The 43,340-nt window shown below is 45.7% G+C and carries 33 protein-coding genes, 1 tRNA gene and 1 pseudogene (1 of these 35 only partly in view); 17 read left to right on the top strand and 18 right to left on the bottom strand.

Annotated features, from left to right (window positions below):
• Together Xmir_RS15185 and Xmir_RS15180 are read right to left on the bottom strand one after the other, a co-directional pair.
• The coding region (locus Xmir_RS15185; RefSeq protein ID WP_099115050.1) for a non-ribosomal peptide synthetase at positions 1–11,091 on the bottom strand (11,091 nt) is incomplete at its 3' end.
• A gap of 1,623 nt (positions 11,092–12,714) precedes the next feature.
• Positions 12,715–13,173 carry a prepilin peptidase gene (locus Xmir_RS15180; RefSeq protein WP_099115049.1) on the bottom strand — a complete coding sequence of 153 codons (459 nt, stop codon included), beginning with the start codon at positions 13,171–13,173 and terminating at the stop codon, positions 12,715–12,717.
• Between the two features lie 400 nt (positions 13,174–13,573).
• Between Xmir_RS15180 and rsmE the strand changes: the two genes are divergently transcribed.
• Positions 13,574–14,305 (top strand): 16S rRNA (uracil(1498)-N(3))-methyltransferase, encoded by a 732-nt coding sequence (rsmE, locus tag Xmir_RS15175; RefSeq protein WP_099115048.1) that lies wholly within the window; start codon positions 13,574–13,576, stop codon positions 14,303–14,305.
• 9 nt (positions 14,306–14,314) lie between these two features.
• Positions 14,315–15,274, top strand: coding sequence for a glutathione synthase (gshB, locus tag Xmir_RS15170; RefSeq protein ID WP_099115047.1), 960 nt, complete (start codon positions 14,315–14,317; stop codon positions 15,272–15,274).
• A 145-nt stretch (positions 15,275–15,419) separates the two neighbouring features.
• On the opposite strand, the gene Xmir_RS15165 is transcribed toward gshB, so the two are convergent.
• Positions 15,420–16,430 (bottom strand): linear amide C-N hydrolase, encoded by a 1,011-nt coding sequence (locus tag Xmir_RS15165; protein ID WP_099115046.1) that lies wholly within the window; start codon positions 16,428–16,430, stop codon positions 15,420–15,422.
• A gap of 448 nt (positions 16,431–16,878) precedes the next feature.
• Positions 16,879–17,305: pseudogene (locus Xmir_RS29340) on the bottom strand (IS1 family transposase); the annotation flags it as partial.
• A gap of 217 nt (positions 17,306–17,522) precedes the next feature.
• Here Xmir_RS29340 and Xmir_RS15140 point away from each other — a divergent pair.
• Together Xmir_RS15140 and ruvX are read left to right on the top strand one after the other, a co-directional pair.
• The gene (locus tag Xmir_RS15140) at positions 17,523–18,086 is read left to right on the top strand and encodes a YqgE/AlgH family protein (protein ID WP_099115043.1); all 564 of its coding nucleotides are present in this window, start codon (positions 17,523–17,525) and stop codon (positions 18,084–18,086) included.
• Positions 18,086–18,508 carry a Holliday junction resolvase RuvX gene (gene ruvX / locus Xmir_RS15135; RefSeq protein WP_099115042.1) on the top strand — a complete coding sequence of 141 codons (423 nt, stop codon included), beginning with the start codon at positions 18,086–18,088 and terminating at the stop codon, positions 18,506–18,508. The genes Xmir_RS15140 and ruvX overlap by 1 nt, the downstream gene beginning before the upstream one ends.
• A 43-nt stretch (positions 18,509–18,551) precedes the next feature.
• On the opposite strand, the gene Xmir_RS15130 is transcribed toward ruvX, so the two are convergent.
• Entirely contained in the window at positions 18,552–19,565 is a 1,014-nt protein-coding gene (locus Xmir_RS15130) for a type IV pilus twitching motility protein PilT (RefSeq protein ID WP_099115041.1), read from the bottom strand.
• Between the two features lie 22 nt (positions 19,566–19,587).
• On the opposite strand from Xmir_RS15130, the gene Xmir_RS15125 reads away from it, so the two are divergent.
• From Xmir_RS15125 to hemW, 5 genes are all read left to right on the top strand, one after another.
• The gene (locus tag Xmir_RS15125) at positions 19,588–20,283 is read left to right on the top strand and encodes a YggS family pyridoxal phosphate-dependent enzyme (RefSeq protein ID WP_099115040.1); all 696 of its coding nucleotides are present in this window, start codon (positions 19,588–19,590) and stop codon (positions 20,281–20,283) included.
• Positions 20,284–20,383: 100 nt separating this feature from the next.
• Complete coding sequence (gene proC, locus Xmir_RS15120) at positions 20,384–21,205, top strand: pyrroline-5-carboxylate reductase (protein WP_099115053.1); 822 nt, start codon at positions 20,384–20,386, stop codon at positions 21,203–21,205.
• Between the two features lie 32 nt (positions 21,206–21,237).
• Positions 21,238–21,801 carry a YggT family protein gene (locus Xmir_RS15115; RefSeq protein ID WP_099115039.1) on the top strand — a complete coding sequence of 188 codons (564 nt, stop codon included), beginning with the start codon at positions 21,238–21,240 and terminating at the stop codon, positions 21,799–21,801.
• A gap of 82 nt (positions 21,802–21,883) precedes the next feature.
• The gene (locus Xmir_RS15110; RefSeq protein WP_099115052.1) at positions 21,884–22,477 is read left to right on the top strand and encodes an XTP/dITP diphosphatase; all 594 of its coding nucleotides are present in this window, start codon (positions 21,884–21,886) and stop codon (positions 22,475–22,477) included.
• On the top strand, positions 22,470–23,600 hold the full coding sequence (gene hemW / locus Xmir_RS15105; protein ID WP_099115038.1) for a radical SAM family heme chaperone HemW: 1,131 nt from the start codon (positions 22,470–22,472) through the stop codon (positions 23,598–23,600). The genes Xmir_RS15110 and hemW overlap by 8 nt, the downstream gene beginning before the upstream one ends.
• Before the next feature lie 59 nt (positions 23,601–23,659).
• Here hemW and Xmir_RS15100 read toward each other — a convergent pair whose 3' ends face one another.
• Positions 23,660–24,211, bottom strand: a complete 552-nt coding sequence (locus Xmir_RS15100) for a LeuD/DmdB family oxidoreductase small subunit (protein ID WP_099115037.1) — start codon at positions 24,209–24,211, stop codon at positions 23,660–23,662.
• Positions 24,208–25,506, bottom strand: coding sequence for a 3-isopropylmalate dehydratase large subunit (locus Xmir_RS15095; protein WP_099115036.1), 1,299 nt, complete (start codon positions 25,504–25,506; stop codon positions 24,208–24,210). The genes Xmir_RS15100 and Xmir_RS15095 overlap by 4 nt, the downstream gene beginning before the upstream one ends.
• 275 nt (positions 25,507–25,781) lie before the next feature.
• Here Xmir_RS15095 and Xmir_RS15090 point away from each other — a divergent pair, with 275 nt between their 5' ends.
• Complete coding sequence (locus Xmir_RS15090) at positions 25,782–26,699, top strand: LysR family transcriptional regulator (protein ID WP_099115035.1); 918 nt, start codon at positions 25,782–25,784, stop codon at positions 26,697–26,699.
• A gap of 69 nt (positions 26,700–26,768) precedes the next feature.
• On the opposite strand, the gene Xmir_RS15085 is transcribed toward Xmir_RS15090, so the two are convergent.
• The 6 genes from Xmir_RS15085 to trmB form a co-directional block, all read right to left on the bottom strand.
• Positions 26,769–27,548: an L-threonylcarbamoyladenylate synthase gene (locus Xmir_RS15085; protein WP_099115034.1), complete on the bottom strand. Its 780-nt coding sequence runs from the start codon at positions 27,546–27,548 to the stop codon at positions 26,769–26,771.
• A 336-nt stretch (positions 27,549–27,884) separates the two neighbouring features.
• Positions 27,885–28,826, bottom strand: coding sequence for a siderophore ABC transporter substrate-binding protein (locus Xmir_RS15080; protein ID WP_099115033.1), 942 nt, complete (start codon positions 28,824–28,826; stop codon positions 27,885–27,887).
• Between the two features lie 245 nt (positions 28,827–29,071).
• Positions 29,072–29,794: a DUF2884 family protein gene (locus Xmir_RS15075; RefSeq protein ID WP_099115032.1), complete on the bottom strand. Its 723-nt coding sequence runs from the start codon at positions 29,792–29,794 to the stop codon at positions 29,072–29,074.
• Between the two features lie 51 nt (positions 29,795–29,845).
• Positions 29,846–30,817, bottom strand: coding sequence for a glutaminase B (gene glsB / locus Xmir_RS15070; protein ID WP_099115031.1), 972 nt, complete (start codon positions 30,815–30,817; stop codon positions 29,846–29,848).
• A gap of 46 nt (positions 30,818–30,863) precedes the next feature.
• Complete coding sequence (locus Xmir_RS15065; protein WP_099115030.1) at positions 30,864–31,190, bottom strand: YggL family protein; 327 nt, start codon at positions 31,188–31,190, stop codon at positions 30,864–30,866.
• Positions 31,190–31,909 carry a tRNA (guanosine(46)-N7)-methyltransferase TrmB gene (trmB, locus tag Xmir_RS15060; RefSeq protein WP_099115029.1) on the bottom strand — a complete coding sequence of 240 codons (720 nt, stop codon included), beginning with the start codon at positions 31,907–31,909 and terminating at the stop codon, positions 31,190–31,192. The genes Xmir_RS15065 and trmB overlap by 1 nt, the downstream gene beginning before the upstream one ends.
• Before the next feature lie 243 nt (positions 31,910–32,152).
• Here trmB and mutY point away from each other — a divergent pair, with 243 nt between their 5' ends.
• From mutY to Xmir_RS15025, 7 genes are all read left to right on the top strand, one after another.
• Positions 32,153–33,193, top strand: a complete 1,041-nt coding sequence (gene mutY / locus Xmir_RS15055) for an A/G-specific adenine glycosylase (RefSeq protein WP_099115028.1) — start codon at positions 32,153–32,155, stop codon at positions 33,191–33,193.
• Positions 33,194–33,219: 26 nt separating this feature from the next.
• Positions 33,220–33,492 (top strand): oxidative damage protection protein, encoded by a 273-nt coding sequence (locus Xmir_RS15050; RefSeq protein WP_099115027.1) that lies wholly within the window; start codon positions 33,220–33,222, stop codon positions 33,490–33,492.
• Between the two features lie 73 nt (positions 33,493–33,565).
• Positions 33,566–34,639, top strand: a complete 1,074-nt coding sequence (mltC, locus tag Xmir_RS15045) for a membrane-bound lytic murein transglycosylase MltC (RefSeq protein WP_099115026.1) — start codon at positions 33,566–33,568, stop codon at positions 34,637–34,639.
• A gap of 180 nt (positions 34,640–34,819) precedes the next feature.
• Positions 34,820–34,895: transfer RNA gene (locus Xmir_RS15040), tRNA-Phe, on the top strand.
• 165 nt (positions 34,896–35,060) lie between these two features.
• Entirely contained in the window at positions 35,061–36,335 is a 1,275-nt protein-coding gene (locus Xmir_RS15035) for a tyrosine-type recombinase/integrase (protein WP_099115025.1), read from the top strand.
• A 140-nt stretch (positions 36,336–36,475) separates the two neighbouring features.
• Positions 36,476–36,682: a helix-turn-helix transcriptional regulator gene (locus tag Xmir_RS15030; protein ID WP_099115024.1), complete on the top strand. Its 207-nt coding sequence runs from the start codon at positions 36,476–36,478 to the stop codon at positions 36,680–36,682.
• Positions 36,683–36,788: 106 nt separating this feature from the next.
• Positions 36,789–38,894: an AAA family ATPase gene (locus Xmir_RS15025; protein ID WP_099115023.1), complete on the top strand. Its 2,106-nt coding sequence runs from the start codon at positions 36,789–36,791 to the stop codon at positions 38,892–38,894.
• 305 nt (positions 38,895–39,199) lie between these two features.
• On the opposite strand, the gene Xmir_RS15020 is transcribed toward Xmir_RS15025, so the two are convergent.
• The 5 genes from Xmir_RS15020 to Xmir_RS15000 all read right to left on the bottom strand — a co-directional run.
• On the bottom strand, positions 39,200–39,463 hold the full coding sequence (locus Xmir_RS15020; RefSeq protein ID WP_099115022.1) for a PAAR domain-containing protein: 264 nt from the start codon (positions 39,461–39,463) through the stop codon (positions 39,200–39,202).
• A gap of 119 nt (positions 39,464–39,582) precedes the next feature.
• Positions 39,583–40,380 carry a hypothetical protein gene (locus tag Xmir_RS15015; protein WP_244170944.1) on the bottom strand — a complete coding sequence of 266 codons (798 nt, stop codon included), beginning with the start codon at positions 40,378–40,380 and terminating at the stop codon, positions 39,583–39,585.
• Positions 40,381–40,404: 24 nt separating this feature from the next.
• Positions 40,405–42,300, bottom strand: a complete 1,896-nt coding sequence (locus Xmir_RS15010; RefSeq protein ID WP_099115021.1) for a lipase family protein — start codon at positions 42,298–42,300, stop codon at positions 40,405–40,407.
• A complete protein-coding gene (locus tag Xmir_RS15005) occupies positions 42,300–43,103 on the bottom strand; it encodes a DUF4123 domain-containing protein (protein WP_099115020.1) in 804 nt (267 codons plus the stop codon). Before Xmir_RS15005 ends, Xmir_RS15010 begins: the two co-directional genes overlap by 1 nt.
• 2 nt (positions 43,104–43,105) lie before the next feature.
• Positions 43,106–43,340, bottom strand: the end of a protein-coding gene (locus Xmir_RS15000; RefSeq protein ID WP_099115019.1) for a type VI secretion system Vgr family protein. The gene runs 1,766 nt beyond the window's last position; only the last 235 of its 2,001 coding nucleotides appear in the window; its start codon lies beyond the right edge, outside the window; the stop codon is at positions 43,106–43,108.

Genomic DNA, 43,340 nt, shown 5'->3' with positions numbered 1-43,340 from the left:
ATTCACCCCCAGCGTACGCTGATAAATCGCCTGATGTTCCACCATCACCCCTTTTGGCTGGCCGGTAGAGCCCGAGGTGTAAATCACATAGGCCAGATGCTGTGGCGTTAACGCTGAAACCTGTGGGTTGCTGTCCGGTTGATCCGGCTGAATTGTCGGGTCAAGAACGGTCAACTCAGCCAGTACCTCGTCGCCCAATATGGACTGCCCGGTGCCATCCGCGAGTATTACGGATGGGGCGCTGTCACTTAGAATATAGGCCAGACGCTCTGTCGGATAAGTGATATCCAGCGGCACATAGGCACCACCGGCTTTCAGTACCGCCAGAAGTGACACTACCATGGCCGGTGAGCGTGTCACACAAATAGCGACCCGTTGCTCCGGCTCTACCCCCGACTCAATCAACTGATGGGCCAGCCGATTAGCGCGGGTATTTAGTTCGGCATAACTCAGGCGTTGTCCCTGATATTCCAGTGCCGTGGTCTCTGGAGTTTTCTGTGCCTGCTGTTCAAACAACTGATGAATACACAAGGATTCAGGGTAGGCGGTCTTCGTCCCGTTCCAGATATTTAACAATAAGGTACGTTCGGCTTCCGGCAGGATTTCCAATGCCCGCACCGGCATCTCCGGGGTGTGCTCCAGCGCGTCTGCCAGACTTTCCAGCGCTTGCTGCATATAGCCGCATATCCGTTCCGGGTCAAACGGCTGCACCACATTCGCCGTCAATCCTAATGTCTCACCACCATCCTCCACCGACAATCCAAAGGGATAGTTGGTTCGTTCCTGTACTTCTAAAAATTCAAAACCGTCCAGCGTATTATCTAGCGGATCTGAAGGACTATTGTGCCGGTAATTCAACAGGGCGCTAAAGAGAGGGGTGCCACGTTCAACGCCGCTACACTGCTGGGCCAGCGCCAGTGAAGCATGTTCATGGGCTAATAATCCTGCCAGCCGGCGATGGGCGGCCTGTACGCTGTCCCGTACCGGGGTGTCATCCATATCCAGCCGTAACGGCAGGGTATTGATAAACAATCCCATGCCACCCTCTGTCCCTTCGCCTCCCGTCATGCGCCCAAACAGCACGGTGCCGAACACCACTTTTTCCTGTCCGCTGGTGCGCGACAACACCTGAGCCCAGGCTAGATGACACAAGGCCGCCAGACTCACTCCCTGCTGTCGGGCCTGATTGCGCAAACGGTCATTCAGCTCAGGCGGCAGCAATCGGTAAGATTCCGTTTCCTGAGCTCCATCATGATAGACCTCCGCCAGCCCGAACGGCAGCGTGGGCTCCTCCACTTCCGCCAGCATCTCGGTAAAGAAACGGGTATAGGCTTCCTGACTCACCCCCAACCGAACCTGTGCCACCAGATTGCGGAATGGTACAGGCACAGGCAGGCTCTCTTCCTGTCCCGTCAGGCAGGCCAGCACTTCACGGTGCATCACTTCCAGCGTTTCATGGTCACCAATCAGGTGATGCTGTAATTGCAGAACAATCCAACGGCCATCCGCTTCCTGCGCCACCACAAAGCGCAATAACGGCGCGTCACTCAGATCAAGACGATATTGATTGATATTAAAACGTTCGTCCAGTTGTCTGCTGACTGGCCCATCTGCCGGATCCAGCGTCAGTTCTGTGACTGACAAGGGGGCATGACGCCAGACGACTTGCACCGGAACAGATACCCCTTGCCAGATAAATGCAGTGCGTAAAATATCGTGGCGGTCAACCACCCGTTGTATTGCCACCAGATAACGATCCAACAAGGACCGGTCAGCAAACGCCATCTGATCGGCCAACAGATACGGATCGCCTTCCCGTGCCAGTAAGTGGTGGAACAAAATCCCGTCCTGCAACGGGGATAAGGCGTAGATATCCTGAATATTCGCCACCCCGCCCGGTACTTGTCTGACAATGAGATCAATATCCGCCTGTGTTAAATCCACCAGCGGTAACATTTCCGGAGTCAGGTGCTGCGTTTCGGGGGTAATCGCATTCGGCGGGACTTCGACGGCCTGATGCCGTCCCAAGGTTTGTGCCAGATCGGACAACACCGGAGACCGGAACAGATCCCGCGCCGTCAATGCCACCCCCTGCTGACGCAGGCGCTCAATCATACGTACCGCGAGCAATGAATGACCACCCAGCGCAAAGAAGCTGTCATGGCGGCTGATCTGCTCAATGCCCAGTAATTCACTCCAAATCGCCGCCAGCGCCATTTCGGTTTCCCCTTGCGGGGCCGCATAGGTTTGGCGGGCAAATGCCTTACTGTCCGGTGACGGCAGCGCCCGACGATCTAATTTACCGTTCGGCGTTAATGGAAACGCATCCAGACGTACAAAAGCGGCCGGCACCATATAATCCGGCAAAAGGACACTCAGGTGGGCACGCAGGCTGTTCGCCAGCCCTTCATCCGTGTCCGCCGCCTTCGTTTCTGTTACCTTCGTTTCTGTTACCAAATAGGCCACCAGCCGCTTATCCTGCCCTTCTCCCTGCGCCAGCACCACCGATTCACGCACCACCGGGTGTTCTGCCAGCCGGGCTTCAATTTCCCCCGGTTCAATACGGAAGCCACGGATTTTCACCTGCTGATCATTGCGGCCCAGAAATTCCAGATTGCCGTCCGGCCGGTAACGGGCTAAATCCCCGGTACGGTACAGGCGTGCATCCGGGGTATCACTGAACGGATCGATAAGGAAACGTTCGGCGGTTAATTCAGGACGGTTCAGGTAACCCCGCGTCACACCCACCCCACCAATATACAGCTCACCCACTGCCCCCAGCGGCACCGGCTGACAATGAGCATCCAGCAAGTACACTTGGGTATTTGCCGTTGGACGCCCGATAGGCACCGCGGTATCTGTATAGTCTGATGGGCAATACCAGGTTGTGGCACAAACCGTTATCTCTGTCGGGCCATAGGCATTGAACAAGGTGACCCGGCCACACAATGCCCGGAGTAACGCCGTATTGAGCGCTTCGCCCCCCAATATCAGGGTGGGTTTTACCGTTAACGCCGGTATATCCGCCCCGTCATGAAGCAAAGCAGGGGTCAGGCAAGCATGCGTTATCGCCTGTGCTTCCAGATAATGCCATAAATAGATCGGGTTCTGACGAACACTGTCTGCGGGAATATCCAGTGTGGCGCCACTGCACAGTGACATCATAATTTCCCAGACACTGGCATCAAAGCCCAATGACGCAAACTGCAACACCCGGCTATCCGCGCAAATAGCGAATTGCGTGATTTTCTCCTGAATAAGATTAACCAATCCACGATGTTCTACCATCACCCCTTTCGGCGTTCCGGTCGAACCGGAGGTGTAAATCACGCAGGCCAAATGCCGTGAAGTCAATACCGGTATCTGCGGGTTATTATCCGGTCGGTCAAACCGGGTATTCGGGTCGAGCACTTTCCGTTCTGCCAATGCTTGCTCACCCAATGCTGTTCGTCCGATATTATCTGCCAGCACAATAGCCGGTGCAGCATCCCTCAGATTGTATGCCAGACGCTCTCCCGGATAAGCCGGATCCAGTGGCACATAGGCGCCACCCGTTTTTAAGACAGCCAGTAACCCGATCACCATTGCCGGTGACCGTGACACGCAAATGGCGACTCGTTGCTCCGGCTCTATGCCCAGTGCAATTAACTGATGAGCCAGCCGGTTAGCACGGGCATTTAATTCAGCATAACTGAGTGTCTGCTTTTCATAGACCAGCGCGGTGGCCTGCGGCGTTTTCTCCACCTGCTGTTCAAACAACTGATGAATACACAACGCCTCAGGGTAGGCTGCTTCCGTTGCATTCCAGGTTTTCAGCAACAACGTGCATTCTGCTTCCGGCAGGATCACCAACTGCCGTACCGGTGTTTCCGGGGCCTGTTCCAGCGCGTCCGCCAGACTTTCCAGTGCCTGCTGCATATAGCCGCATACTCGCGCTGGCTCAAACGGCTGAACGACCTGAGCCGTCAATCCCAGCGCCTCACCAAAATCTTCCACTGACAGCACAAAGGGGTAGTTGGTCCGCTCCTGCCCATCCAATAACTCAATCCCCTCCAGTGTTTTATCCAACTGATTCAATTGATCATTATGACGATAGTTCAACAGGGCGCTAAAGAGAGGCGTGCCGCGTTCAACGCCGCTACACTGCTGGGCCAGCGCCAGTGAAGCGTGTTCATGGGTTAATAATCCCGCCAGCCGGCGATGGGCGGCCTGTACGCTGTCCTGTACCGGGGTGTCATCCATATCCAGCCGCAACGGCAGGGTATTGATAAACAACCCCATCCCACTGTCTGCCCCTCCTCCCGCGGCCATACGCCCGAACAGCACGGTGCCGAACACCACTTTTTCCTGTCCACTGGTGCGCGACAACACCTGTGCCCAGGCCAGATGACATAAGGCGGCCAAACTGACACCAAAACGCCGCGCCTGACTACGCAGGCGGTCATTCAATTCAGGTGCCAGCATCTGGTGAGATTCTGTCATCTGTGAGCCATCGCGATGCACCTCCGTCAAACCAAACGGCAGTGTCGGCTCTTCCACTTCCGCTAACATCTCGGTAAAGAAACGGGTGTGGGCTTCCTGACTCACGCCCAACCGGGCCTGTGCCACCAGATTGCGGTACGGCACAGGTACAGCCAAGTTTTCCTCCTGTCCCGTCAGGCAGGCCTGCACTTCACGGTGCATCACTTCCACCGTTTCGTGGTCGCCAATCAGGTGATGCAGTAATTGCAGGACAATCCAACGGCCATCCGCTTCCTGCGCCACCACAAAGCGCAATAACGGCGCATCGCTCAGATCAAGACGATAATGACTGACGTTAAAACGTTCTGCCAACTGGCTGCTAACGGGTCCATCTGCCGGGTCCAGTGTCAGTTCTGTCACTGACAAAGAGGCTTGACGCCCGACGACTTGTACCGGCACGGACACGCCTTGCCAGATAAACGCAGTGCGTAAGATATCGTGCCGCTCAACTATCCGTTGCATCGCCGCCAGATAACGATCCAGCAAGGACCGGTCAGCAAACGCCATCTGTTCGGTCAACAGATACGGATCCCCTTCGTGTGCCAGTAAATGGTGAAATAAAATACCGTCCTGCAATGGCGATAAGGCATAAATATCCTGAATATTCGCCACCCCACCCGGTACTTGTTTGACAATGTGGTCAATATCCGCCTGCGTTAAATCCACCAGCGGCAACATTTCCGGGGTCAGGTGCTGCGTTTCGGGGGTAATCACATTCGGCGGGACTTCGATGGCCTGATGCCGTCCCAATGTTTGTGCCAGATCGGACAACACCGGCGACCGGAACAGATCCCGCGCCGTCAGTGCCAACCCCTGCTGACGCAGGCGCTCAATCATGCGCACCGCGAGCAATGAATGACCACCCAGTGCAAAGAAGCTGTCATGGCGGCTGACCTGCTCAATGCCCAGTAATTCACTCCAAATCGCCGCCAGTGCCATTTCGGTTTCCCCCTGCGGGGCCGCATAGATCTGGCGGGCAAATGCCTCACTATCTGGTGCCGGCAGCGCCCGACGATCTAACTTGCCATTCGGCGTCAGTGGAAACTCATCCAGACGCACAAAGGCCACTGGCACCATATAATCCGGCAAAACCGCACTCAGATGGGTACGCAATCTGTTGACCAATTCTTCATCTATATCTGCCACAACATAGGCCACCAGCCGTTTATCCCCCCCATCACCGAGTACCAGCACCGTCGCCTCACGCACCGCCGGGTGCTCTGCCAGCCGGATTTCAATTTCCCCCGGTTCAATACGGAAGCCACGAATTTTCACCTGCTGGTCATTACGACCCAGAAATTCCAGATTACCGTCCGGCCGGTAACGGGCCAAATCCCCGGTGCGGTACAAGCGTGCATCCGGGGTATCACTAAACGGATCAATAAGGAAACGTTCGGCCGTTAACTCAGGACGGTTCAGATAACCACAGGCCACCCCGTCTCCCCCAACATAAATTTCACCAGTCGCTCCCAACGGCACGGGCTGACCATGACTATCCAGCAGGTAAACTCGTGTATTGGCGATTGGCCGGCCAATGGGGAGCCGGATCATGCCCTGTGCCAGCGCCTCAATAGGATATATCGTCGTAAAGGTGGTGCCTTCTGTCGGACCATAAGCCTGCAAAAGTTGTTGCGGCGGACGATGTTTCAGAACCTGAGCAATAACCGATAAGTCGGGAATATCTCCGCCAAAAATCAGCGTTTTTATCTGCCGCAGCGCCGGGGACAACTCTACAGCCAGTCGGTTAAACAGCCCGATTGTCAGCCACAGAACCGTGATACGGTGGGTCTGTAAAGCCCGGACTAATTCCACCGGCGTCAATAACATAGCGTGCTCAATCACCACCAGCGCTCCCCCGTTAAGCAACGGTGCCCAGACTTCAAAGGTGCTGGCATCAAAAGCCGGGTTAGCAGTAAAGGCCACCCGATCGTCCGGTTCGATGGCTGCATAACCATTATTGATGACCAGCCGGACTACGGCGCGGTGCGGCACCAAAACGCCTTTCGGTGTTCCGGTAGAGCCGGAGGTGTACATGATATAGGCTAATTCCGTGCCGGCACGTGGTAAATCAAGGTTAATACTATTTTGTGTGTTGTTTTGTGTGTTGTTTTGTGCGTTGTTTTGCTCGCTAGCTTGCTCGCCAGTCGTCTTGTTCTCATCGGAAAGACGAAGCAGGGGGACAACCAGGTCAGCCGGAATATCCGTCTGTGTATCAGTGAGTAACAATTTGGCGGAGCAGTCATTGACCAGCCAGTTTTTCCGCTCATCCGGCACACCGGGATCAAGGGGTACGTAAACTGCACCGGCTTTAAGCACAGCCAGTTGAGCCACCACCAGCACCATGGAGCGCTCGAACAGCAGCACAATATGATCGCCGGGGCAAACGCCTTGTCCGATTAACTGGCGAGCCAACTGGTTAGCCCGTGTATTCAGCTCCCTGTAGCTCAGGGTCTTATCTCCCGCTATCAAAGCTGTCGCCTGCGGAGTTTTCTCCACCTGCTGTTCAAACAACTGGTGAATACATAACGACTCAGGATAAGGCGTTTCCGTTGTGTTCCAGGTGGTTAACAATAAGGTACGCTCTGCTTCCGGCAGAATATCCAATGCCCGAACCGGCATATCCGGTGTGTGTTCCAGCGCATCCGCCAGACTTTCCAGTGCCTGCTGCATATAACCGTAGACCCGCTCCGGTTCAACTGGCTGAGCAACCTGAACCGTCAATCCCAGCACCTCACCAAAATCATCTACTGACAGTACAAAGGGGTAATTAGTCCGCTCCTGTTCGCTGACAAACTCAATCCCGTTTATCCGTTCTTCTGACATGGCCGATACGGCATTATGCCGATAGTTCAACAAAGCACTAAAGAGAGGCGTGCCACGGTCAATACCACTACATTGCTGGGCCAGCGCCAGTGAAGCGTGTTCATGGGCCAGTAATCCCGCCAGCCGGCGATGGGTGGCCTGCACGCTGTCCTGTACCGGAGTGTCATCCATATCCAGCCGCAACGGCAAGGTATTGATAAACAGCCCTACCCCGCTGTCTGCTCCTTCTCCCGCGGCCATACGCCCGAACAGCACAGTGCCGAACACCACTTTTTCCTGTCCGCTGGTGCGCGACAACACCTGTGCCCAGGCCAGATGACATAAGGCGGCCAGACTGACACCAAAACGCCGTGCCTGACTGCGCAGGCGGCCATTCAACTCAGGTGCCAGCATCTGATGGAATTCCGTCACCTGTGAGCCATCATGATGTACCTCCGTCAAACCAAACGGCAGGGTCGGCTCTTCCACCTCCGCCAGCATTTCGGTAAAGAAACGGGTATGGGATTCCTGACTCACGCCCAACCGGGCCTGCGCCACCAGATTGCGGAATGGCACAGGCACAGGCAGGTGTTCTTCTTGCCCTGCCAGATATGACTGCACTTCACGGTGCATTACGTCCAGCGTGGTGTGGTCACCAATCAGATGATGCAATAGTTGCAGCAGGTGCCAACGGCCATCCGTTTCCTGAGCAATCACGAAATGCAATAGCGGTGGCTGGCTCAGATCGAGACGATAATGGCGCGGATCAAAACGCTGGCTTAACTGATCAATAACCGGGCCATCAGCGGGATTCAGCGCCAGCTCTGTCACCGACAAGGGAGCCTGACGACAGACGACCTGTACCGGCACGGACACACCTTGCCAGATAAACGCGGTGCGTAAAATATCGTGCCGTTCGACTATCCGTTGCATCGCCGCCAGATAACGATCCAATATAGACCTATCAGCAAACGCCATCTGGCTGGTCAACAGATACGGATCGCCTTCCCGTGCCAGTAAGTGGTGGAATAAAATACCGTCCTGCAATGGTGATAAGGCGTAGATATCCTGAATATTCACCACCCCACCCGATACCTGTTCAACAATGTGGTCAATATCCGCCTGCGTTAAATCCGCCAACGGCAACATCGCCGGGGTCAGTTGCTGTATCGCGGGAGTAATGACATTTGGTGGGACTTCAATAGCCCGATGCTGCCCCAACGTTTTCACCAGATCGGATAACACGGGCGACCGGAACAGATCACTCGCCGCCAGCATCAATCCCTGATGACGCAGGCGCTCAATCATGCGCATTGCGAGCAGGGAGTGACCACCCAATGCAAAGAAACTGTCATGGCGGCTAATTTGTTTAATGCCCAACAATTCACCCCAGACTACCGCCAGTATTGTTTCTTCTCTCCCTTGCGGAGCTTCATAAGTCCGCCGGACAAACGCTTCTTCGTTCGGTGCTGGCAGTGCCCGACGATCCAGTTTGCCATTTGGTGTCTGCGGGAAGCTGTCCAGACGCACAAAAGCCGCCGGCATCATATAATCCGGCAAAAGAGCACTCAGATGGGTACGCAGGCTGTTTACCCATTCTTGATTCTCTTCTGCCACCACAGTTTCTGCCACGATATAGGCCACCAGTCGCTTACTTTGCCCGTTATCCAGTGCCAACACGGCGGCCTGATTCACTGCCGGATGCTCCAGCAAGCGGGTTTCAATTTCCCCCAATTCGACACGAAAGCCGCGAATTTTTACCTGTTGATCATTACGCCCCAGAAACTCTAGGTTACCGTCCGGCAGGTAACGGGCCACATCCCCGGTACGATACATCCGGGCGTCAGATAGCGGGCTAAAGGGGTCGGGGATAAAACGTTCTTCACTTAAAATTAACTGGTTCAGATAACCCCGCGCGACTCCCACACCACCAATATAAATTTCTCCTGCGCAGCCTAGCGGTACGGGTTGCCCGTTTCTGTCCAGTAAGTAAATGCGGGTATTTCTGAGTGGCCGGCCGATGGAACGATCATAGTCTGAAGAGAAAACTTCCTGACAGGTGGCTGTGACGGTATTTTCTGTCGGACCATAGGCATTTAATAACCGGGGGCGGTGACTTTCCTGTGCAAACCAATCCTGAAGGGCTTTTTTCTGGACGGCCTCGCTACCAATAATAATCAGCCTGAGCGCGTCAGGCAGTGATAATCCCGGATCTCTGCCCGCCAGTTCAGACCAGAATAACGTGGGCAGAAACATCACCGTGATGCGGTTTTCCCGGGCTAAGGCTATGAATTCCGTCATTGACTCCAGCCAGCTATCATCGCGAATGACCAGCGTGGCGCCATGACATAATGATGAGAAACACTCCTCGACGGAGACGTCAAAGGCAAAAGCTGCAAACTGCAATACCCGATCCTGCGCTGTCACACCATAAAGTTCATTCACCCCCAGAGTACGCTGATAAATCGCCTGATGCTCCACCATTACCCCTTTCGGCTGTCCGGTAGAGCCAGAGGTGTAAATCACATAGGACAGATGTTGTGGCGTTAATGTCGAAACCTGTGGATTACTGCCTGGCTGATCCGGCTGTATTGTCGGGTCAAGCACAGTCAACTCAGACAGTACCTCGTTACCCAATATGGACTGTCCGGTGTTATCCGCCAATATTACGGATGGGGCACTGTCGTTGAGGATATACGTCAGACGCTCTGCCGGATAAGTGATATCCAGCGGCACATAAGCACCACCCGCTTTCAGTACCGCCAGCAATGACACCACCATAGCCGGTGAGCGTGCCACGCAAATGGCGACCCGTTGCTCCGGTTCAAGTCCTTGCTCAATTAATTGATGAGCCAGCCGGTTAGCGCGGGCATTTAATTCGGTGTAACTCAGTGTTTGCCCCTGATATTCCAGTGCTGTCGCCTGTGGGGTCTTTTGTACCTGCTGCTCAAACAACTGGTGAATACACAAGGCTTCAGGATAAAGGGTTTCAGCCGGGTTCCAGGTTTCCAGCAGCAATACCCGTTCCGCCTCTGGCAACAAATTAAGCTGCCCGATGGGGATGCCATCACCTCTCTCTTTTGATAACAGCAACACCTGTAAATGTTCATCCATTCGCGCAATCACTTCCGCACTCAGACGATTTTCATCATAGATCCAACGGAAACCGCCCTGTTCATTTATCTGAAGTGTCAGTAATTCACCAGACGCTTTCTGATCACACTGTCTGCCATCCTGTATCACTGAAACAGCTACAGGCCACGGATGACGGGTGCTTAATTCAGGGATGGCATGCAGTGAAAGAGAATGGGAAAGGAGGTCATAACTAAATGTCTGGTGTTGCGCCAGCCGGACAAGTTCATCATCAACCGCGCCAGCCACCCCATGCCACGGCTCATCCAATGCCACTTCAATGTCCATGGGCACCACTGATGCCAGATTTGTCCGGTTATCGTTTAATGCCACACACCAGCCGATTTGGAATGCAGACTGCTGAGTCAGACGCGCAAGATAGATAACAAATGCCTGTAACAATATTCGCCATGGCTCCTCTTGACCATTTTGGGGAAGCGGGGACTGCCAACGGCTTATTGCCCAACGGGGTTCTGCAATCTTATGGGAAATATCGAAAGGTAACTGGAGGGGTTGCAAAGCAACAAGACGCTGATACCAAAATAGCTCACTGGGTGTAAGTGACTGAAGAGTATTTATCCCAGAAAGCGCTTCACCATTAAGAATATTTCCCGCTGTAGCAATGTTATCTTTCATTTATTACCTCACCTCAACGAATCTGTTAGTTATTTGAAAATGATCATTCTTTAGAATCATCAAAAATATTTTTCTTACTTTTTGTTCATTTGATTGGAGAGAAATACAACTAATACATAAGGCATTAATCAAGATATTTAAGCAGTATTTTTTCATCAGACTTTAAATACAATAGCCCGATAAATAGTGATAAAGTTAACGTTATGAAGTAATAATGTTGTTAACAATGAGTTAAATAATTAGCAAGATAAATTGGAATAGAAATTCCATTTTTGTTAACTCCATTTACTATCCTCATATTTACTTTCCCTACTTCAAGATACAGGTTTAAAATGATATTAATTATAATAAATCAAATTATTTAATTAGTTTACACTCCAGGGTATTAAAATATATAAAACCAATAATATATAGGTGGAGAAAAAGTAGTATTGATAAAGACAGCATATCTAAATGACTTCTCAAAATGGTCGGCGAATCAAAGAAACCGATAGTGGAATGAAATCCAAAGCAACTGTAATTATTGGACATTATATTCCCCAACATAGTAACCCTTCCTGAATATCAGCTCAATCGCAAAGATACTGAAAAAACGTTTATTTCAAACACCGCCAGAAAAATAAATAATAAAACAGCTTAAATAAATATTAACACCTGTGTTAACATCCACCTTTCACTTTATATTACCCTACATACAAAAACCCAATAAAATAACATTTTAAAGAAAGAAAAAACTTTTAGAATAAACATAATCTCACCTTAATTGATGTGACAATTAATGCCTTTTGATGATTTGAAATAATTAACAGACTTAAATTGTGATCAATAATCCATAACGCAATAATTCGGCTTGAATAAAAATCCCACTTTTCTTATTGTTGGAGTCGGCGGAGAGACAGGCTAGCAACCTCAGCTAACTAGATGCTTCAAACATCTAGAATATGCAGGGTAAACAGCCTAAAGCCAACTAGATGCTTCCAACGTCTAGCGCATGTAGGATAAGCGGCCTAAACCAACTAGATGCTTCCAACGTCTAGCCGTATACAGGATGAGCTGCCTAACCATCTGGATGCTTTTAACATCCAGCATGGGCAAAATAAGCAGCCTAAACCATCTGGATGCTTTTAACGTCCAACATGGGCAGAATGTGTACTATAGGTGCAAGTCCTTTCTCTCCGCCACTTTTTATTTCCCTCGGTTTACAATCAACACCAATACAACCGATGATGGAATGCAATTCAAAGAAATTATAACTGTTGATAATTACACATCTCCCAATATTAAAAATTACCTATCCTGAATATCTACTTAATTGTACAACAGCCTAACAATCACTATTTTGTTATTAAATAGTTTCAATCAAGCACAATAGATTACCCAGTAGAAAGATTTTTCGCATTCGATATGTCATAATCTTCCCCACACACCACTACAATAACACGCATAAACATATTGTATATTTTCTTTATTGATGTACTTTCTAATCATCAATAATTTAAGCGGTAAAGCATAGCGTAAATGCAGGCCACCAATAACTGCATATATTTTTTCAATTCCAGTGATTGCCTTAGAGTATTTAATAATATCAATCACACCACGTTGATTTGGAAGATTAAAAGTATATTAGGCATAAGTAATATCACTCAGTGACAACCCCATCAACACTATTCCCATCAACACGATTGCGGATAAACATAAATAAGGCCCAAATGCGATAAATTCAGGGTAAGACTTCCTTTTCAATCCCACCAGCACAAACCCCAACAAACCAGATAATGAAGCCATCAGCATCAATATTGGTATCATTTCCACCCCTAACCATGCACCAATGGCTGCGGTTAATTTGAGATCCCCATAGCCTATCCCCTCTTTCTTGAAGGTATATCGACACAACCAATACAAAAACCATAAAAATAGATACCCTGATATGGCGCCGTATATTGCACTCTCTATTGGAACCAGATTAGCATCAATATTAAATAAAAGCCCAATCCATAATAAAGGCAGTGTAATAACATCCGGCAAACTATACGTTTTAATATCAATAACTGATAATAATAGCAAAGTGCTACAGAAGAACATTATTATTATACAATCTAAGTTAGTTAAAATAACAAATTACCTTTTACGCTTGTAAATACTCTGACTTTATAAAAGGCTTCTTTATTAAAAGCCACCTTATAAAACACTCCTTTGTAAATAACATCCTTGTTACTGTATTCTTTCCATATTTCCCAATATCAATCAGGACAGGAGGAATACTAATTTTTTATTCCCATCATTGGCAACAGATATTTATTTAAAACAGCAATTACTAAATAAATATGCGAGCCAGCTCGCAAGGAGATATCTTGTATTCCCTAAGATAAGAGATAGCTTGATCACGCAAACAGCGCTCATTTATCATGGCGATGAATCAATTTTGTCATATGGCTGTTTGCGCCATGCCGGAGACATCCGGAAAAAGAAGGAAAGAAGAAATATGCGAATTCCCCGCATCTATCACCCTGAACCGCTCTCAGCAGGAGCTAAAATCTATCTGAGCGATGATGCAGCCAATCACGTTGGTCGCGTACTCAGAATGAGTAACGGGCAGGCATTACAACTCTTTGATGGCAGCAATCAGGTTTTTGATGCAGAAATCACTGAAGCCAGTAAAAAAACAGTTCAGGTGCGTATCCTTAATAGCCAATTATCAGATCATGAATCCCCCCTGAACCTGCATTTGGGGCAAGTCATGTCCCGCGGTGAGAAAATGGAATTTACAATCCAAAAATCCGTGGAACTCGGTGTCAGCACTATCACGCCATTACTTTCTGAACGTTGTGGTGTAAAACTGGATGCGGAAAGGCTGGAGAAAAAATTACAACAATGGAAAAAAATTGTCATTTCTGCTTGTGAACAGTGCGGACGTAATCGTATTCCTGAGATCCGTCCGGTCATGTTACTTGAAGCATGGTGCAAGGAAAACGATGACAGCCTAAAATTAAATCTGCACCCCCGTGCTAACCAAAGTATCAATACCCTCCCGCTACCCGTGGAAAAAGTACGCCTATTAATTGGGCCTGAAGGGGGATTGTCCGCTGAAGAAATTGAAATGACAGCAAAATATCAATTTACTGATATCCTGTTAGGGCCTCGCGTCCTGAGGACAGAAACTACGGCACTCACCGCAATTACCGCACTGCAAGTACGTTTTGGTGATCTGGGTTAAGGAGAAGAAATGATCAAGCTCGGTATAGTGATGGATCCAATTTCATCCATCAAAATCAAGAAAGACACTAGTTTTGCCATGCTGTTGGAAGCACAAAAACGTGGCTGGGAAATCCATTATATGGAAATGAACGATCTCTACCTGTACCAAGGAGAAGCCCGTGCCCGCACCCGTTTGCTCACAGTAGAAGAAAATCCACAGCAGTGGTACCAGTTTGGTAGTGAACAAGATATAGCCCTTGATACTTTGCAAGTCATTCTGATGCGCAAGGATCCGCCTTTTGATACTGAGTACATTTATGCTACCTATATTCTTGAAAGAGCTGAAGCTAAAGGCAGCCTGATTGTTAATAAGCCTCAAAGCCTGCGCGACTGCAATGAAAAGCTATTTACCGCCTGGTTCCCAGAGTTGACACCCGATACACTGGTAACTCGCAATGCAAAAAATTTACGCGAATTCCACCAAAAACATGGCGATGTAATTTTTAAACCGTTAGATGGTATGGGAGGCGCTTCGATTTTTCGTCTGAAGCAAGATGATGCCAACGTCGGGGTAATTATTGAAACCCTGACTGAACATGGCAGCCGATATTGTATGGCTCAAAACTTTCTACCAGCCATCAAAGATGGTGATAAACGCGTATTGGTTGTTGATGGCGAACCTGTACCTTATTGTCTGGCGCGTATTCCAGCTCAGGGAGAGACTCGTGGCAACCTTGCAGCCGGTGGACGTGGAGAAGCCCGCCCATTGTCAGAAAGTGACTGGGCGATCGCCCGTGCAGTTGCGCCAGTCTTAAAAGAGAAAGGGTTAATCTTTGTTGGGCTAGATATCATTGGCGATCGTTTAACTGAGATTAACGTCACCAGCCCGACTTGCGTTCGTGAAATAGAGGCTGCATTCCCTGACATTTCGATTACTGGCATGCTAATGAATGCTATCGAAAAACGATTGGAAAAACAGATAGCATAATAGCCCGGACAACTTTCGTTTCCTGGCAACATTTGCCATTTATAATCAGTGCCCACATACTTGTGGTTTTTTTTAGCAAAAGCCCTTCTATTTTCGAAGGGCTTTCTCGTTTATTATATGCAATTACCTACAGGTACCCATAAATTTAATGATCGAGTTGCTTATCAGATAACCCTTTAAACTCAAAAGGTTTGCTATCAACATAATCTTTAGTGGCATCACCTGAGAAAATATTGCTTTGCCCTTCACCTAATTCCAGTTTCTTCACTTTACCGGTTTCGGCTGAGAAATCGATTTTCTTTAGATCTGTCCAGAAAATATTCGGTGTTAATACAGACTCAAAGAAATAGAGTTGGCGTTTATGATCAACCAATGTCCGCCAACGTGTTGATGAAATTTCTGGGGAATTTTCTAGCGCTTCCCCTAACCCGTAAGGAACCGAAACGTTACGAATAACACTGAACACACCAGCAACAGCTTTATTGGGTGTCGTTTCTTGTGAGATAGCATTAATATAGAATTGAGCGCGAGCAAATCTGTCCGGAGAACGATTGGTGCCTGGAAGCTCCACTGTGCCATCAATTCCGTCCCAATATTTCTGCATTTCCAATTGTTCTTCATACGTTGGTGAATTCGTCATCACCTGATATTCACGGCTATGATGGATCACTTGTTTACCGTCAATATATTCGATAATTGCACTATCACCACTCGCATCTGATAATGATAAATGCAACGTCGCTAAACGGTCTTCGCCTTCCATTTGATCCGTCATCACTACAAAAGGCGTCTTTTCCAGTGATTCAACGGCTTCAGCTACTGTCGCGTAATTATCTAGCATATATTGCGCCCACAATGAAATTGATAATGCAGGCCGCTTATCATTTGGTTGTGGATATTTAGATTCAGCTAACCATAATAAGTTAGCCATAAGACCTTTTTCGTTAATACCATCTGTGGTTGAAATATCGAAGCCAGATGCAATCACACTACCATATTTAGATTTCCATTTAATAGAATTAGGGCCTGCAATACCATCCCTGTTCATGCCTCGTGGAAATATCCATAAATTTGTCCCGATTTCGTGTTTCCAATCCATCGTTCTTGCTGTCATGGTTTGCTCATTTTCACCTAAATAAACTATACGAGTACACATATCATCTCCTAAGATAAAAATTGAAAACAGATAGATTTCTTCACGTTATAGAAATTATTTTTCTTCACTTTATGCCTAAATTCAATGAGAGATATATAGATAATTCTCTCACGAGCTTAAGAATGACATAAAATGACTAAATGGAAATTAATAAAATCTCTTCCTCCTATAAATAATTTAGATGCCATGCCGCATGAAAGGATTTTTCTAAACTACAAATTAATTTCATTGAATAACATAACAGCTGAGGCATCAGCTTATGGTATATGGTAAAATAGAACTTATTCAGTAAGTTAAAAATAGTTTTTTTGATATACTTAGTTACACAATGATATATTTTTACATACTTACACGTTCTTATACCTACCAAAATAAGTTCCGTTATTACCCCAGGAAGCAATAATCATACCGGCTTCATCTGCATATTTTTTGGTCATGAACCCAATGGTTAGATTGCTTGTGAAATATAGTAGTTACGCTCAATGAACGTTCCTATCACCTTGTCGTGTATCTCTTCTGATTTGGAATAGCCTATCGTTTTTCGATTCAGCCTCTTTATCCGGCTACGGAGGGTGAGATGAGTTCTCTCGATACGTTGAATAAATTTCTTTCCAGTGAGGTGTTTTTCCTCAGGAAGGCAATCGTAATATTGGGTCTCCAGGCATACCAGAGCCTACGTTGACTTTTCTTGTGACCCACAAACGACCATTGCTCATCTATTTCACCGATAATCTGAACGTCACTCCCCGCAAGCGGCAGCGTGGTTACGTTGCTTGGCGTGAACTTTTTAAGGTGCGAATGACTGTATTAATACCGACCTTCAGGACCCGGGCCGTATCCCTGACACCAGAGTTATTCAGCGCCATATCAACTATAACTCATGATCTGCGTGGGTGAAACCAGACTGATGATATTGGAGGAAGTATCCACATTCCATCTACTAAAGCGGATGGAACTGAAAAATTATAGCCCCCCAATGGATTTTTAATTCATTGAAAATCAAGCGTAGTCCTTGTATAAAGGGCTACGTCTAACCCACATACTGGTGGGCCAAATCACTCTTACATTGCCAAAATAATTATCAGAAAACACATGAATCTACAGCACCATTTTCTTATTGCCATGCCTTCGCTCTCTGATCCTTATTTCAACCGCTCTGTAGTTTATATCTGCGAACATGATCAAAACGGGGCAATGGGATTAATTATCAATAAACCAATAGCCCAGGTTTCTATCCAGAATATCTTACAGAAGTTGGATATCGCCCCCGAAGACAGAGATATTACTATCGATCTCAATAGACCAGTAATGGCTGGCGGGCCTTTATCCGAAGAGCACGGCTTTATTCTGCATACACCACAATCAGGATTTGGCTCCAGTATCCAGATCTCCGATGAAACCATGATCACAACTTCCAAAGATATGCTGGAAGCACTGGGAACTCCCCGTCAACCAAAAAATGTGTTGATGACTCTCGGGTATTCAAGTTGGGAAACAGGCCAATTAGAAAAAGAAATTATGGAAAATAGCTGGCTGACTGTCAGTGCAGAACTTTCTATCATTTTTAATACCCCTATTGTTGATCGCTGGCGTGAAGCCGCGTCTCTGTTAGGGATCAATATTTATAATCTCGCATCACAAGCAGGACATGCCTGATGAAAAACCGCACTATCATCGCTTTCGATTTTGGTACTCGCAGTATTGGTGCTGCCATCGGGCAAGAAGTCACGGGTACAGCCAGAGCACTATCTGCTTTCAAAGCCAACGAAGGCTCACCAAATTGGGAGCTTATCGGGAAATTGCTTAAAGAGTGGCAGCCAGACTTGGTTATTGTTGGCTTGCCACTCAATATGGATGGCACAGAGCAACCTGTCACCGCACAAGCCCGTAAGTTTGCCAATCGCCTGCACGGGCGTTTTGGCGTTCAGGTTGAGCTGCATGATGAACGATTGACCACTGTGGAAGCCCGTTCTCATCTATTTGATCACGGAGGCTACAAGGCGCTGAATAAAGGTAAGGTCGATGCAGCTTCTGCTGTTATCATTTTGGAAAGCTGGTTTGAACAACAATATTCATAATAGCCATACTTATCTATAAGAAATGGCTATAACTGCCTCCCTATTACCAGCCACCCTCATCTGCCAGCAATCCTAACGATTTGCGCTGTTGTCGGCTTTGCTCGTAAGTTTGCATACCACAAGCAGCGCCTGTCTGCATTAGTGTCGCTATTTGGTGATTCTTACCTTCCCTAACTAAATGGCTGACGGCTTGATTGACGACCAGAACTTCATGAATAGCTACTCTCCCACCTTCTCTGGCAGGAATCAGTTGTTGGGATATAACCGCTTTTAAACTGCCGGATAATTGGCTACACACCCAATTTTTCTCTTCTGTGGGAAAAACATCAACCAGACGATCTATTGCTTGAATTGCACCACGGGTATGTAACGTTGATAAAACCAAGTGCCCTGTTTCAGCCGCTGTCAGAGCCAGCCGAATCGTCTCTTTATCACGTAATTCGCCCAACAAAATCACATCTGGATCTTGCCGTAATGCACCTTTCAATGCTGTATGATAATCCGGTACATCTTTACCAACCTGCCTTTGCTGTATAAGGCAATTCCGGCTTTGGTGAACGAATTCTATCGGGTCTTCCAGCGTGATGATATGTTTATTGCCGTGGCCATTTAACGCATTAATCATCGCTGACAACGTCGTAGATTTACCGCTTCCCGTCGCCCCTGTCACTAATATCAAGCCACTTGTCTCCTGCAAGGTAAGGCGTTGGATAATATCGGGGGCATACAGTTGTTCCAAGGTCGGGCATTGATCCGTAATTAGCCGCAATACCAATGACAGGTGAGATTGTTGATAAAAAAAATTTCCTCTGAGCCGCTGTTTATTTGGCATTTCCACGACAAAATCAACATGACCGTGCTTTTGTAACTGCTGCTTCTGAATTTCCGACAAGATTTCTTCGCTCCATGCCACAAGGGCATTGGGTTTAATTTTTTCCAATTGCAGCTGTGGGTATAACACACCATTAACGCGCAAAATAGGCACTTGCCCGATACAAAGATGCAGATCAGAAGCATTATGCTTTACACTAAGGGCCACCAATTTTTCCATATTCATTTTTTAATCTCCTGAGTCAATTATGAACAATATCGAACAAAATCTTCACGATGTCAGGAACCGCATTACACTTGCTGCTCAAAAATGCGGGCGCTCTCCAGAAGAAATTACTTTACTTGCAGTCAGTAAAACCAAACCTGCGGATGCCATCGCAGAAGCTATCACTAAGGGTCAAAGGGAATTCGGCGAAAATTACGTTCAGGAAGGCGTCGAGAAGATCCAACACTTTTCTAACCATAATGATTTAGTGTGGCACTTTATTGGCCCATTGCAGTCCAATAAGAGTCGTCTGGTTGCAGAAAATTTTGACTGGTGTCATACCATTGATAGATTGAAAATTGCCCAGCGATTAAGTGAACAACGTCCTGAAAATCTGGCTCCGCTCAATATACTGATTCAAGTTAATATCAGTGGTGAAGACAGTAAATCAGGTATTTTGCTAAAAGAATTAATGGAATTGGCCGCAATCATCAATGCCTTGCCTAATCTGGTATTACGCGGACTCATGGCAATACCGGCACCAGAAAGCAATTTTGAACGCCAAATTGCCGTTTTTCGCCAAATGGAACAAGCTTTTATTGAAATGAAAACGCAATATCCACAAGTCGATACACTATCAATGGGCATGACAGATGATATGGAAGCCGCCATTACCTGCGGTTCTACACTTGTTCGGATTGGAACCGCAATATTCGGGGCTCGCCAGTACAAGCCTTAGCTTAAGTCTTACTGAGAAAAATACCTAACTTGATACCTCAAAGTAACTGATCAATATGCGAGGTTGTTTAATGGAGAATTGTTTCATGGAAAATTATTTAATGGAAAGTCGTAAAATCACCTTTATTGGCGCAGGAAATATGGCTCATGCCATTATCGCCGGATTGGTCAAAAAAGGTTATCCAGCCGAACTTATCACGGCCTGTTCTCCAAACACAACCCGCCGTGATGTGTTGGCAAAAGAGTATGGTATTAATAGCCGAAGTGATAATATCCGTTGCGCACAGGAAGCCGATGTCATTGTGTTAGCGGTGAAACCCCAGATGATGGCGGAAGTTTGTCATTCGCTACGGTCACAAGTCGATTTCAGCCGAAAATTGATCCTTTCTATTGCTGCGGGTATTCCAACTGATCGTTTTTACACACTGTTGCAGGATAATCTAAATATTATCCGTATAATGCCAAATACCCCTTCTCTTATCGGGCAAGGAGTCAGTGGGCTATTTGCACCTGATAACGTTTCTCAGAGCGATCGCGAATTTGCGGCATCGCTGATGAGCAGCGTCGGTACAGTCTGCTGGGTAGATAATGAAAACAGAATTAACGATATTATCGCCGTTGCAGGCAGTGCCCCTGCCTACTTCTTCCTGTTCATGGAATCCATGCAACAAGAAGCAGAACGTCTGGGATTCGATAGCGAAACTGCCAGAAAACTTGTCCTGCAAGTCGCCATGGGTTCAGCTAAACTTGCTGAAACGCAAAAAGATCTCCCTTTTGCTATCCTGCGCGAGCAGGTAACATCTAAAGGCGGTACGACGGCGGAAGCATTACGCATTTTTTATGAAGGCAATCTGCCTGAAATTGTGTCTCGGGCTATGCAGGGAGCAATCCACCGAGCACAGGAAATGGAAAAATTATTTTAATTCAATTGGTTTAATTTAATCAGGGCTGCTACATGCAATTCTTAAACTTCATTTTTTTCACAGTTCTGGATTTATATATTGCCGTTTTACTGCTACGAGTCTGGATGCAGTGGGTACGTTGTGATTTTTATAATCCATTCTCACAATTTATCGTTAAAATAACCCAACCTGTAATACGTCCATTACGCAGAATAATCCCCGCCGTTGGCCCCATCGACACAGCGTCAGTTCTGTTCGCTTATCTGCTTGTTCTGGTCAAAATAGAATTACCGGTTTGGTTATCTACAGGTCAATTTTTAATTCCTGTTAGCCTGTTACTTCCTGTTGGGATCATTGAATTGCTGACCGCTGCCGGAAAACTCGTATTCTGGTTGGTGATCGCCCGTGCATTATTGAGCTGGATCAGCCAAGGCCGCAATCCTGTTGACTATGTTCTGATTCAATTGACCGAACCATTAATGGCACCTATCCGTCGTATCATTCCTTCTATGGGGGGACTCGATTTCTCAGCCATGATTGTGATCCTCATCCTCTACGCACTGAACGCTCTGCGTTATGACGTAATGGGCTGGCTGGCTACCATGCTCGCAAGTTAATGAGATACATCAGTTAATTGAATACATAGGTTAATTGAATACATAGGTTGATTGAATACATAGGTTAATTAAATAAATGGCAATGCAAAAAGTTGTTCTCGCTACGGGAAATGCCGGCAAAGTACGTGAAATGGCTGATTTATTGGCCGACTTTGGTTTAGATATCGTGGCTCAAACCGAATTAGGTGTTGACGCTGCCGAAGAAACGGGCCTTACTTTCATTGAAAACGCAATCATCAAAGCCCGTCATGCAGCAGCAGTCACCGGCTTACCTGCCATTGCGGATGATTCGGGGCTGTCCGTTGATACATTAGGTGGTGCGCCTGGTATTTACTCCGCCCGCTATGCAGGCAGTGATGCCTCCGATCAGGAGAATCTGGAAAAGCTGTTGGAGGCCATGCGGGATGTTCCTGACGAGCAACGTCAGGCCCAGTTCAACTGTGTTCTGGTCTATTTACGCCATGCCGAAGATCCTACCCCTCTGGTGTTTCACGGCCGCTGGTCAGGCATTATTACCCATGAACCTGCCGGAGAAGGCGGTTTTGGGTATGACCCTGTGTTTTATGCACCAGAGTTTGGCTGTACCGCTGCCCAATTAAGCCGTGAGCAAAAGCATGCCGTTTCCCACCGTGGGAAAGCGTTAGATATGTTGCTGGAAGCCATGCGTAATGCTTAAGTTGCCACCTCTGAGTCTTTATATTCATATTCCCTGGTGTGTGCAAAAGTGTCCTTATTGTGATTTCAATTCGCATGCTTTAAAGGGAGATGTACCGCATCAGGAATATGTTGATCACCTATTGGCAGATCTACGCGCTGACCTTCCAATGATTGGTGATCGCGAGGTATCAACGATTTTCATTGGTGGAGGAACGCCGAGCCTGCTAAGTGCAGAAGGTATGCAGCGATTGCTTGATGGAGTGAGATCTTCACTCTCGCTCTCCCCACACGCAGAAATTACGATGGAAGCGAATCCCGGAACAATCGAAGCAGATCGTTTCAGTGCCTATCAGCAAGCGGGCATTAACCGGATTTCGATCGGGGTACAAAGCTTCGGTTCGGATAAGCTGATCCGTTTAGGCCGCATTCACGGTCCGGAGGAGGCAAAGCGGGCAGCAAAATTGGCTGACGGGCTTGGCTTACGCAGCTTCAATCTGGATTTGATGCACGGGTTACCCAACCAGACTCTCAACGAAGCAGTGAATGATTTGCGTCAGGCTATTGAGCTATCTCCGCCGCATTTGTCTTGGTATCAATTAACCATTGAACCCAATACCAGCTTCGGCTCTCGCCCCCCTGTTTTACCGGATGATGACGCATTATGGGATATTTTTTCCCAAGGCCATCAATTACTGACGGAAGCGGGTTACCAGCAATATGAGACTTCGGCGTATGCCAAACCGGGCTATCAATGCCAACATAACCTCAATTACTGGCGTTTTGGTGATTATTTAGGCATTGGCTGTGGTGCGCACGGTAAAATCTCGTTTGAAGATGGTCGCATTCTCCGCACAGTGAAAACCAAACATCCACGCGGATATATGCAGGGGCGTTATTTGGATCAGCAAAATCAGGTGGATAATGAAGATCGTCCATTTGAATTTTTTATGAACCGTTTTCGCTTACTGGAACCCATGCCACGTCAGGATTTCAGTGATTTTACCGGATTACCTGAAAGTGCAATTCGCCCACAAATTGATGAAGCACTGGCTAAGGGTTATATCACTGAAAGCGACACTCACTGGCAAATTACGAAACACGGGAAGTTATTCCTGAATTCCTTATTGGAGCTCTTTCTCTAACAATAAACCGCTTCTCTAAAATTAAACTGCACCTGAACATTAGGTGCAGTTTTTCTATATCATTTAATTCTTCTGGTTGCACGAGCGTAAGAAAATAGCCCCCCAGCAGAGACAATATTGGCAAGTTCACCAATAGGATCAGTTTTATATTTCTCACCCTTTTTCAGTAAAGTCACAGTCTGGTTTTCAACATCAATCTCAATACTGTCTCCCGTGACTAATTTGTCACACAAACGTTCCTGCGCAGCAATAGGCAATAACTGTCCGGTTGATACGCAATTTCGGAAGAATATTCGGGCATAAGATTGGGCAAGGACGACTTGCACACCAGAAGCCCCCAGTGCAGCAACAGCATGTTCACGCGAAGATCCACAACCAAAGTTCTGCCCTGCCACAATAATCGGATATTTCGCTTTACCCTTCTCTTCATCAATAAAAGGCAAAAATCCTTCCGGTAATCCACACATCGCCAGTGAAGCCAGTTGTGCATATCCTTCAGGTGTAGAAGGGTTTACCTTGAGATATTCGGCCGAGAGAATCTGGTCAGTATCAATATTATCGGCCAATACATAAACCTCACCCCGAATGATATTTTCCTTTAATTCACTCATAAAAACTCCTCAGGATTTGTAATCTGACCTGTAATCGCTGCCGCAGCAACAGAATAAGGGGAAGCAAGATAAATATTGGCGCGTTTATGCCCCATCCTACCGACGAAATTGCGATTGGTTGTCGATATCACGGATATGGGATCATTGACTCGCCCGAAGGTATCTGGCGGGCCACCACAGCAAGCTGCACATCCTGATTCTGAAGAAAGTTTCACTCCCGCGTCGCTTAAAATCTGATAAACAGACACGCCATCAATTTGCGTAGTAATCGTTTTATGGAAAACTTCTTTTGTTGCAGGCACGGCGTAAGTCGGAATTGTGACTTTATGCCCTTTGATAATGCGGGCTGCCGCAACAAAATCCTCTAACTTTCCGCCAGTGCAAGAACCAATATAAGCTTGAGAAATTGCAACATTAGCAACTTGCTCGATGGAAACCACATTGTCTGGAGAATGAGGTTTAGCTATTTTTGGCTGCATTGCGGAAACATCAATATTTAATACACGGCTATATTGAGCATCTTCGTCAGGATAAACAATCTCAAAAGGGACATTATTCCGTTCCGCCAGATAATCCAAAGTCGCCTGATTAGGAACCATAATGCCATTTTTCGCTCCACACTCAACGACCATGTTACAAATCGTCATGCGCTCTTCTACTGATAATTCATCAATGACATTACCGCCAAATTCTATGGCCTGATAAGTCGCACCATCAACGGTTAATTCTGACAGTACAGATAAAATCATGTCCTTCGCCAAGACATGGGCGGGTTTGTTTCCGATAAAATTGACTCGAATCGTCGTGGGAACTTTGAGAGGAATTTCACCCGTACCTAACGCATAAGCTGCATCAGTAATTCCTAACCCAATAGCGAATGCACCAAAAGCACCGGCGGTTACAGTATGAGAATCCGTGCCCAATAACACTTCTCCGGGGCGAGTGTGCCCACCTTCTGCCAGCCCTATATGGCAAACACCTTTATAATTGGGAGTTCCTACGTCATAAAAATATTTTATGTTCTGTTCAGCGGCAAATTCACGCATGACACGAATATTCTGATTGGCTTGTGAATCTGCCGAATAGACAAAATGGTCTGGGATGAGAATAAAACGTTCGGGATCCCATATTCGCGCATCCTGCCCGAACTCTTTTTTAAATACGCTGGCCACGCCCGGTGTACATGGGTCGTGAGACATTAGAATATCCACTTTCGCCCAAACCACTTCGCCTGGAGTGACGTGTTCACGCCCACTTGCCCGTGCAAGAATTTTTTGTGTGATAGTTTGGCTCATCTCACATTACCCCCGAAAGATTAAAACAGACTAGATAGATTGTAATCCTAACAAGATTACTACGCCTTATCGTAGGGAAATACCATTGTATCGCTCACTGTTTCCATGATGAGACAGTCGTTCGCAAAATGGGAAATTTCTGCCCCTTAAATCTGACACTGATTCTCCTACCTGTTTTCTTATGGAACAGTGATAAATAAGGAATATTGGCATGTCTCTGCACGATATGTGGTATGTTATAGGGCAATTCCCGGAGTAAATCATTAGGTTATTTCATGAATAATATTGATAATCTTACCTCAATGGTGGTTTTTGCCCGCGTAGTAGAAACGCTGAGTTTTACCGAAGCTGCAAAATCACTGAGGTTATCCAAGTCTTCCGTCAGCCGAGAGATTGCACAATTGGAGGTGAGGTTAGGTACGCAGTTACTCAACCGCACCACACGTAAAATTCAGGTGACAGAAGTCGGGATGAGTTATTACCAATATTGCCACCGGATCCTTACCGAAGCGCAAAATGCGGAGCATTTTATCCGCAATTTTCATGAAGAACCGATGGGAAGTTTACGCCTGATTGCTCCGGTATCTTTTGGCAGTCAATGTATTGTCCCTGCCCTGAATAGTTTTATTGCCGGAAATATTCATATCAGCGTTGATCTGGAATTGACCGACAGAACAATTAATATGGAAGAAGATCAATGCGATATTGCGATTGTTATCGGGCGGGAAATGCCACATCATTCACTTACCACACCGCTGACTGATATCACTTGGGGACTTTACGCTGCCCCAGACTACATAGGCCAATTTTCCCCAATAGAGAAACCTGACGATCTTCCTCGTTACGATTACCTCCTTTTCCGCGGCCCTGCACATACGATTTCTCTCCCATTTCGCAAAGAGAGGCACAAGCTGGATATTGAAGTACGCAGCCGATTTCGCATCAATAATAGCGTGGCATTGATGAGTTCTGCGCTGGCGGGAGCTGGCATTGCCTATCTGCCGGACTATGTAGCCCACGAAGCAGTGGCAGAAGGAAAATTAATACGGCTTCTTCCTGAATGGAATATGGATATTTATCAAGCCTGGATATTATTTAAATCAGAGAGCACGCTATCTTCACGTGTACAACAGTTTGCTCACTCTTTGCAGAATAAGCTGAAGCAAAATTTAGCAAATAGAAAAAATTCGTAAGCAGAAAAAGCCATGGCGGGTACAAAAGTACCCGCAAAAGATATCTAAATATTAATAGTAACTATCGTATTAATAATAATTACCGTGGCGGTAATCCCATGTGGTGAAGATATCAGACATTATCACCATGATCTTATTCACATTCAGACCCTTGCGAATCAATACCGGACACGGAGTAATATCACGCTGACCATTTTGCGATGGTATTAATTTACCCTCGTCATCTACCATCGAAACCATCACACCTTGCTCATAACGGGTTTGCTCAGTTTCATTTGGCTGGATAGATTTAACATAGTCATTAGCTGAGATAATCAGGTCAGCCCGTTCCTCGATCCTCTCACCGATACATTCAACCAATCCACGATTGCCTTTACCAGATGGGTTTGCTGAGCTGGCAAAAGAAAACTTGCCATATTTTTCCCACAGCTCTTTCGCCAAAATTTCACCCGGTTTACCAAATTTAATCACGAAACAGCTCGTACCACGCTGATCCATCATCAATTCTTTGGAACCATCATCAGGAATACGGGCGATTGCTTCTTCTTTCCATGGCAGTATGCAGCCCAGCAATACATCTTCATCCCAATGTCTTTGATAAAGCTCTTCAATTTCCGCGTTAAGCTGAGCCAATTCTTTTAACTGCTCCAGAGATCCACACAAAACAACACCGGGTTTGTTGCGATTACGCTGCTTCGCTTCAAATTTGCGCTCCAAACCTCGTGCATCAGAGGTCATGATAATGTAACCCACTTTGGTTGGGCAGACGATCATTCCGCCATCATTCGAGAGGATCTCTACCGCTTCCTGCTGTAACCCATTATTCCATTGAATTTTTTTGCTGCTCATATTGATACCCTTTACTGGAAACGGAAGAATTATTAATCAATCAGTTAACGCTGGTAATAACCGGTATTCGTCGCTGACGCCAAGATATTGGCCTGAATCATAAAATGCGTAATCGCATTTGTTACGTCAGCCGAACTGATAATCACGCTTGTGTTCTCATTGGATGCCTTTTGAAACATCCTAACGCAGTTTTTCCATGCTACAAGGCCAGAAGATGATTTTGGTTGATTGTTTCAATTTGGGAACAATAAGAGTCTAGTGGGATAAATTTACCCCGGAATCTGACGATTCAGATTCCGGGGTAATTTCAGGAAAGATAAATATTAAACTGCGCAATTACAACGCATCAGCAACCGCATTAACTTGTTTCGTCATGCTGTCCAAACCGCCGCCAGACAAGTACCAGAGATCAGATTGTAAGTACACTATCTTATCGTTTTTATAAGCATTGGTTGATTTGACTTGCTCGTTTTCAAATTGGGCTTTTTCCAGCTTACCTGCTCCAATCGCTTCGCTACGGTCGATGATAAAAATCACATCAGGGTTTGCTTGCGCAATCATGTCCGCCGTCACAGCCCGGCTTTTGCTGTCTGATTTAGCCGGCAATACTGAACGAGGAGCCTTAATCACGTTGTAAACAATGGCTTGATTATTGGGGTATAATTCACCCGCATTATGCAGTAACACCAATACCTTTTTATCCGCTGTTTTCGCTTTTTCCTGGGCGGCTGCAATGGTTTTTTCCAAACCAGCCGTTTGTGCTTTAACGTTATCCTGCTTATTGAATACCTCTCCCAATAACTTAAGGTTGTTATCAACAGATAGCAGGTAATTTTTATTGTCCGTACTTAAATCAATGGTTGGCGCTATTTGTGACAAACGATCGTAAAAAGCACCTTGACGGCCTGTAATGACAATTAAATCAGGTTTTATTTCCGCTAACTTTTCCAAATTCGGCGCTTTCATTCCCCCAGCATTGTGCATACTGGCAGGAACACTACTACGTACATATTCAGGTAAATTATCGATGGGGAGTGCAATCACTCGCTCAGAAAGCCCCAACTTCATCATTGAATCATAAGTTCCGAAATCGAACAGAACGACTCGTTTTGGATTTTTTTTAACCTGAGTTTCACCAGAAAGATGTTTTACTGTGACATAGTCACCAGACTGAGCAATGACTGAGTTTGGTGTAATTGATTCTGATGACTGACTAAATGCAGAGTAGCTGGTGGCAGAAAGCAGTGATGCAATAACAATTGGCAGGATTTTTTTCATTGTTACACCCGGATTTAAGCATATTAATAAGAAGTGACTCGCATTCTAAGTGGCGATACCAATATGTCAATCAAATAAGAATGAATTTGATATTGATTATTATTTGCCTTAAAAAATCCGATTTCGGATGAAATTAGCAACAGGAATTAATGCTACGCTCAATATCTTAAAAAATAATTCCCCAAAAAAATAATCCAGAAGGAATCAATTTATTATTGATTCTTCCTGGATAAATAACTTGTCATTTACTTGATAGAATTCATAAGACTGACGCGCTGCTGTTCCAAATTACTGGCTTTACCACAAACTTCCTCTTTTAAGCGTTTCAGCTCTTGCTCTTGTTTTTTCCATTCGGTATCAAAACCATTTTGCTTCCCGCCCAATCCTCCGAGGAGAGACATCAATAGCTGATTGCCGCCATCATTTTGCTCACTCTTCTTGCGGCTCATTTCGTTAATGCTATCCTGCAAAATACCGCCAAGGCTCTGTTCAACAAGTTTTTGGCCTTCAGATTCTACCTGCTTGACTGCCTGATAATTGAATGCAAAACCATTAGCGCGGGTTTCTATCACTTTATCAATTTGCTTATTGAGACCAGATTCCAACTGAGACAGACGGTTACGGACATTACTGTCTTGCCCCATCATATCAGCAACCACTTTATCCAATGATTGACGCGCACTTGCCAAACGGTTCTGAGCTTTTTTCTTAACCCATGGCAAATCCTGACGAATTGTCTGTTGATATTGCCGGGCTTGCTTTCGTTGTTCTGTATTCAATGACAGCGCCTTGCCATCACGCGTTATGGAGCCATCAGGTGATATTTTCAGGTTGCCATTAGCTCCAATAATTTGGACAGAGTTTGGTGTGACAATAATGTCATCCTTAAGTGTCATTTGACATTCAGAACCTGCCTGTGCCTGAAATACAAATAATAATGAAGCAGCAATCATAATTCTGCGTAACATACATTCTCCTGCTCTCTTTTGCCTGATGGCCCCGCATCAGCACGGGCGAGGTTAAAAAATAGAGCGCCCAATACGCCCTGCCAATCTTTCCAATGCCGCACAACCCGCTAATGAGTTACCTGATTTATCCAGTTCAGGCGACCACACCGCTACGGTGAATTCGCCCGGAACAACGCAGACAATTCCGCCACCAACCCCCGATTTCCCCGGCATGCCTATTCTGAAAGCAAACTCCCCAGAACCGTCATACATCCCACATGTCAACATTAGTGCATTAATCTGCCGGGTTTGCCGAAGACTCAAAATTTGCTGACCAGAATCCAGCATGCGTCCTTTGTTAGCTAAATAAATAAAACACTGAGCCAATTCAATGCAATTCATTTTCAAAGCACAATATTGGAAGTAAGTTTGCAGAACCGTAATAACATCGTTCTCAAAATTACCAAATGACTTCATCAAGTAAGCTATCGCGGCGTTTCGGCTGGAATGCTCCATCTCTGAACGAGCAACGACATCATCATAGCAAATATCTTTTTGCCCAGTGAGGCTGCGGACAAATTCCAGCATTCTATGCTTAGGAGCACTCAAGCGCGATTGCAGCATATCGCAAATAATCAATGCTCCCGCATTAATAAAGGGATTGCGGGGAATTCCCTTTTCCAACTCCAATTGTACTAATGAGTTAAACGGCTGCCCCGAAGGCTCTGTACCCACTCGCCGCCAGATATCCTCTTCCTTATAACGTGTCATTGCTAATGTCAGGCTCAACACTTTAGACATGGATTGGATGGAGAAACGCTTTTCTGCATCTCCCGCTTTAAAAACCTGCCCATCAACCGTGCAAATGGCCATCGCCAAATTATTTACCGGAACTTCCGCCAAAGCAGGAATATAATCTGCTACTTTTCCTTGGCCAATCAAAGGGCGTACTTCATCTAAGATATCTGCCAATAACGAATTAGAGAACCTTACCTTCACCACTTTTTCTCCAGACAAACAAGGGCCCCCAAGGAGCCCCTGCATACAGCGCTATTTTTGCGTAACACGCTATTTTTTATGCAACAGCGAATCAATCCCACCAGACATCAAAAAGTTCTGATGTGATAACTTCTTCCATACCGCGATCTTTCAACCACTTCTCAACCAATTGACGGTGTTCCTCAGTACATTTGCCAATTTTTTGCATGCAGACAATACCTTCCCACTGCAAATAACCGCTGGCATCCAGAGCAAGGCCATTTGGCTCGATCAGCTCTTCAATCAAAGCATCAACCGTCCTGTCAACAACCTCAACAGAGGTATTAGCCGGGAAATTCCACTTTACTGAAAAACCTAACTCCTGAAACTCATCAATACGCATTTTTTTACGCAGACGACGACTACGGTTTTTAGCCATTATTTTACCCTCTCAAACATTAGATCCCATACGCCATGCCCTAACCGCTGACCACGCATCTCAAACTTTGTGACCGGGCGCGAATCAGGGCGTGGCACATAATCACCGTTTTCCGATAAGTTACGATACCCTTCTGCTTCGCTCATTACCTCAAGCATATGTTCAGCATAAGGCTGCCAGTCGGTTGCCATATGGAAGACACCGCCGATTTTCAGTTTACTTTTAATCAGTTGAGCAAATTCAGGCTGCACAATCCGACGCTTATTATGACGTGCCTTATGCCATGGATCAGGGAAGAAAAGCTGCACCATCGCCAGACTCTGATCCGGGATCATATTATTCAGCACTTCAATGGCATCATGGCACATGACCCGCATATTATTGAGGTCTTCATCTTCTGCTGAAGCCAGACATGCTCCCACTCCCGGCGCATGAACTTCAATCCCGAAAAAGTTTTTCTCTGGATTTTGGCTTGCCATCGTAACCAGTGATGTCCCCATACCGAAACCAATTTCCAATACAACGGGAGCATCACGGCCAAAAAGTTCTGCCATATTGGACATTTCTGCCTGATAATCCACTCCCATTTTCGGCCACACATTATCAAGTGCTTGCTGCTGACGACTCGTTAACCGTCCCTGCCGACGTACAAAACTGCGGACACGGCGCAAAGCCCTGCCATTTTCATTATATTCCGGTGAAATTACGTTATTTATCATGGTACTTTCTGTCAGTTTTAAAGACATTTGCTCAGGCGTCCGGGGCTTTATGTACCGCAGGATTGCCCAAAGAGAGCGCAATTATGCAAAGATGGCTGAGTTTATCAAGTTCAGTATCCATAAGCACAACTTTAATGCTAATTTGCGGGGTGCTTCGAAACAAAGTTCGGGTTTACACCGAGGTTACACTATGTTGCAATCCTGTTCACAAAACAATTATCCGATATAAAGACAATTATTCTAATGATGGAAGCTGAGCAATTTTCACAAGTGGTGCTTGAATGGTATCACCGTTATGGTCGCAAGACTCTGCCATGGCAGTTGGAGAAAACATCCTATCACGTCTGGCTTTCAGAGGTGATGCTACAACAAACTCAGGTCGCGACAGTTATTCCCTATTTCCAAAAATTTATTTCCCGCTTTCCTGACGTTGCTTCTTTAGCTGCTGCGCCGCTGGATGAAGTGCTCCATTTGTGGACAGGCTTAGGGTATTACGCACGCGCCCGTAATTTGCATAAGGCAGCGCAACAAATCGTAGCGTTACACAACGGTAAATTCCCGACAACTTTCGATGATGTTGTCGCTTTGCCCGGCGTAGGGCGTTCAACGGCGGGTGCTATTCTCTCCCTGTCCCAAGGCAAACACTTTCCTATCCTTGATGGTAATGTGAAGCGTGTTTTAGCTCGTTGCTACGCCGTTGATGGCTGGCCGGGGAAAAAAGAGGTTGAAAACCAATTGTGGGATATCAGTACGCGTGTCACCCCTGAACAAGGTGTTGAATATTTCAACCAAGCTATGATGGATTTAGGGGCAATGGTCTGCACCCGCAGTAAGCCAAAATGTGAAATTTGCCCGCTCAATACAGGCTGTATCGCTTATGCCAATCATAATTGGGCAGATTATCCGGGGAAAAAACCGAAACAGCGCATCCCTGAAAAAACGGCTTACTTTTTATTAATGCAGCATGGTGATACAGTTTGGCTGGAACAGCGCCCGCTTTCTGGTATTTGGGGTGGCCTGTTTGCCTTTCCACAATTTGCAGATCAATCATCACTGGAACAATGGCTAAAAGATTCTGGTATATCTCACAGCAAACTTGAGCAACTAACCGCATTTCGCCATACATTCAGTCATTTTCATTTAGATATCGTTCCCATTAAAATCGATATTTTATCTTTTAATTCCTGCATGGATGAAAACAAAGGACTTTGGTATAACTTACGCCAGCCAGCAATAATTGGATTGGCAGCTCCCGTTGAGTACCTTTTGCAACAATTGGGTTAATTTGCCCATTACTTTGAGGATTAATTATGAGCAGAACTATTTTTTGTACTTTTTTACAACAAGAAGCCGAAGGCCAAGATTTTCAGCTCTATCCGGGGGAGCTGGGCAAGCGTATTTTCAATGAGATTTCTAAAGAAGCATGGCAACAATGGATGAGCAAACAAACCATGCTCATTAATGAAAAAAAATTAAATACCATGAATCCAGAAGATCGCAAATTGCTTGAACAAGAGATGGTGAAATTCCTGTTCGAAGGCCATGACATTCAAATCGATGGTTATACACCACCAGAACAATAATATTGGCATAATAAGAGCCATTTTGTATGGCTCTAAATACTGATGGCATCCCAATATCCAACGGCACTGTAAAATGAAAAAACTGCTGGCTCTGATCCTCCTCGCCCCACTTTTAATTTCCTGCTCTAGCAAAAAAGACCTTGAATACAATGAAGAGTATGTAAAAGATACGAATGGTTTTGATATTTTAATGGGGCAATTTGCCCATAACATTGAAAATATCTGGGGATTACAGGAAGTTTTAATCGCAGGCCCGAAAGACTACGTGAAATACACGGATCAATACCAAACCCGCAGCCATATTAACTTTGAGTCGGGAAGCATCACGATTGAAACGATATCCCCGATTGAACCCACAGAACATTTACGCAAAGCGATTGTCACTACTTTGCTGATGGGGGATGATCCTGGATCAATCGATCTTTATTCTGACGCTAATGATATTCAGATCAGCAAAGAGCCATTCCTTTATGGACAAGTTTTGGATAACAGCGGCGAACCCATTCGCTGGGAGTGGCGTGCACGTCATTTTGCCAATTACCTGATTGAAAATAAATTACAAAAACGCCAATCAGGATTGCATGTCATTTGGTCGGTCACCATGCAGTTGGTCCCTAACCATCTGGACAAACGTGCCCATAAATATCTCCCTCTCGTTCGCAAAGCCTCTATTAAATACGGCGTCGATGAATCCCTTATCCTTGCCATCATGCAGACTGAATCCAGCTTTAACCCTTATGCCGTCAGCCGTTCTGATGCCTTGGGGCTTATGCAAGTCATGCAACATACGGCCGGAAAGGATGTTTTCAGAATGCAAGGAAAATCAGGCCATCCTAGCCGCAGTTACCTTTTCGATCCAGAGAACAACATTGATGCCGGCACCGCCTATCTATCGATATTGCAGAATGCCTACTTAGGCGAAATTCAGAATGCGACCTCACGTCGGTATGCTGTGATTACCGCCTACAATGGCGGCGCAGGTAGTGTATTACGCGTATTTTCCAGTGATAGAAAGAAAGCAGCTCAAATCATCAACGCAATGGCACCTGGCGATGTTTATGAAACTCTGACCAATAAACATCCATCCGCTGAATCACGTCGTTATTTGATGAAAGTGAACAACGCACAAAAAAGTTATCGTAGGTAGTTGATGGCAATATTGTTGATGGCAAATTAGTTGATAAAGAAGTAATGAAAGATGGAGAGATGATTATTTCTCCATCTTGTTTGGATTTATAGCGTTTTGCGTAAATTAAAAGCATGCAGATAAAATTATGCAGAAAGTGTTTGACGGATTTATCTGAATACGGTTTAATGCGCCCCGTTAGCCCGGATAGCTCAGTCGGTAGAGCAGGGGATTGAAAATCCCCGTGTCGGTGGTTCGATTCCGCCTCCGGGCACCACTTCAACTTCCAGTGAAGTCCAGCCCAATAAAACAATTCCTGCTAAATCCAGCAAAATCAACATCCATTCTTATTTTTAGGTCTATTTTCGTTTGTTGCAATCAAGATGCAGCGAAGGGCATAATTCGGGGCACTTACCGTTCGATTACAAGGATGCTCTTAATAATGAAACTAAACGCCCGGCAAATCGAAACTGCAAAACCCAAAGAAAAAACCTACAAACTCGCCGATGGCGGCGGTCTTTATTTAGAAGTCTCGTCACGTGGCTCAAAATACTGGCGCATGAAGTATTACCGCCCGACCGATAAAAAAGAAGACCGTCTGGCGTTCGGTGTCTATCCGGCAGTATCGTTAGCCGATGCCCGCGCTAAACGGGATGAAGCCAAAAAGCTGATGGCACAAGGCATTGATCCCAAAGCTGAGAAAAAAGGCACGGCTTTTCCAGCTAACGCTACACACACCTTTGAACATATCGCACGGGAATGGCACACCAGTAACAAACGCTGGAGCGACCGCCACCGCCAAACCGTGCTGCGCAGCCTTGAACAGTACATTTTCCCGCAGATTGGAAAACTCAACATTACCACGCTAAGAACCAGCCAGCTTTTAGCCCCCATCAAAATGATTGATGATGCAGGTAAACACAATATCGCCCAGCGATTGCAACAACGTGTTACCGCTATCATGCGCTATGCCGTCCAGAATGATATCCTCGAATCCAGTCCTGCCAGTGATATGGCTGGCGCACTTTCTACCGTAAAATCACGCCATCACCCTGCCCTGCCTCATGAAGATTTACCGGATTTCCTGAACCGATTGTCTGTTTATCGCGGGCGCCTGCTGACCAAAATCGCGGTAGAACTGGCACTGCTGACGTTTGTCCGTTCCAGTGAACTGAGATTTGCCCGCTGGCAGGAAATCGACCTTGAAAACGCCGTGTGGAAAATTCCCGCCACAAGGCAACCGATTAAAGGCGTTCGCTTTTCTGAACGCGGCATGAAAATGAAAACCGATCACCTTGTCCCGTTGAGTCGTCAGGCTGTCCGGCTTATCAACGCGTTACAGGCACTGAGTGGCAACTGCGAAGTCATGTTCCCCAGCGATCATAATTCCGCGAAAGTTATGAGTGAAAACACGGTTAATAAGGCATTACGGGCGATGGGCTACGACACCCAGACCGAAGTCTGCGGACACGGCTTCCGCACGATGGCACGCGGGGCAATGGGGGAATCCGGCCTGTGGAGCGATGACGCCATTGAGCGCCAGCTCAGCCATATCGAACGCAACAACGTTAGGGCGGCGTATATTCACACCTCCAAACATCTGGATGAACGGCGGCTGATGGTGCAATGGTGGGCGGATTATCTGGATGCCAACCGGGAAAATTCCATTACACCGTATGACTTCGCCAAGCCGCTGCGCGACAGCAAGAGCCGTTAGTACAATTTGTAACCCGTTTAATTTTCATCGGGAGAAAAACAATTAACGCTGTTCATTGTGTCTTGCATTTTAAATAATCCGCCTGTCATCAAACAACGTCCACGATGAGCGCTCAGGGACTCGGTAACAGGAGAATGAATATGACAATGACAGCGTTGAAAACACACTTTATTCGTTTGCCGGAAGTGCAGCGCAGAACGGGTTACAGCAAAGCGTGGATCTACAAACTGATTAGCGATGGAGCATTCCCAAAACAGGTCAAAATCGGTCCACGTTCCGTAGCCTTTATTGAATCGGAAATTGATAACTGGATTGCCCAGCGTATTGCTGAATCACGAGCGGCATGACACAGAAAAGCATATGACATAAGAAACGTAACAGAAAACACAACGCCCCGCAGTGCGACCAACACTGCGAGGCGTCTAACCAATAACCATTCGTAAGGTAAAAATGATGGCTGATACACAGCATACCCAAACTCGCCCTGAATTTACAGTTCAAAAAACAACTGGCAACCAAAAACCCCTTGATCTGATCCAGACCGTAAAAACCTCTGCCATGTATTCCTGGGCAAATCTGCTGCCTGCGTGTGGTATTGATATTCCGGCAAAGGGTAAACATGGTGCTTGCCCTATTTGCGGTGGTACTGACCGTTTCCACTTTATTGACGATCATCATCATGGCAACTGGCATTGCCGTCAGTGTGACGCCCCAAACTATGGCGATGGGCTGGATTTAGTGGCAAAAACTAAAGGAATTTCCATCATTGAAGCGGCTAAAGTGGTTGCAGATGCGCTAGCACTACCTTTGCCCGAACCCAAGCCCGCCAAAGCAACCCATTATCCCACACAACCGATTGCCGAAAGAGTGGCGGCTCTGATGGCGCAAACTGTCGCTGGGCAATCACCCTATCTGGCTGCAAAGGGTCTGCAACATCTTGATCAGCGATTACTGTTCGATAATTCGACTGTGCTGGCACTGACAGCACTGGATAAAAAAGTTACAGGAGCGCAGATCATCAAACCCAATGGCGAGAAAAAATTCTTCCCCGGTAGCCAGAAAAAAGGGGCGTTTATTCCCGTGTCAGCGCTGGAGGCGCACCCGGATACAGTAATTATTACCGAAGGTTACGCCACAGCACTCACGATTAATCAGCTCTGTAAAGGCACGGTTCTGGCAGCGCTGGATGAGGGCAATTTGCTTTCTGTCGCCAAAGCCGTTCGAGAGCGGTGGCCGGATACCAAAATTATTCTAGCTGCGGATAATGATTGGCACTTTCCCGGCGAGTTGGATAAGAAAGGGAAAACCAAAGTGAATGTCGGCAAGATCTCGGCAGAAAAAGCTGCCCTTGCGGTGAATGGTTGGGTTACGTTGCCACCGGATGCCGTTAAAGCTGATTGGGATGATTATCGTCAGCATCATGGTATTGAGGCAGCAAAGCAGGCATTCAGTAAGGGGTTGTATCAAGTGGGGAAATCAATGAACAATCACGTAACAGAAAACCGCAATTATGACAATGTAGAAACGCTTTATCCACAGCGTAAGACAAAATTACCCCTATCCGTTGGCTCAGAAGGCTTTAATGCACAATTGGATTATGTTGTTAAAGGCATTATTCCGGCACATTCCCTGTGCAGCATTTACGGGGCAAGTGGGTCATATAAAAGTTTTCTGGCAGGCGCATGGGGCTGTCATATTGCTACGGGTAAAGCATGGGCAGGGAAAGCCGTTGCTCAGGGTTCCGTGCTGTACGTTGTCGGTGAAGGCGGGATCGGCGTACCACGGCGCATCAAAGCATGGGAAATCGTCAACGGTCAGACAGTTAAAAATATGTATCTGATCAATACCCCAGTATTTCCGGCCTCACCAGCCGAAGTACATGAACTCGTGATTGCCGCCCAGCAGGTTGAGTCTGAAACAGGCGAACCGGTACGCCTGATTATTCTGGACACTCTTGCCCGTTGTTTTGGTGGTGCTGATGAGAATGATTCAAAAGATATGGGCGCTTTTGTCCGGGGCTGTGACGAACTAAAAGCCAGAACAGGGGCAAGTATTCTCGTGGTTCACCATTCCGGCAAAGATGAAAGCAAAGGCGCAAGGGGTTCCAGTGCCTTTCGTGCTGCGCTGGATGTTGAATACCGGATCAATCGGGAAGGGAAAAAAGGCGGTGCGCTGGTTATAACCTGCACCAAAATGAAAGATGCCGAAGAGCCGGAAAACAAAGCCTATGACATGCGTGTGGTTGAACTCTTTACCGATAAAGATGGTGAGGATATTACCTCACTGGTTCTGGTTGACAAGCCGCGTGATCCGGTTGAGGAGGAAGAAATTGAACATATCCCCAATAAAACAGATAACCACACGACATTATGGCAATGTATCCGGTCGCGCACTGCCCTGAAAGAACCTTGTTCTGTTGCCCTTATACGTGATGATTTAAAGGCGATGGGAGTGAATGTGAAGAATTTCAGCCGTTGGTTAACCAAGTTAGAACATGATGGACTCATTACCCGCAGCGGGCAGGAAATAACCATTATCAACCAAAACAATGCAGACTAGATAGTGAGTAAAAAAATGAGGAATTACGAGAAAATAGATTGTGATACTCACCGTATTCCTCATTTCTCGCGCATATATGTAGAAAAAGCGAGGAACATTAATTATATTGATTTTTAAAGATAAATTAATCTCCATTCCTCACCTATTTTTACCCTGAGGCAAATAAAAAACGAGTAGAGAATTGAGGAGCAGGTGAGGAATTAAATTGTTTTTTGGCAGGTGTTTTTCGGCTCTCCGTGTTACCGGGCTAATACATTAGCCCGGTAACACGGAGAAGACAAGCGCAGCGCGTCAGTGTGGTTTTATTAAGCGAGAAACTCTTTCTGGCTGGCAATCAGTTTAGCACCACATGCCGTGTGCATTCCTTCGACTGCAATCGCTTTTCCATTATTTTTTAAATTCTCACTGCCCTCGATAATAGGAAAAACTCCCTCGCATTTTGGGCACTCAACTAAATCTGTTTCTCCGGCAACGGGAATTCCTTTATAAGTATAACCACCTACAGTGGTAATTACTTTTCCACCGTGATCGGTGGTGTCGTTTAATAGAATAACGGCTTTGGTTGCCATATTGAACCTCATGTATGAAAAAATTAGTTATCAATGATTGATATCAACCACAACATCAGAAACTATAAATAAATCATGGAATGTTCTGATGCTGAGGTGGTTTTAATAATTATTAATTACTATTCCAATTGGGATGTATTATTTATTTTCCAATAATCAATAGAATCCCTATCTAAATCAACCTTACCATCAGGATATTCAACTCTGGATGGTTTATTACCTCCTGGTATAATAATTTTTGGCATTTTAGTTTCATCTAAAGTTGGTATGTATTTTATTTTCCATTCATTTTTTTGCTGTAGAATTAATTCAAAAAAGGTTAGTTCCCTCCCAGAATAAAGACCTATTTGATTAGTATTACCTGTAACAAAACTTTTTCTTAAGACTGGATAAATAGTCGGCCTATAATCAATGATATTTTCGAATTTTTTCATGTCACTAGGTTTTCTTGCACCATTGATATATACATTTATTCCAGCCCTACCTCGCGATACAGCATTCTTCATCAGATGGCTAACGTTAGTATACTCAATAGCTAATTCAATATTATCAATCTGCCATTGACACCAACCTCCACCATTAAGAGGTATTTTTTCTTTAAAATAACCTGTTACAGGATCTACTAAAATATTAAATCTGTTCCAGTGATATTTAGGTAGGTGATAGAGTGTTCCACCTGCGGTATTATGAGTCGCAAGACACCTATTTGAAGCATAAATACTGTCTAAATTAGGTTTCGTATTTGGAGGAGCAATACCTTCAACTGTAATCCATTGATTTTTTTCAGGTGGTGAAAATGGTTCAGACTTATCTTTATAAGTCTGCCAGTAACTTGAAATAGTATTAGATATGAATTCACATCCTGTTAAGCACAGGACAAGTGGTAATATTGTTAATAGTCTGAATATTAATTTCATTATTAGCCTCATATTATCCTTTTATCATTTCTCAGAGTAACGTTGTAAGGCTATTGGGCCTCTTTTATCGTTTTTAGTTACTTCTAGAGTTATCATTAATTGATTATCTATTTCTCTTAAGAAATAATATTCTCTGATTTTTTTTCTTTGAAATACTGCGCGAATCGAATGCGGTTCACTTTCAAGAAATGATAAATCTTCCTGCTTCCTTTGCAATTTTTTATCCGGTGAAAGAGTGCACAGTTCTCGCAATCTCTTATCAATATATTCAGCATATAAGGCGCTACTATGGTCAAGAAGGCCTGTCCCACGCTTGCCTGTAGGATTTTCGTCACCTTGAAAAAATGAACGTACCTCTTGCTCTCTGTATTTATCTACTTTGGTCTGTTGTTCAATAAATTCTTTAGTCTCTTTTCTGGTTTTTTCATTTAACTCCGGAAGTAAATACAGTTTTGACTCTGAATTAGGGAGAGCATAAAAGTAAACTAATTTACCATGATGTAAAAAGGACTCATCCTCATGGTTGAGGAATTTGATACTTTTTGCAAAAAGCCAGCTAGCAGGTATTATTGAACCAATAGGTGTATCAAATACCTCGATTGTGTATCCTAAAAATTTAGAATCAGTTTGAAGAGCTATATTATCCATATCTTTTTTAAAGGGTACAGAAGGAACGAAATCATCTTCATTAACATGACGATAGTGAATAATTTCAATGAGTTCCTGCACTGCACTTTGGGTGAATAAACGCGGCATACCGTAGGTATAAAGGCAGGGATTATAGGATTTGAGTTGTGCGCTATGTAACAAGGCGAGGGCACCACCCAAACTATGACCGCAGACGAATAGTTTTTTATTTTGTGTTAACTCAATGATATGTTCAAATACTGTTTTTCCATCGTCTCTTTTAGGTACTTGGATTTCTGTGACAAGATGGAAGGCATCCCAAAAACCTTTATGAACTTTCCCTTTTTCGCTAAAACCACTACATACACCTTGAGGTGTACAGCCTAATTCTAGCGGCTGGAATGTTCCATCTGTGAGAAGATCCTTTGTTTCCGTCATTTCAGTACCACGCCATCCAATAATAACTTCCTTCTTGTTTGCTACGTAAAAAAGTTGGGTGTGACCCTGAGGAATTTTTTGTTTATTTGAGTCAATGTAGACGACCTCAGTATAGCGATCACTAAATGGAACATCATAAACCACTGGGGAAAAAGATTGGTCATTGACCCTATGAGGTGAACGTGACAGATCGAGCAACTGTTTTTGGAAGAGGTTTGTGACTGAACCTAAGTAATTTTCAGTATCTTCGGCATAAGTTAATATACTCATTAGTGAGAGGTTATAAGCATTAACTAATGAATAGTCTTTTTGATGATGTAACAACAAAGACCATGCCCTAAATGGACATATTTCAATAACATAGCGATATTCGCCTAAATATGATGGATAAACTTCAAGGCCCTGTGGTTCACTATCAGGAAAATGGTAGCTTGGAAGAGGATTTTCTTCTTTCCATTTTTCGATAACTGGCATTTTATCAACCAATTCACCAATCTTTGCATAATGATACTTGCGGCCTGATTCCAAGCTCTCTTTAAAAACTGGTGAAATGGCTTTCATGGCTTCGGTAGAGCGAGTGTATTCACTGTTACGCTTCGTTCTCAGTGGGCGTTTTTCCATTTCATCTGCAAGTTCTTGCCCACTGAGAAATAAGCGTAAAGGAGAAGCCAATAATTGCTCTTCCTTGATCATTCCATTCCCATCTGTTTTCCCTGTACGTGTAGTTTTGCTGTTTTTTAATGTATAAGGCATATTGGTTATGGGTTTATTATGTTCATCGACAAGCTGAATTTCTATTTTGTTCTTTAACATAGCCTGACAATCATGACAATAAATCGAATTTGCATTACTCATCAATCTTTCTCCTGTTCTTTTTCTTGTTCCATCGCCAACAGATAATCCTGACCAGAGATTTTCTCAACGTATTGGCCCGCTTCAATTTTTTGCTGCAACCACTGCTCTATTCGTAGTTCCAGACTACCCACAGGCTGATCCAGTTGTTTCGCCATCTCACCGTGGTTTTCCCATAAATCATCATAAAGTGAACTGCTTAACACTTTCAGGCCGTAAGGGGATCGCAACCAAACAGCAAGCAGGTGCTCGTCCAGTATAAAGGGGATTTCACTGTTACCTTCTCCACATGTTTCGGGACGGTAAAACTGCATCGGCTGTGGTATGTCGATCATCAGTTCTGTGACAGGCGATAGCATCAGTGACCAATCACTGGGTGTGAATGCTGGGAGCATCGCACCAAAAACGCGGGCATCCATAATGCGAAATAACACCTGTTCGCCATTCATTATCACCAGTTGCCGGTATTGCCAGTGAGCAAGCTGTTCCTGCCATGATGTATAACTGCGGTATGCCCATCCCCAACTGTTATCACTGAGTGCGTGGCGATCTAGTATTTCCCCTATCTGGAATAACCCGTGGCTTTTTGCCTGTACCAGCCATGGGCTTTGTTTCAACATCTTGTGCATTGGTGTACCACTGTAGAGCGGAAATGCTTGTTCGACCCAATCATTGCGATAAAACTGATCGATCGGATTGGGTTGCGCCAGAGAATTGAGAATAAAGAATACGGGCGCGTCATTCGGTTTATTCAGCCATGTCTGCCAGCTTAGTGATATTTCAGTCATCGTTGCTTCCATCGTCATGGTTATTCCTTATTAGCGGGTTTAATCACCGGACTGACATCCTGCTGAGCCAGTAATGGGCAGTATGGATGAGCCGGAAATTCCACCATCGGCAACGGCTCGACACCTTCCGGCAGTTGCAGTGCCAGCCCGCGTCCGCTGCCGCCTGAACCTTGCCCGACATTAATCGGTGAGCAGAGAATGCCAGCCGGTGTGACTTTCAGAAAACTGCCGCCCACTTTCAGGGTGACTTCTGTT

The sequence above is a fragment of the Xenorhabdus miraniensis genome (assembly GCF_002632615.1).
This window is presented reverse-complemented; position numbering and strand designations above follow the sequence as displayed.

Excerpts from the sequence above, each read along its gene's own strand:
- Xmir_RS15015 (WP_244170944.1), bottom strand. The coding sequence starts at position 40,380 with ATGAAATTAATATTCAGACTATTAACAATATTACCACTTGTCCTGTGC.
- Xmir_RS15005 (WP_099115020.1), bottom strand. The coding sequence starts at position 43,103 with ATGACGATGGAAGCAACGATGACTGAAATATCACTAAGCTGGCAGACA.
- Xmir_RS15050 (WP_099115027.1), top strand. The coding sequence starts at position 33,220 with ATGAGCAGAACTATTTTTTGTACTTTTTTACAACAAGAAGCCGAAGGC.
- Xmir_RS15075 (WP_099115032.1), bottom strand. The coding sequence starts at position 29,794 with ATGTTACGCAGAATTATGATTGCTGCTTCATTATTATTTGTATTTCAG.
- Xmir_RS15035 (WP_099115025.1), top strand. The coding sequence starts at position 35,061 with ATGAAACTAAACGCCCGGCAAATCGAAACTGCAAAACCCAAAGAAAAA.
- Xmir_RS15125 (WP_099115040.1), top strand. The coding sequence starts at position 19,588 with ATGAACAATATCGAACAAAATCTTCACGATGTCAGGAACCGCATTACA.
- Xmir_RS15080 (WP_099115033.1), bottom strand. The coding sequence starts at position 28,826 with ATGAAAAAAATCCTGCCAATTGTTATTGCATCACTGCTTTCTGCCACC.
- Xmir_RS15030 (WP_099115024.1), top strand. The coding sequence starts at position 36,476 with ATGACAATGACAGCGTTGAAAACACACTTTATTCGTTTGCCGGAAGTG.
- Xmir_RS15090 (WP_099115035.1), top strand. The coding sequence starts at position 25,782 with ATGAATAATATTGATAATCTTACCTCAATGGTGGTTTTTGCCCGCGTA.
- trmB (WP_099115029.1), bottom strand. The coding sequence starts at position 31,909 with ATGATAAATAACGTAATTTCACCGGAATATAATGAAAATGGCAGGGCT.
- Xmir_RS15065 (WP_099115030.1), bottom strand. The coding sequence starts at position 31,190 with ATGGCTAAAAACCGTAGTCGTCGTCTGCGTAAAAAAATGCGTATTGAT.
- mutY (WP_099115028.1), top strand. The coding sequence starts at position 32,153 with ATGATGGAAGCTGAGCAATTTTCACAAGTGGTGCTTGAATGGTATCAC.
- Xmir_RS15085 (WP_099115034.1), bottom strand. The coding sequence starts at position 27,548 with ATGAGCAGCAAAAAAATTCAATGGAATAATGGGTTACAGCAGGAAGCG.
- Xmir_RS15180 (WP_099115049.1), bottom strand. The coding sequence starts at position 13,173 with ATGTTCTTCTGTAGCACTTTGCTATTATTATCAGTTATTGATATTAAA.
- Xmir_RS15115 (WP_099115039.1), top strand. The coding sequence starts at position 21,238 with ATGCAATTCTTAAACTTCATTTTTTTCACAGTTCTGGATTTATATATT.
- Xmir_RS15100 (WP_099115037.1), bottom strand. The coding sequence starts at position 24,211 with ATGAGTGAATTAAAGGAAAATATCATTCGGGGTGAGGTTTATGTATTG.
- mltC (WP_099115026.1), top strand. The coding sequence starts at position 33,566 with ATGAAAAAACTGCTGGCTCTGATCCTCCTCGCCCCACTTTTAATTTCC.
- glsB (WP_099115031.1), bottom strand. The coding sequence starts at position 30,817 with ATGCAGGGGCTCCTTGGGGGCCCTTGTTTGTCTGGAGAAAAAGTGGTG.
- gshB (WP_099115047.1), top strand. The coding sequence starts at position 14,315 with ATGATCAAGCTCGGTATAGTGATGGATCCAATTTCATCCATCAAAATC.
- rsmE (WP_099115048.1), top strand. The coding sequence starts at position 13,574 with ATGCGAATTCCCCGCATCTATCACCCTGAACCGCTCTCAGCAGGAGCT.
- Xmir_RS15095 (WP_099115036.1), bottom strand. The coding sequence starts at position 25,506 with ATGAGCCAAACTATCACACAAAAAATTCTTGCACGGGCAAGTGGGCGT.
- Xmir_RS15020 (WP_099115022.1), bottom strand. The coding sequence starts at position 39,463 with ATGGCAACCAAAGCCGTTATTCTATTAAACGACACCACCGATCACGGT.
- Xmir_RS15010 (WP_099115021.1), bottom strand. The coding sequence starts at position 42,300 with ATGAGTAATGCAAATTCGATTTATTGTCATGATTGTCAGGCTATGTTA.
- ruvX (WP_099115042.1), top strand. The coding sequence starts at position 18,086 with ATGAAAAACCGCACTATCATCGCTTTCGATTTTGGTACTCGCAGTATT.
- Xmir_RS15165 (WP_099115046.1), bottom strand. The coding sequence starts at position 16,430 with ATGTGTACTCGTATAGTTTATTTAGGTGAAAATGAGCAAACCATGACA.
- Xmir_RS15025 (WP_099115023.1), top strand. The coding sequence starts at position 36,789 with ATGGCTGATACACAGCATACCCAAACTCGCCCTGAATTTACAGTTCAA.
- Xmir_RS15140 (WP_099115043.1), top strand. The coding sequence starts at position 17,523 with ATGAATCTACAGCACCATTTTCTTATTGCCATGCCTTCGCTCTCTGAT.
- hemW (WP_099115038.1), top strand. The coding sequence starts at position 22,470 with ATGCTTAAGTTGCCACCTCTGAGTCTTTATATTCATATTCCCTGGTGT.
- Xmir_RS15130 (WP_099115041.1), bottom strand. The coding sequence starts at position 19,565 with ATGAATATGGAAAAATTGGTGGCCCTTAGTGTAAAGCATAATGCTTCT.
- Xmir_RS15110 (WP_099115052.1), top strand. The coding sequence starts at position 21,884 with ATGCAAAAAGTTGTTCTCGCTACGGGAAATGCCGGCAAAGTACGTGAA.
- proC (WP_099115053.1), top strand. The coding sequence starts at position 20,384 with ATGGAAAGTCGTAAAATCACCTTTATTGGCGCAGGAAATATGGCTCAT.